Below are 57,168 nucleotides of genomic sequence, written 5' to 3'. Positions count from 1 at the left end.
CCGATCCCGGCCGGACCCCCCACGGCGCGGACTTCCATCCCCTGCGCACCTACGCCGACACCAAGCTCTGCAACGTGGCCGTGCTGCCGCTGTTCGCCGAACGCTGGCGGGCGCGCGGCGGGACGATCGACGCCGTCCACCCCGGGGTGATCAACACCGGGCTGGGCGCGCGGAGCGGGCCGGTCGGGCTGCTGCTCAAAGCGGCCAAGCGGTTCTGGAAGACTCCCGACCAGGGCGCGGCCCCGGTGGTCGCGCTGACCGAAGGGTCGACCACCGGCCGCTACTTCAACGAGTTCGAGGAGATCCCGATGCACGTCGACCGGGAGCTGGGCCTGCGGTTGTGGGAGCAGGCGGAGAAGCTGTCGGGAATCGCGTGAGGCAGGCCCGCAGCGAGGCCACGATCCGCAGGCTGCTCGACACGGCCCTGGAGGCGTTCACCGCCGGCGACTTCACCCTGCGCGCGGTGACCTCGCGCAGCGGCGTCAGCATGGGCAGCCTCTACCACCACTTCGGCAGCTTCGACGGGCTGGCCGCCGCCCTCTACTCCGAGTGCATGGACGACCTGCTGACCGGCCTCATCGAGGCGGTCGAGCGGGCCGACAGCACCGAGGAGGGGGTGCGCGCGATCGTGCGCGCCTATCTCGCGTTCGCCCGCGACGAGACCGCGCGGGCCCGGTTCATCCACGCCGCGCCGCTCATCGAGCCGCACGCCGCCGCCGTCGCGGCCCGCAAGGCGCCCCTGATGGACCGCCTGACGGCCTGGTTCGCGCCGCGCGTCACCGCTGGGGAGATCGCCGACCTGCCTCCGGCGCTGATCGAGATGCTGCTCATCGGGCCCCTCGCCGAGACCACGCGCCGGGTGCTGGCGGGCGCGCCGGGGCTCGATCTGGACGCCGCCGCCGACGCGCTGCCCGGCCCGATCTGGCGTTCCCTGCGCGCCCATTGACGGGATCTGTGACGCGGGTTACGTTCGCCGTAATTAAAAGGAAAGCTTCCTATTAGTTGGACGGGAACCTCCTGTTCCCGGCGCGTCCCGCCGCATCCCCTTCCCCCCGGACGTGGAGTAGCTCGATGAGAAGAGTCCTGACCCTCTTACTGGCGATCGGTGCGCTGATCCTGCCCCTGATGTTCGCGCAGTCCGCGGCGTACGGCGCGGTGACCGTGCCCCTGCGGGCCAACGCCAACGGACCGGCCCTGACCGACGGCGGCGGCAACGCCTGGCTCGCCGACAAGGCCTACTCCAGCGGCACCTGGGGCTACGAGACGTCCTACGGCGCCGGCTCCACGGGCAGCGCGATCGGCGGCACCACCGACGACGCGCTCTACCAGAACTACCAGCTGTTCAGCGGCTGGGGCGGCTACAAGTTCGACGTCGCCAACGGCACCTACCAGGTCACCGTGAAGATGGTCGAGGACTGGGCGAACGCCGCCGGGCAGCGGAAGTTCGACATCCGGATCGAGAACACCGTGGTCCAGTCGGCCTTCGACGTGTTCGCCTCCTGCGGCGCGCTCACCGCCTGCGACCGCACCTACACCGCGACCGTCTCCGACGGTCAGCTCAACGTGCAGTTCAACATGAACGGCGGCGCCAACTACGCCATCGTGGCGGCCGTCCAGGTCACCGGCGGCACCGGCGGCGGCGACACCACCGCACCCTCGACGCCCGGCAACCTCCAGGTCACCGGCGTGACCAGCAGCAGCGTCTCGCTGAGCTGGAACGCCTCGACCGACAACGTCGGGGTCACCGGCTACCTCGTCTACCGGGGCGGCACCCTGGTCACCACCGTGACCGGCACGACCTTCACCGACACCGGCCGCGCGGCGAGCACCGCGTACACCTACCAGGTGCGCGCCCGCGACGCCGCAGGCAACCAGTCGGGCCTGTCGAACAGCGTCACCGGCACGACCAGCGGCACGGGCGGCCCCGACACCACCGCGCCGTCGACGCCGGGGGGCCTCACCGTGACCGGGGTGACCAGCAACAGCGTCTCGCTGTCGTGGAACGCATCGACCGACAACGTCGGCGTGACCGGCTACCTGGTCTACCGGGGCGGCACGCTCGTCACCACCGTGACCGGCACCTCCTACACCGACACCGGCCGCGCGGCGAACACCGCGTACACCTACCAGGTCCGCGCCCGCGACGCCGCCAACAACCAGTCGGGCCTGTCCACCAGCGTCACCGGCACCACCTCCCAGACCGGGACCGGCGGGAACAAGAAGCTGCTCGGCTACTTCGTCCAGTGGGGCGTCTACCAGCGGGCCTACCACGTGAAGAACATCGTCACGAGCGGCTCGGCGGCGAAGCTGACCCACATCAACTACGCCTTCGGCAACGTCCAGAACGGGCAGTGCACCATCGGCGACAGCTACGCCGACTACGAGAAGGCCTACACCGCCGCCGAGAGCGTCGACGGCGTGGCCGACACCTGGGACCAGCCGCTGCGCGGCAGCTTCAACCAGCTCCGCAAGCTCAAGCAGCAGTACCCGCACATCAAGGTCCTGTTCTCCTTCGGCGGCTGGACCTGGTCGGGCGGCTTCGGCCAGGCGGCCCAGAACCCGACCGCCTTCGCCAACTCCTGCTACAACCTCGTCGAGGACCCGCGCTGGGCCGACGTGTTCGACGGCATCGACATCGACTGGGAGTACCCGAACGCCTGCGGCCTGAGCTGCGACACCTCCGGCTTCGCGTCCTTCAAGAACCTGATGCAGGCGCTGCGCAACCGCTTCGGCCAGAACTACCTGGTCACCGCGGCCATCACCGCCGACGGCACCACCGGCGGCAAGATCGACGCGGCCGACTACGGCGGCGCCGCGCAGTACCTCGACTGGTACAACGTCATGACCTACGACTACTTCGGCGCCTTCGCGGCGCAGGGCCCGACCGCCCCGCACTCGCCGCTGCACAGCTACACCGGGATCCCGACGGCCGGCTTCTACAGCGACAACGCGATCCAGAAGCTCAAGTCCAAGGGCGTGCCGGCGTCCAAACTGCTGCTCGGCATCGGCTTCTACGGCCGCGGCTGGACCGGCGTCACCCAGGCCACCCCGGGCGGCACCGCGACCGGGGCCGCGCCCGGCACCTACGAGGCCGGCAACGAGGACTACAAGGTCCTGAAGAACACCTGCCCGGCCACCGGCACCATCGCGGGGACCGCCTACGCCAAGTGCGGAAACAACTGGTGGAGTTACGACACCCCGTCCACGATCACCGGAAAGATGACCTATTCGAAGGACCAGAGCCTCGGCGGTTCCTTCTTCTGGGAGCTCAGCGGTGACACGAGCAACGGCGAACTCATCACGGCCATGAAAAACGGTCTCGCCTAATCGGTGATGAGGGAACCCCGGGCGTTTTGCCCGGGGTTTTCTTTTTTGATCTTTTGGTTGAAATATCTACTACGATCATCAGCTTCGGGACCCCCGGACTCACTGGAGGAGAACCAATGCGCGCGGTGGTCGTCAGGACATACGGGGGCCCGGAGGCCCTGGAAACGGTGGAGGCGCCGGCCCCCGAGCCGGGGCCGGGCCAGGTCCGCATCAGGGTCGAGGCGGCGGGGGTCAACCCCGTCGACCTGTTCATCCGCGGCGGCGGCCTGCTCATGCACGGCGCCCCGGCCCGGGAGCAGACCGGCATGGGCTGCGACGTCGCCGGCGTCGTGGAGGCCCTCGGCCCGGACGTCACCGGGGTCGAGATCGGCGACCGCGTCCTGGCCGCCTCCACCTGGGGCGGCTTCAACCGCGACTTCGGCCCGTACGCCGACCAGGCGGTCATCGCCGTCGACGAACTCGCCCCCGCGCCCGCCGACTGGCCCGCCGAGCAGGCCGCCGGCCTCCCCCTGCCGGGCCTGACGGCGTGGCAGTGCCTCGACCTCCTCGGCCTGCCCGAAGGGTCGACCCTGCTGGTCACCGGCGCCGCCGGCAGCGTGGGCGGCATGCTGGTGCAGCTCGCCGCCCAGCGCGGCCTCACGGTCGTCGCGCTGGCGCGCGCCACCGACGAGGACGACCTGCGGGCGCTCGGCGCGCAGTACGTCGTCGACGACGTCGCGAAGGTCCGCGAGCTGCTGCCCGAGGGCGTGGACGCGGCCGTCGACCCGGCCAAGCTGGTGCAGCCCGCCCACGACGCCGTGCGCGACGGCGGGCAGTTCATCGCCGTGGTCGTCGACGGCGGACCGGAAGAGGGCCGGGGCATCACGTCGCAGGTCATGTGGGCCCACTCGGCCCGCGACCAGCTCGACGCGCTCGTGGAGCTGGTGAGCGCGGGCAAGGTCAGGGTCCGGGTGGCCGCGACCTATCCGCTGACCGAGGCCGCCGCCGCGCACACGCGGATGGCCGAGGGCGGACTGCGGGGACGGCTCGTTCTCCTGCCGTAATCCTGACAATCTGGAATGCTGCCGGTCATATGCGCTTACGAGTCACGCCTTTCGGCGAACCGTTGACCGGCCATTCCGCCCCCGTCGCCGGGGTGGCCCTCCATCCCGGCGACGAACTGATCGCCACCTCCGACGACACGGGCCTCATCCGCTACTCCACGGGCGTGGAGATGAGCGGGTCTCCGTACACGATGACCCTGGCCTTCCACCCCGACGGCCACCTGCTCGCCTCCGGGGGCGAAGACGGCGTCGTCCGCCTGTGGGACCTCTCCGGGGTGCCGGCCGGAGAGCTGAAGGGCCACGAGGACGTCGTGACCGCCGTCGGCTTCCACCCCGACGGCCACCTGCTGGCCAGCGCGGGCTGGGACCACTCGGTCCGCCTGTGGGACCCGGTGACCCGGATGCCGGTCGGCGACCCGCTGACCGGCCACACCGGCCGGGTCGTCGAGCTGGCCTTCCACCCCGCCGGGCACCTGCTGGCCACCGCCGCCAAGGACGGCACGGTCCGCCTGTGGGACGCCGGCACCGGCCAGCCGATCGGCGACCCGCTGCCGGGCGAGGGCGTCGCCTTCCTCGCCGGACGGCTGGTGATCGTCGGCCCCGACCGCCTCGCCCGCGCCGACGACGAGGTCATCACCCCCGAGCCGGTGTCCGGGCTGACCGCCCGCGGCGACGTGCTGGCCGCCGTGAACTGGGACGACTCCATCTCCCTGTACGACCTGGGCGCCACCCCCCTCGCCCGGGTGACCGGCCATTCGGGGGCGGTCCAGGCGCTGGCCCTCGGCCGGTCGCTCCTGGTCAGCGTCGACGACCGGGGCGAGGTCCGGCGGTGGCGCGTCGACGGGCTGCCGGACCAGCCGTCCGACACGGAGCCCTTCGACCAGGTCGCCCGGCTGCGCCGCTCGCTGGTGACCCTCCAGCACACCCACGCGGTGGCCCGGCGGGTCCGCGACGACCTGCACCGCCGCCTCGAAGAGCGCGACGACCTCGTCCGCCGGCTCACCGCCCGCGTCGACGAGCTCGAGACCCGGATGACCTCGGCGGTGGTCGCCCGCCGGTTGACCGGCCACGACGCGCCCGTCCACGGAGTGGCCTTCCACCCGCGCGGCCATCTGCTGGCCACCGCCGACCGGGCGGTCCGGCTGTGGGACCCGGTGACCCGCGACCAGATCGGCGACCCGCTGCCGGGCGGCCCGGTGGTGGCCTTCCACCCGGGCGGCCACCTGCTGGCGGCCGCCTGCGCCGACCACACCGTCCGGCTCTGGGACCCCGACACGCGGCGCTCCTTCGGCGATCCTCTGGCCGGGCACACCGGCCCGGTGACCTCCGTCGCCTTCCACCCGTCGGGCGACGTCATCGCCACCGCGAGCGCCGACGGCACCGTCCGGACGTGGGACACCGTCATGGGCCGCCAGCTCAGTGAGCAGCCGGGGACCCGCGTGGTCTTCGCCGGCGACGACCTCGTGGTCGGGGCCACGGCCGCGTGCGGCCACCTCGTGGCGACCGCCCTGCCGGGGGGCGCGGTCCGGCTGGAGAACCGGCGGACCGGCGCGGCGCGTGAGCTGACCGGCCACACCTCCGACGTGCGGGCCGTCGCCTTCGACGCCACGGGCGACCTGCTGGCGACCGGGGGCGGTGACCGTACCGTCAAGATCTGGGACACCGCGAGCGGCGCGGAACTGAGCCTCTTCACCGGCCACACCTCCGCCGTGAACGGCGCCGCCTTCCACCCCGACGGCCATCTGCTGGCCACCACCTCGGACGACTGCACCACCCGGCTGTGGCCGACCAGGCTCGGCGGGCACGCCGGTCCGGCAGAATGGGCCGGAGCCTAGGGAGAAGGAAGATCGTGATCCAGTCGATCAACCAGCGGATCGCCGAGGAACTCGGCGTACGTGAGCGGCAGGTCGCCGCGGCCGTCGATCTGCTCGACGGCGGCGCGACGGTGCCGTTCATCGCCCGCTACCGCAAGGAAGCGACCGAAATGCTCGACGACGCGCAGCTGCGCGCGCTGGAGGAGCGGCTGCGCTACCTGCGGGAGATGGAGGAGCGCCGCGCCGCGATCCTGGAGTCGATCCGGTCGCAGGGCAAGCTCGACGACGCGCTCGAGGCGCAGATCATGGCGGCCGACTCGAAGGCCCGGCTGGAGGACATCTACCTCCCCTACAAGCCGAAGCGCCGCACCAAGGCCCAGATCGCCCGCGAGGCCGGCCTCGAACCGCTGGCCGACAAGCTGCTCGCCGACCCCGGCCTCGACCCGGCGGCCACGGCGGCCGGCTTCGTCGGCGAGAACGTCGCCGACGCCGCGGCGGCCCTCGAGGGCGCCCGCGCGATCCTGATCGAGCGCTTCGGTGAGGACGCCGACCTGATCGGCACCCTCCGCGAGTCGATGTGGAGCCGGGGCCGCCTGATCGCGGCCGTCCGCGAGGGGAAGGAGGAGGCCGGGGCCAAGTTCTCCGACTACTTCGACTTCGCCGAGCCCTTCGCCAAGCTGCCCTCGCACCGCATCCTGGCGATGTTCCGGGGTGAGAAGGAGGAGGTGCTCTCCCTCACGCTGGAGCCCGAGGAGCCCCGGGAGGGCCCGTCGACGTTCGAGGTGCGCATCGCGACCCGGTTCGGGATCTCCGACCAGGGGCGTCCGGGCGACAAGTGGCTCTCCGACACCGTGCGGTGGGCCTGGCGCACCCGCATCCTCGTCCACCTGGGCATCGACCTGCGGATGCGGCTGTGGCAGGCGGCCGAAGACGAGGCCGTGCGGGTGTTCGCGGCCAACCTGCGCGACCTGCTGCTGGCCGCCCCGGCGGGCACGCGGGCGACGATGGGCCTCGACCCCGGTCTGCGCACGGGCGTGAAGGTGGCCGTCGTCGACGCGACCGGCAAGGTCGTCGACACCGCCACGATCTACCCCCACGAGCCCAAGCGGCAGTGGGACCAATCGCTCGCGGTGCTCGGGGCGCTCTGCCAGAAGCACGGGGTCGAGCTGATCGCGATCGGCAACGGCACCGCCTCGCGTGAGACCGACAAGCTCGCCGGTGAACTGGTCGCGCTGATGCCCGGCGTGACGAAGATCATGGTCTCCGAGGCGGGGGCGTCGGTCTACTCGGCGTCGGCGTTCGCCTCGCAGGAGCTCCCGGGCCTCGACGTGTCGCTGCGCGGCGCGGTCTCGATCGCGCGCCGCCTGCAAGACCCGCTGGCCGAGCTGGTCAAGATCGACCCCAAGTCGATCGGCGTCGGGCAGTACCAGCACGACCTGGCCGAGCAGAAGCTCTCGCGGTCGCTCGACGCGGTGGTCGAAGACTGCGTGAACGCCGTCGGCGTCGACGTCAACACCGCCTCGGCCCCGCTGCTGACGCGCGTGTCGGGCATCGGCTCGACGCTGGCCGACAACATCGTGCAGCACCGCGACGCCAACGGCCCGTTCCGGTCGCGGTCGGCGCTCAAGCAGGTGCCGCGCCTGGGCCCGAAGGCGTTCGAGCAGTGCGCGGGCTTCCTGCGCATCCCCGGCGGCGACGACCCGCTCGACGCCTCCAGCGTCCACCCCGAGTCCTATCCGGTGGTCCGCAAGATCCTCACGGCGACCGGCGGCGACCTGCGGACCCTGATCGGCAACACCGCCGCGCTGCGGGCGCTGAAGCCCGCCGACTTCGTCGACGGCGCCTTCGGCCTGCCGACGGTGACCGACATCCTCGGTGAGCTGGAGAAGCCCGGCCGCGACCCGCGCCCGGCGTTCAAGACGGCCGCTTTCAGGGAGGGCGTCGAGAAGATCTCCGACCTGCAGAAGGGCATGATCCTCGAAGGCGTGGTCACCAACGTGGCGGCGTTCGGGGCCTTCGTCGACGTCGGCGTCCACCAAGACGGGCTGGTCCACGTGTCGGCCATGTCGAACACCTTCGTGAAAGACCCGCGCGACGTCGTCAAGCCCGGCGACATCGTGAAGGTGAAGGTCCTGGAGGTCGACATCCCCCGCAAGCGGATCTCCCTGACGCTCCGCCTGCAGGACGAACCGGCCCGCCAGCAGGCCCCGCGCCAGGACCGCGGCGACCGGCAGCCCCGCCAGGACCGACAGGACCGCCAGCCGCGCCAGCCCCGCCAGCAGGACCGCCGCCAGTCGTCCCCGCCCCCGAGCGGGGCGATGGCCGAGGCGCTGCGGCGCGCGGGCCTGACCGACGACGGCCGCAAGAAGCGCTGACCCTTCGCCGGAGGGCCGGTCATGACGACATGGCCGGCCCTCACCCCGAGGTCAGCCAGGCCCGCGCCTGCCGGAAGTGGGCGTCGCGGATCCCCCTGCTGGAGCCGATGTGGACGAGCCGGAACCTGCCGACGTTCGGGTGGGCCTCCAGCCAGAGCCGGTCGGCCCGGCCGAGGTCGTCGTCGAACCAGACGAAGGGGCGGCGGTCGACGTACTCGGCGACGGCCGGGACCTTCCAGCAGCAGCCGGGGCCCTCGGCGCCCCGGCCCTTGTCGACCTCGATGACCGGCAGTTCGGGCAGCCCGAGGATCGGGCCGACGCTCGCGTTGGCGTCGTGCTGCCAGGTGGTCGCCCACACCAGATCGGCGCCGGTCGCGTCGGCGAGCGCCAGCAGCAGCGGGCCGTGGGCCGGGTTCAGCCACAGCAGGTAGGGCTGCCCGGCGGCCGTGCACGTGTGCGGCCCCCACTCCGGGCCCGGCCGCCGGAGCGGGTTCAGCACCCCGTCGACGTCGAGGAGGATGAGGGGCCGGTCGGTCGTCAGGCGGCGCGCTCCGACGTGGTGATCTCGGCCAGGACGTCGAGGGAGATGCCGAGCGCGGCGGCCAGTGCGGCGATGGTGAAGAACGCCGGGGTCGGGACCCGGCCGGTCTCGATCTTGCGGAGGGTCTCGGGGCTGATGCCGGCGGTGGCGGCGACCTCGGTCATGCTGCGGTCGCCGCGGGCCTGACGGAGCAGGGCGCCGAGGCGGTTGCCGCGTTCGTGGTCGAGTTCGGTGAGCGGTGGTCGGACCATGCACGCGATCATAGCAACACGTGATAACAATACCGGTATAAGTATTGGATCCACGGGAGCAGACCATGGTTGAGATCAAGACCCCCGCCGAACTGGACGCCATGCGCGAGGCCGGCCGGGTGGTGGGCAGGGCGCTGCAGGCCGTACGTGAGGCGATCAGACCCGGCGTGCGGCTCGTCGAGCTCGACGAGATCGCCGCCACCGTCATCCGGGAGAGCGGCGCCAAGCCCGCCTTCCTGCACTACCAGCCCGGCTTCGCGCCGACCCCCTTCCCCGCCGTCATCTGCGCCTCGGTCAACGACGTGATCGTGCACGGCATCCCCGACGACTACCGCGTGCGCCAGGGCGACGTGGTCAGCATCGACTGCGGCGCCTACCTGAACGGCTGGGCGGGCGACTCGGCGTTCACCGTGATCGTCGGCCCCGGCGACCCGGCGGACCAGCGGCTCGTCGCCACCGCCGAGAAGGCCCTGGAGGCGGCCATCGCCGCCGCCGTCCCCGGGAACCGGCTGGGCGACATCGGCGCGGCGATCAGCGCCGTCGGACGGGCCGCCGGATACGGCATCCCGCGCGACTTCGGCGGCCACGGCATCGGCCGGCACATGCACGAGGACCCGCACGTCGCCAACGAGGGTCGGCCCGGCCGGGGGCTGGTGCTGAAGGCCGGCATGACCCTCGCGCTCGAACCGATGTTCATGGCCGGGGGCAAGGACCGCTACCGCACCGCGCGCGACGGCTGGGCCCTGCACACCGTCGACGGCAGCCGGGCCGTGCACGTCGAGCACTCCGTCGCGATCACCGACGACGGCCCCCGGGTGCTGACCCTTCCCTAGACCCGTCCGTTCCGGCCACCGCTCCGAATGAGATGTCATGGAGAGCATGCCGTACACGACGATCCATCCCGCCCGGGGCGCGACCCGGCTCGTCACGCTGGTGCTGCACGGCGGCCGGGAGGTCGGGCCGGGCCCCACGAGCGCGTGGCAGCCCGCCGTCCTGCGGATGGTGCCGTTCGCCTGGGCGATCCGGAACGCCGGGGCACGGCGCGGAGTCGCGGTCTGGCGGGTGCGTTACCGGGTCCGCGGCTGGAACGGCCCGGCCGCCTCACCCGTCGCCGACGTCGAACGGATCCTGGAGCGGGTGCGGCTCGCGCACGGGATCGACGTCCCGGTCGTCATGGTCGGCCACTCGATGGGCGGACGGACGGCGCTGCGCGCCGCCGGGCACCCGAACGTGAAGGGCGTCGCGGCGCTGGCGCCCTGGCTGCCCAAGGGCGAGCCGGTGGAGCAGCTGAGAGATCGGCGGCTGCTGCTGGCCCACGGCACCGACGACCGCATGACCTCTCCCAGGGCCACTCACTACTACGCCGACCGGGCCCGGGAGGTGACGAGAGACGTCCGGGTGGTCGACGTGCCCGGGGAGAACCACGGGATGCTGCGCAACCCCGGCTACTGGCACGACCTCTCGTCGGACTTCGTCCTCTCCTTCCTGCCCGGTCGGTGATCGGGCCGCAGGAAGGCGCTCACGACGAGCCCGTAGGCGAGAACGGCCAGCCCCCAGTACGCGCCGTCGGGGCGGGTGCCGAGGTAGTGGTCCGGCCGGCTGCCCGCCGTCTCGTCGACGGGCAGACCGATCACGGAGATGGTGGACGGCAGCGAGTCCACGAGCTCCACGAGATGGAAGAACCCCAGCAGCCCGCAGACGACCCCGACCACGATGCCCGGGATCCGCGACGTCGCCAGCAGGGCCACCGCCACCAGCAGCGGCATGACGCCGATCACGAAGACGTCCACCGGATAGAGCAGTCCGCGGTGGCCGGCGCCCGGGAAGGCGGTGCCGGCCATGCCGACGGGCATCGGCGGAACGGACCCGACTCCCTCGCTGTGGGCCAGCACCCCGATCGGCACGACGGCGGCGACCAGCGCCACCAGGGACCACGGGCGAAGGATTCGGGTCAGCACGCGGGGAATCGTAGCGGTGACAGTTCACCGTCGAAGGCGGCGGGAGTGTCACCTTGCGGGAGCCGGGCTCAGTTCAGTGCGTTGAACGCGGCGACCAGGGTCGGCAGGATCGCCGCCGCCAGCCCGGCCGCCACCAGGTTGAAGCGGGCGCCGACGTTGAGCGTGGCCAGGACGAACAGGACGAACGCGATCAGGTAGCAAATCAGCTCGAACAAGGCCATGTCGGGCACCTCCGAATAGAGACCACGTGCGGGTCGGTCAGGAACTTCCGCACTGCCCCCACATCGGCGGGTTGATCACTCTGCGGCGATCTTTCTTGGCGGCCTCGTCAGGCCGTGGCCCGCCCCATCGTGATCGTCTGCAGCGCCTCGACGAGGTCCTGGGCGGAGGGCGCGCTGTCCGGGTCGACCAGCCACTGGGTCGCCAGCCCGCCGAGCAGCGCCTGGTAGAAGGCCCCCACGGCCATCGCCTTCCGCTCGTCGACCTCAGGGTCGAGGTTCTCGAAGAGCGCCGCCAGCCCCAGCCGGGCCTGCCGGTTCGCGTTGGCGAAGGCCTCGCGCACCTCCGGCAGCCTGTCCATCTGCGCGATGAGCTCGAACTGGATGGCCCACAGGGGGCGGAGCCGGACGTACGACTCGATGATCTGCGTCCAGATCGCCTCGAAGCGCTGCAGCGGCGTCGTGCCGGGCGGCGCCTCGGTGGCCAGGGCCCGCTCGATCTCCTTGCCCCAGTCGTCCATCGCCTCGATGAGGGCCTCGTTGAGCAGCGCCTTCGTCGATCTGAAGTGGTAGCCGATGGCGGCGAGGCTGGTGCCGGCCGCCTCGGCGATGTTGCGGGAAGTGGTGCCCGCGTAGCCCTTCTCCATCAAGCACAGCTTCGCTCCGGCGAGCAGGTCTTCCCGATTTCCCATGCCCGGACCATAGCACAAACGTCTTGCACAATCGTTCTAGACAGGCGACTGAGACGTTTGTACAGTCGACGGCATGACGAACATCCTCATCTCCGGCGGCGGCGTCGCCGGGCCGGCGCTGGCCTTCTGGTTGCGCAGGCACGGGTTCAACCCGACCGTCGTGGAGCGCGCCCCCGCGTTACGGACCGGCGGCTACAAGATCGACGTCCGGGGGGCGGCGCTCGAGGTCGTCGACCGCATGGGGCTGCGCGAGGAGGTCGCGCGCAACGGCACCGACATGCGGATCGCGCGGTTCGTGGACGCGACCGGCAGGCAACTGGCCACCATGAGCGCGCAACTGTTCGGGGGCCGCGAAGGCGACGACGTCGAGATCATGCGCGGCGACCTGGCCCGGATCCTCCACGACGCCACCAAGGACGACGTCGAATACCTCTTCGACGACTCCGTCACCGCGCTGGAGGAGACCGCCGACGGCGTGCGGGTCACCTTCGAGAACGGCCCTCCGCGCACGTTCGACCTCGTGGTCGGCGCCGACGGCCTGCACTCCACCGTCCGGGCGCTCGCCTTCGGCGCGGAGTCGTCCTACGTCCACGACCTGGGGCACTACATCTCGATCTGCACCGTGCCGAACCACCTCGACCTCGACCGCACCGAGGTGATGCACCCCGCGCCGGGCCGCAGCGCGGGGATGTACGCCACCGCGCGCACCGCCGACGCCAAGGCGATGTTCCTCTTCGCCGCGCCCCCGCTCCCCTATGACCGCCGGGACCTCGCCGGGCAGCGCAGACTGCTCGCCGAGGTGTTCGCCGGCCAGGGCTGGGAGGTCCCCCGGCTCCTGGACGCCACGGCGGAGGCGCCCGACTTCTACTTCGACTCGATCAGCCAGGTGCACATGGACCGCTGGTCGTCCGGCCGGGTGGTCCTGGTCGGCGACGCCGCCTACGGCCCCTCCCCCGCCTCGGGCCAGGGCACCAGCCTGGCGCTGGTCGGCGCGTACGTCCTGGCGGGTTCGCTCGCCGCCTCGGGCGGAGACCACCGGGCCGCCTTCGCCGCCTACGAGGATGACCTGCGGCACTTCGTCCAGGAGAACCAGAAGCTCGCCGCCGCCAACCTCAAGGGGATGGTGCTGAAGTCGGCGGCGCAGATCAGGTTCCAGATGTTCCTGCTGCGCCTGATGCCCCACCTGCCGGGGCGGAACGGCATGATCAGGCGGGTCACCGAGCCGATCCGCAAGGCCGCGACCGCGATCACCCTGAAGGACTACGGCCGGGCGTCGAGCAGCGCCTCGTAGGCCTCGGGCGCGGTGGTCTCGCAGCCCAGGCGGTGACCGGTCAGCGCCCCGTGGTCGTCGCTCGACCCCGTCACGACCAGCCCGAGGTCTTTGGCCAGGCCGCGCAGCTCCTCGCGGGCCGTCGTGGTGTGGTCGCGGTGGTCGACCTCGATGCCGGTCAGCCCGGCCGCGGCCATGTCGGCGATCCACGCGTCGGGCACCACCCGGCCGCGCTTGGCCGACCTGGGGTGGGCCAGCACCGCCACGCCTCCGGCGGCGCGCGTCAGCTCGACGGCGCGGACCGGATCGAGGGCGTAACGGGCCACGTGAGCGCGCCCTCCCGACCCGATCCAGCGGTTGGAGAAGGCCTCTTCGATGTCGGCGACGGCGCCCACGGCGAGCATCGCCCGCGCCACGTGGGGACGGCCGATGACGCCGCCGCCCGCGATGCGCTCGACCATCTCCAGCGTGATCGGGACGCCGAGATCGATCAGCCGGGCCACCATCTCGGCGGCCCGGCCGTCTCTGGCCTCGCGGATCAGTGCGGTCTCCCGGGCCAGGCCCGGGTGGTCGGGGTCGAACAGGTAGGCGAGCATGTGGATGCTCATCCCGTCGCGGCGGCACGACAGCTCCATGCCGGGCACCAGGGTCAGGCCGTCGGGCAGGTTCGCCAGGGCCTCGGCGTGGCCGCCGACCCCGTCGTGGTCGGTGAGGGCCAGCACGTCGAGACCGGCCTCACGGGCGCGCCACACCACCTCTGCGGGGCGTTCGGTCCCGTCGGAGGCGGTGCTGTGGCTGTGGAGGTCGATCCGCACCCGATCAGGATTCCACGGGCTCCCGCTGCGCCGCCACGAAGGCGTCGATCACGTCTTCGGGCAGTTTCCCGCGCGCCGGGACCTCGATGCCCTGGGCCTTGGCCCAGTCGCGGACGTCGGTGTTGGTGAAGCCCTGGAGCTTGCTCGGCTCGGCCGGCTTGCGGCCCCGCCCCGCCTGCTTGACCTCGCGCCCCTTCTCGATCGCCAGCTCGATCAGGCCGACGGCCTCGGCGAGGCGTTCGTTGTTGGCCTCCGACAGGTCGATCGCGAACAGCTTGTCGAGCAGGCGGAACTCCCGCCGCGAGACGTCTTCCCCTTCGGACGCGTCGAGATCATCGATCAGGACGACCTTCTCGGCCACGTGGCTACTCCCCCGGTCTTCGATTACGGAAGCCGACAGCCTATTCGATCTGCTGCCACCACCCGTCCACAAGCGGAGGCTCGTCGACCGCGAACCGCTCGCCCGGCTTGGGCACGGCCAGGTGGACGCCCCGGCCCTTCGCCTCCCGCCACAACCGGTCGACCGGCTCGGCCCACGAGTGGAAGGCCAGCGTGAAGGTGCACCAGTGGACCGGCACCAGCAGCCCGGCGTTCAGGTCGAGGTGGGCCCGGACCGCCTCCTCGGGCGTCATGTGGATGTCGGGCCAGCTCGGGCTGTAGGCCCCGATCTGCACCAGCGCCACGTCGAACGGGCCGTGGCGGCGGCCGATCTCGGCGTACCCCTCGAAGTAGCCGGAGTCGCCGGTGTAGAAGACCTTGCGGCGTTCGCCGGCCACCACCCACGAGCCCCACAGGGTGGTGTTGCGGGTGAAGGAGCGGCCGGAGAAGTGGCGGGCCTCGGTGACCGTGAGGGTGAGGCCCCTGACGGTGACGCTCTCGTTCCAGTCGAGCTCGACGATCCGCGACTCGGGCACGCCCCACCGCTCCAGGTGGGCGCCGACGCCGAGGGGGACGACGAAGGGCGCGTCCTGGTAGCCGGTGAGGGCCTGGACGGTCCGCATGTCGAGGTGGTCGTAGTGGTCGTGGGAGATCACGATGGCGTCGAGCCGGGGCAGCATGTCGAGCGGCAGCGGCGGCTCGTGGTTGCGCCGGGGCCCGGCGAACGGCACCGGCGAGCATCGATCGCTCCACACGGGATCGAACAGGACCCGGCGGCCCTCGATCTCGGCCAGCACGGTCGCGTGGCCGTACCAGACGATGTCGAGGTCGCTGATCGGGTCGGACGCCGGCGTGAACACGGGGATGACGCCGCGCGGGCGGCGCTGCTCACGGCCGAACAGGAGGTCGCGGAGGATCTTGGCGGTCTCCTCGCGCGGGGTGACGACGGCGGGCGCCGAGTTGGCGAACGCGGTGCCGCGGAACTGCGGGGAACGGCGGACCCGATCGGCGCGCACGCCGGTGGGGGTCGCGCCCATCGCCTCGGGGACGTCGCGCAGCTTCCACGCGACTCCAGCGGCCAGTGCCCCCGCGACAAGCCATCCGGTTTTTCGCATACGTGGAATGGTGTCACAGCCCCTTGATCAGCTCCTCGGAGAGACGCCGTGTCGCGGCACGAGTGGCTACAGTGCCAAGAGATGAACCAGGAAAAATCCCGCCACATCATGTCGACCGCGCCCTACGCGTGCAGTTGCGGGGCCGACCTGCCCGACCAGGTGTCGGCCGAACTCCACGCCTCCGAGGCCAATCTCTGTACGGCCTGCTTCGGCACCCTCGAAGAGGAGCCCTACCCCGGCTGGCGGCGACGCTGCCTGTCCTGCGCCGGAACCGGCCGCCGGGGCCCGCAGCTCGTGTGGGAGCTGGCCCACGCCGAAGCCGAGACCGCCATCCCCGTCCGGGTGGTCCTGGCCCTGCTGCCGACCCGCCCGTTCCGCCTGTCCGAACTCGCCGACCTGGTGCGCGAACGCCTCAACCTGCCACCGGGCCGCTTGCCGGTCGGCCCGAGGGTGCGGGACATCCTGCTGCAGCTCCAGCAGGAGGGCGAGGTCGCCCTGATCTCCGCACCCGAACAGCTTGTGGACGATGCCGGAGCTGTCCTCTATGACAACCCATACTGGGTGAAGACCGCACGATAGGGTGCCTATCGTGCGTGATCATGGAGCTGACCCGCGCCCGTCGCGGGGCGCCGTCCGCGAGGTCCACCGGATCGACCGGGCGGCCCGCATGGAATACTCGCCCGACCTCGACGGCATGGCCGACCCGGGCGAGGTCGTCTGGACGTGGGTCCCCTATGAGGAGGACCCGTCCCGGGGCAAGGACCGCCCCCTTCTCGTCGTCGGCCGCCACGGGCGCCGGCTGCTCGGCATGATGCTCTCCAGCAGGGGCGACGACTCTCCCGACTGGCTGCCGCTGGGCGTGTGGGGCGGCGATCCGCGGCCGTCCTTTCTCCGCCTCGACCGCGTCTTCGAGATGGACGAGGACGACATCCGGCGCGAGGGGGCGGTGCTGGACCCGATGCGTTTCGCGCGGGTCGCGGCGGTGCTGAAGAAGACGTGGAGCTGGGCCGCCGACGGCTGACCCGCCCGCCCTGGGGCTGGGCCTTCTTTCCGCGCGACCGACAATCTTGGCCACAGCGGTGTAGGTTCAGGGTTCGATTCCCTGGCGCCCCACCACTCTGACCTGCGCATCCTCTCAGATCCAAGATCCCCCGATCATGGCCTGGGACACGGCTGGGTCATACCTGGGTCATCCACCCGCACCTCCCCCGCCGCACCTTCCGGGCAGCTCAGCGGGCCGCCGACATCACCAGACGCGCCGTCGCCCTGGCGGCCTCATGTTGCAGCTCCGGCAACACCGAGGTGTAGGTGTCGGCGGTCAGCACGATGCTGGCGTGCCCCACCTGGTCCTGGATCACCGGCAGATCCACGTGCGCGGCCAGCGCCATCGTCACGGCGCCGTGCCGCAGGTCATGCAGCCGCACCGGTGGCAGCCCGCTCTCTCGAACCAGCTTATGGAACCGGTAGGTCAGGTAGTCGGCGCCACCGGGCTGCCGTCCATCCGAGTGAAGACCTGCGCCCTCCCGTCCCAGAACCTTCCCTCCGTTCGCTGCTCGCGTTCGTGGCGGCGCAGTAGCCGGACCGTTTGCGGATCGAGCGCGACCGTGCGCCTGCTGGCCTGGCTCTTCGGCGGGAAGGACACGAGCCTTCCACCGACCTGCACCAGTTGCCGGACGACGGCGAGTTCGGCGGTCTCCAGGCTGAGATCGACCCAGCGCAGGCCGGCGAGTTCCCCCCGGCGAAGCCCACGCAGCGCCGCCAGCCACCACAGCGGGAACAAGGCGTCGCCGCGGACGCTGTCCAAGAAGTCCACCAGCCGGGGCACCGTCCAGACCGCCACGGTCGGCCTCTCACCGGTCGCCCTCCACACCGCCACCCGCCGATCGGTCCACACCTGCGCCCTCGGACGAGGCGCGGCAGGCAGCCGCAGCCCACGAGCTGGATTGGTGTCGATCAGTCCTTCCCGGACGGCCTCGTTCAGCGCCGCCCGCAGCGTGGCACGGATCCGCTCCAGCGACGCCGCCGCCAACGGTCTGCCATACCGGTTCCGGCGCCCGGCCAACGCCATGAACATCCGCCGCACATCGCGGAAGGACAGCTCCGCCAGCCTGATCCGCCCCAGCGCCGGGAGCAGGTGCAAACGGACATGATCCGCGTACCCCTGACGTGTCCTCGGCCGGATGCCCTGATCCGTAGCCAGCCAGTACCGGAGCCACTGCGCCACGGTGCATGCCGCCCCGATGTCCCCGCCGCATGCGCTCCCGCTGCCCGGACAGGCCCTGAACCTGCACGGCGAAGTACCACGAGCCATGCCCCTCCTCGGCCAGCCGGGGACACCCGCTCCGCCCGGTGCAACCGCACCGCTTGTAGATCACCGGATGACTCTCACCCATCGCCATCGCCTTCCTCCTCAAACGGAGAAACAGAAATCCGGCGATCGTGACGGCATCAATCACCCAAGCAACCTCGCGCAGGGAGTGATGGAGATGGCGTTCGTTCCACAGCAGACGGCGGTCGAGTAGTTCGCGGCGGTAGGACCGCACCCACCTTTCCATGATCGCGTTCATCCGCGGCATCCGGATACCAGTGAGCACAGTCTGGATGCCGGCCTCGGCGAGGATCTCGTCAATGAGCGCCGTTCAGCCATCCTGACTTCGCGGCGGCGAAGGCGGCCCCGACCGATGAGTTCATCTCCGGCCTGCCTGATATTGCTTTCGTCGCTGGGATTGGATGTGGTGGGCTGGTCAGTGGAGTCGCTGCCTAGGGCGTCACTGCGGTGGTAACCGATTGGTGGCGCGTGAGATGGCGGCTACCATCCGCTTCTTCTGCCCCTTGCGATGACGTTGAGCATGTGTGCGGCACCGCGGTTGCTAGCAACAGTGTTGCTAGCAACAGTGAGGTCGGCGCGCTCCGCGTGGCAGAGTCCACACTCCCTCGGCGATCGCCAGAAGCGCGCCGTCCTGCAGGCCCAGCCGGTAGTCGGCGAGGTGGACGTGGTGCTTGGCTGGGGCGTCACGGTTTCATCGCATCGAGACGGCCTCGACGAAGATCTCGCACACGGCCAGGGTCCGCGAAAAGCGGGCGTGGCCGCCGTCAGCCCGTAACAGGCCGACCGCCATTGACCACGAGGTGGTCTTCCCCGCACGGCCCTAAGAGATCCGGGTGGTGCAGAAAGCGTCAGATGGTCGACCGCAATCTTCGGACTGCACCGTTTACTGAGCGCGTCCAGCTCCAGCGCTGCGGTCATGACTACTCACCATGATCGGTGTCAGGCGCCTAACATTTCGAGATAAATCATGAATTCTGCCTCCGGGGCGACCGAGATGCGGTGAACTTTCGGTTAGCCCGCCTTTCCCTCATTCGAAGTGGAGTCTCCAATGGAGGTTTTCCTCCGGGCCGACGGCCGCAATACGGCGGATGCCCTTCGTGAACTATATTTAACGTTGCGTGTGGACTTCCGAGGCGATGTGCGAATTGTCGAATCGGACCCGAAACCGGGCGCGCTAGGCCCCGTGATCGACGGCCTCCACATGACGCTGGGCGCCGGGGGAGGGGCGGCCACCCTGGCCGGGGTGATCATCGCATGGCTCCGGACCCGGCGCGGGGAGGTGACCATCAGCGTCACCAGAAGCGACGCCGAGACCCGGATCGAGATGAGCGCCAAGGGCGTCCGAGACCTCGACCCGGCCGCGCTCCGAGAGCTGACTGCACGCGTGGCGGCGACGATCGAGCGAGGCGAGCCGGACGCGACGAATGCCATACCAGAGTCGGCCGCCCCTGCGATCGAGCGAGGCGAGACCGCCGGTGGCGCCTAACGAGCCCCGACTACTGCTGGCCGCACCCGGCGTGCGGGTGCTCGTCGTCGGTTCGGGCACGCACGCCGCCGGGTCGCGGATAGCCGACATCCCCGCGGTGCCGCGCACGGTCGCCGACCTGGGCCGCTGTCTCGTCGAGCGGGCCGGGCTCGATCCTGCCGGGCTTGAGGTGCTCGCAGACCCGGCCGACCCGCGCGTGTTCGGCGAGGTGCTCGTCCGGAACGCAGCGGCGGCCCGGGACGTGTTCGTCCTCTACTTCGTCGGGCACGGCCTCGTCGGCGCCGACCGGGAGCTCTACCTGGCCACGAACGCGACCCGTGACCTGACTGCCGGGATCGCCGCGCACCAGGCGCTGCCTTTCTCAGTCGTCAGGGAGGCGCTGGCGGAATGCCCGGCGCCGCTGCGCGTCGTGGTCCTCGACTGCTGCTCGTCCGGACGAGCAGGCGGTGGCTTGCCCGACGTCGTCGTCGAGACGGCCGACCAGGGCATGTTCCTGCTGGCGGCGGCCGACCGCGACCAGGCGGCCTGGGCACGAGAGGGCGATCCGTACACCACATTCACAGGCGCGCTCATCGAGGTCCTCACGACAGGCGACCCGGCCGCACCTCACGTTTTCACCCTGGACGACGTGTTCCGCTCGATGAGCGGGCGCCTCGCGACCGCCCCGCGCCGGCTGTCGACTGACTACGCCGACCGCCGCCCCTTCGCCCCGAACCCCGCCCGCCGTCGCAGCTTCTCGAGCGGGGCGTCCAGCCTTTCCCCCGACGCGGCGTCGGATCCCTCCCGATGTTGCAGCGAGCTTGCAGACGGGATGTTCAGCCCCTACCGGGGTTTGGCGCCGTTCGGCCCACGTGACGCCGACGTCTTCTTCGGCCGCGAGTCCCTCACCAACGACCTGCTCGACCGCGTGGCCGAGGCGCTGCCCGGAACCGAGCCTCTGATCGTCGTCGGCCCGTCGGGAGTGGGCAAGTCATCGCTCCTGCACGCCGGTCTCGTCCCGGCGCTGCGCCACCTGGCCGAGGTCGTCACGCTCTCCCCGGCCCGGGACCTCGATCTGTCTTCGGTACACCCATCCGAAGGCCGACCCGTCGTGGTCGTCGTCGACCAGTTCGAGCAGATCTTCGTGACCGACGTGGAAGCGCGACGCGCGGAGTTCATCTGCGACCTCGGCGCCCTCGCGGGGACACCCAACGTGGTCGTCGTGATCGGCGTGCGGGCCGACTTCTTCGGTCACTGCGCGGCCCACCCCGAGCTGGTCCCCGCGCTGCGGCGCCCGGTCGTGGTCAGCCCGATGACGGCCAACCAGCTCCGCGACGCCATCGAGAAACCCGCCCACCTGGCCGGACTCCACCTGCAGGAAGGCCTCGTCGACCTGCTACTCGAGGACTTCAGCACCGGCGTGGCCTTGCCCCTGCTCTCGCACGCCCTCCTGGCGACCTGGCAGGACCGGGAGAACGGCACCCTGACACTGACGGGCTACCGCGCGGCGGGCGGCGTCGCCCACGCGGTCGCCCAGACCGCCGACCGGACCCTGAACGACCTCGACCTCACCGACCGCACGATCGCCCGGCGCCTGCTCGTCCGGCTGGTCCGCCTCGGCGAGGGCGCCCCCGACACCCGCCGCCGCCTGCCACTCACCGCCCTTGACGATTCGACACGCGCCGTTCTCGACCGCTTCGTCGCCGCCCGCCTGGTGACCGCCGACCGGGACGGGGTGGAGATCGCTCACGAGATTCTGATCCGGTCGTGGCCGCAACTGCGCGACTGGTTGGACGCCGATCGCACCAGCCTCCTGGTCGAACAGCAGCTCACCGAGGCGGCCCGCCACTGGGACGCCGAGAACCGCGACCCGGGCGGCCTCTACCGGGGTGCCCGCCTGGCCCTGGCCCGGCAGACGGCGGGGGCGTCGGCGGCCCTGGACCCGCTGGCCCGCCTGTTCCTGGGCGCCAGCATCGACCACGACCTCGCCCAACAGCGCGCAACCATCCGAAGGTTGCGACGCCGCAACCTTCTCGCGGCCGTGCTCGGGGTGCTGCTGCTGACGACGGCCGCGGCCGGCGGCTTCGGGCTGGTCCAATTGCAAGCTGCCAACGACGCGGCGCTGACCGCCAGTGCGCGCAGCCTGCTCGGCGAGGCGCTGGCAGTGGGCGACAGAGACCGTGGCCTGGCGCTGCGTTTCACGGCCACGGCGCATGCCCTGCAGCCTTCGGACGAAGAGGCGCGGGCCGCTCTGATGAGAAACCTGCTCTACCTGCACGCCATGCCGATCACCACGGTCAAAGGCTTCAACCCGCACGGAGCGGTGGTAAGTGAGGATGGGTATCGCGCGTTGACGAATCAGGACGGCGAAGTGCTCGTCTGGGATCTCTCTGACTCCAGGAGGATCCGCTCTCACCGATTGTCCGCAGACCTGGGTGCCGGGTACGAACTCTCGCTCGACGCCACAGGGACACACGCACTGGGTGCACAGACCATTCCGGCCAGCAACTCCGATGGTGTTAACACCGCCCTGACGTACTGGGATCTGACCGACCTCACTCGGCCGCGTGCCTATCCACTCCAGGAATCGGCCGACTCCAGCGGGCAGTATCGAGCGAAGCTGAGCGGCGACGGTCGCAGCGCGCTGACTGGTAACTGGGCCGATCCGGGTCCCCTCACCTATTGGGATCTGAACGACCCTCAACACCCACGCGCCTATCCCCTGTCAGTCGAAACGGTGGCGAGCATCTCGCTGAGCGCGGATGGAAACCGGGCGCTGGTGGCAGGCCTGTCCACCGTCGCCCTCTGGGACATGACAGATCCGGCGCGTCCTCGTCGACATTCGCTGCTTCGGGAAGCCGGTTCGCGCCGCGTCTCCGCGATCGAGTTGAGCCCCGACGGCCAGCGGGCCGTGACGAGCCGGGAGATCACGCCGAAGGGAGCCAATGACCTAGTGGTCTGGGATCTCGCCGATCCGAGCCGCCCCCGAAAGCATCTACTGCAAATCAGCCGGGAAGCTGGAACGTTGGCGACAGACTTCAGCGCGAACGCCTCCTATCTTCTCGTAGCCGACAGCTACCGTCCTGGAGCTGGAAGCGGGACCATCCTGCTCTGGAACCTGCGGAATTTTGCCAAGCCGCGTCATCACCTCCTCCCGACGTCGATAGCCCCCGAGGAACATGCTTGGATCCAGCTGAACTCAGACGGCACGCTCGCCATGACTGCGAAATTCAAACACGATGGATCCACCGGTTCCTTGCACCTGTGGGATCTGACCAATCCTGAGGTTCCTCTGGGGGTTCCGCTCCCTGAGGGCGTGGACCCGTCACAAGTGAGCAGCCTAAGTGAAAACGGCAGACGTGTGCTCGTCGGCGGTTACGGCGACACAGCGAACATGTGGGAAATCGAGAAGCCCTCGGTCACCCCTATCCCGCTGCCCGTGCGGAAGAGCATGGGAACCGTCTTTGACGTTGAGATCAGTGCCGACGGTACGCGTGCCATCACCATAGGCAGGACTGTCGAGGAAAATGCCTTCCCGGACTACGCAGTCACCCTCTGGAATCTCGTCGGATCACGGCCTCGCCCACATGTCGTCATTCCCATGACTAAGGACACGAGCTTCCAAGTGGCACTGAGCGGTGATGGCACCGCCGCCCTCATCGAAAGTGCGGTGCCGCAGGGGGAGGAGTGTGGGTATCCCTGCCTAGACCAGCAGAAGATCGAGCTGATCCTCTGGGACCTGACCGATCCGGCTGTTCCGCGATCCCACCCCATCCTCTTGCCGCATCAAGGTGGCAGTGCCGAGAGATCGGCCAACAGGATCAGCGTTCGAGGTGATCGTGCCCTTGTGGCGGTGGGCGAACAGGCTATGGTGATCGACCTGACCGATCCGGTGAGTCCCCGGCTGTCACCGCTGCCGGGCAGCCATCCGCGGATACTGGAACTCAGCGAGGACGGGAGCCGCGCGGTGACCGGTGGGCGCAAGGGCGCCATGCTTTGGGTGCTCGAGGTTTCGGGACACCCTCGCGCACATCCGGTGGAGGCAGCCGAGCAGTTCCGGTTGAGTCCAGACGGCCGCCGTGCCTTCAGCTTCGCCCCCGCCAACGCGAAGTTCTGGGACCTGACCGATCCGGCCGCACCGACGTCGAGCTCATTGCGCACGACTCGGGGCGACGTCTGGGACGCGGTCCTCAACTCTGACGGCACCAAGCTGCTGACCAGCAGCAGGTCTCATCGCGTGGCACTCTGGGACATCTCCGATCCGACGACGCCACAAGCGCTTCCGCTGCCAGTGCCCGAAACCTGGGACTCGCCGTACGAAGTCTCCCTGGATTCAGCCGGGCTGCGCGCTCTGACCAGCGATTATTGGTCCCTCTTTACTGATGGTCCCCAGTATTCAGGATCGGTGACCTTATGGGATTTCACCGCGCTCTCGCGCCCCCTCGACAGCGCCTGCGCCATCACCGGTCACGGCCTGACAAAAGACGAATGGACTCGTTACCTCCCCGCCATCCCCCATCACGAAATCTGCCCACAGTAAAACCCTGAATTATCGCCCATTCACGCCGCAAATCTGTCCCTGCCGAAAATTCCATTCGTCCAGTTCAAGCGTGTACCGCTTCAAAATTCCTACACGCGACCTGATCTGGCGTTTCATAGGGTCAGTTACGCGGCTCGGTAGCTACCTCTGCGCAGGCGGGCGCGGCCAGCCCCTCCGGTTCACCGAGCAGAGCGCCTTGACCGCTCAGGTAATGCGCCAACCGCTGAGCTACGGGGGGACGCCCCCGGACCCCCGCTGTCAGGGGGCTGCGCCCCCTCACGCTCCCCCGGTCCGCTTCGTGGTCCCTGCGTCGCTCAAGGTCGCTTCGCTGCGCGAAGAGCTCTCCGTCCCTCGCACTCCTTCGACAGGCCTCGCTTCGCTCGGGCCTTTGGCTTCGCCTCAAGCCCGGCGCGTCACAGATCTCAACAGCCGCCCTGGTTGAGCCGATGGCTCAACCCGTCAGCCTCAGAGGGTCCGTCCCCGGAAAGGCGTCCATCATGGAGACCATGGGCAAGAAGAGACGTCCACGCCCGTCATTCACCCCAGGGTTTAAAGCCGAGATCGTCGAGCTGTGCCGCCGGGGTGAACGTTCGGTCGGGCAGGTGGCCAAGGACTTCGAGCTGACCGAAACCACGGTGGGGGCTGTTTGATAGTGATGCGGCCCGCGCTGGGACGCCTGCGGGGGGCTGACCAGCAAATTCCCCCTTCCACCTTGGCCAGAGTTTCCGCACGCCCTGGCGCGCCATGCCCGACCAGTCGGCCTAGTCAATTTGCCGCTCCTGCGAGTTACCGTCATGGCATGCCGAAGTCCAGAGGACGTAAGGGCAAGACCACACGCACTCCCAAACGCGCGGGCAATGCTGCATCCGGCGCGGGGGGCAGTCGATTTACTCCTGGACGGCTGCGGTCCGACGACGGTCAGCTCGGCCAGCTTCTGGTCGCCGATGGGATCCCGGCAGACACCCGGGTGGTGATGTTGCTGCCGATGCTGTGGCTGAGCAAAGCACACGGACATCGCGGAAACATCTGCCTTGATGCCTGCCTGACCCTCCGGCACGCCTACCGGCAGCTCGGCATCACGGCGGAACTACAGCCGGTGAAGCTGACGGTCACCGACGCCACCGGCCGGGTCACTGTCTACGGGGCAGCCCAGCCGCACTGGGAGAACGACAACTTCATCGGCCACGTGGTCCTTTACCTGCCAGGCGCGGGACGCCTCGTCGATGCCACCGTCGAACAGTATCCCCAGATCGCCAAGCTGCGGGTAGGGCCAGTCATTGGCCGGCTGGCGGCGGGCAGTCAGCCAATCGACCCGCAACAAGATCGACTGCCGGCGAGAGCACAGCTCGTGGTGCCGCGCGGGGATCTGCTGCTCACCTACACGGCGGTGGCCGACACCTACGTAGATGAGATCCGTAACGCGGATCGCATAGAGGACACCGAGCGAGCCCATTACGAGGCTGGGGTACGTTTTGCCTCTTGGGCGCTACTGGCTCTACGCGAACCCGGGGTCATCAACCGCGTCAAGCAAGCGCCGTTTCCCCGCCTGCAGGCATTGCTCGATCTCCTCGCGAACGCGCCGGAAATCATCGACGAGTCCATCGACGAATACCGCTTCGCACTGCCTAGCCCGGACGGAGCCCTGGTGGAGCGACGGCTGGATGAAATCACCTTGCCCGCAGGAATCTGACCCCACAAAGTGGAGCTACATGCCCGGCTGGAGCGCATCCGTCGAGATCCCGGTGCCTGGGCCACATCACCGCCACCCTCAACGTCACAACCGGCGACGTCTTTCAGCCACCACATGCTCAGGCAGGCCGTCGACGTACTTGGCCTCGACCGCATAATGTTCGGCGCCGACACGCCATTCGGCGGCGCCGACGACGCCCAGCAAACGCCAAAGGCAAGTCTGGACTTCCGGCTCGAAGATTAGCCCCAATGCCCCGGGCAGCTCGGGCACTTTGGCTTAGAATGGACCTCGGGAGTACGCGATTGGATTTTGGTAAAGCCGAACGGGGTAGCTGATGGTTGCTCGGTGGTTGCTCATTGGTACGCGATACGGAGCGCCACCGCGCATCATCAGGGCGCAATTCGACAATGGCAAATCCGGGCGGTCCAATAGAAATTGACATTCTGCGGCATTGGGCGACAGTAATGCCTCGAACTTTTAATCCGTAGGTTCAGGGTTCGAATCCCAGGCGCCCCACTCCCGTCACGGCTTGTGGTTGACGCCCTTCGGGCGGCTGTCACAAGCCGTTCCTCTTTCTACGGGGGACAACCCCCCGAACCCCCCGCTGTCAGGGGGCATTCGCCCCCTCACGCTCCCCCTGGCCGCTATTGCGGCCCGGCGTCGCTACGCTCCGGGTCGCTCTCGCTCCTGGCGAAGGGCTCCGCCCCTCGCACTCCCAGGCAAGGCCTCGCTTCGTTCGGATCGAACTCGCTTCGCTCGGAGGAACTGCGCACTTCGCCTTGGACGATGGCCTCACTGCATGTGTGGTGCGAAAACCCGGAGATGGCCTCTGACTTGTGATTATCTCCACTTCATCTATGCGGGCCCGCCGGTACTGGTTGATCAGGCCACCAAATACCGGCCGACGCTGCAGACGGACCTGATCGAGGTCAGTGGGTGTAGCCCGGTCATGTGGAGGTTCAGGTGGCCGACGGTCTCGTGAGCGATGGGACGCCGAGTCCCTTGCCACAGCCTCCGGTCCTGGCGATCTGGACGAGGTCGTCTCGCCTTCGAGGAACAGATGTGGGCACGGGCCGGCCGGTGGGCGAAGATCACGACGGTCGGTCTATAACGCCTCATGAGCCCGAACCCGCCGAACCCCTCGCCCTCTTCGACGCCGTCCAGCCATCCTGACTTCGCGGCGGCGAAGGCGGCCCTGGCCGATGAGTTCATCTCCGGCCTGCCTGATATCGCTTTCGTCGCTGGGGTTGGGTGAGGTGGGCTGGTCAGTGGAGTCGCTGCCCAGGGCGGCCACTGCGGTGGTAACCGATAGGTGGCGCGCGAGATGGCGGCTACCATCGTTCAGGACATGAGCGCAACAATCGTCGTGAAGGATCTCGCGGCCGGGCACGGGGAGCGGGTCCTGTTCTCGGGGCTCGACCTCGTGGTCGCCCCTGGCGACGTCATCGGGCTCGTCGGGGTCAACGGCGCGGGCAAGTCGACGCTGCTGCGCCTGCTCGCCGGCCTCGACGCGCCGGAGCAGGGCGGCATCAGCCTCACCCCGGCCACGGCGGTCGTCGGCCACCTGCCCCAGGAGCCGGAGCGCAGGCCAGGCGAGACCGTCCGCCTGTTCCTGGCTCGGCGTACCGGCGTCGCCCAGGCACAGCGCGACCTCGACGCCGCCACGCAGGCACTGGTGGAGGGTCTGCCGGGCGCCGAGGACGCCTACAGCACGGGCCTGGAACGCTGGCTCTCGCTGGGTGGCGCGGACCTCGACGAGCGCGCCGCCCAGGTGGCCGCCGACCTGGGCCTCACGATCGGCCTCGACCAGCCGATGACCTCGTTGTCCGGAGGCCAGGCGGCCCGTGCGGGGCTTGCCTCGTTGCTTCTGAGCCGCTATGACCTTTTCCTGCTCGACGAGCCGACCAACGACCTCGACCTCGACGGGCTCGACCGGCTGGAGAAGTTCGTGACCGGTCTGCGCCCGGGCACGGTCCTGGTCAGCCACGACCGCGAGTTCCTCGCCAGGACCGTCACCAGCGTGCTCGAGCTCGACCTGGCCCAACAGCAGGTTCGGCTGTACGGCGGCGGCTACCAGGCCTACCTGGCCGAGCGTGAGGTCGCGCGGACGCACGCCAGACAGCAATACGACCAGTACGCCGAGACCCGCGCCCAGCTTGAGCTCCGCGCCCGTACCCAGCGCGCGTGGATGGAAAAGGGCGTCAAGAACGCGCGCCGCAAGATGAGCGACAACGACAAGATCGGGCGGAACGTCCGGGGCGAGACGACCGAGAAGCAGGCCGCCAAGGCCCGGCAGACGGAAAGGCTGATCGAGCGACTCGAGGTGGCGGAGGAACCGCGCAAGGAGTGGGAGCTGCGGATGGAGATCGCCGCCGCGCCCCGCGCCGGAGCGGTCGTCGCCACCCTGCGCGGGGCGGTGGCCCGCCGCGGCTCCCTCAGACTCGGTCCTGTCGATCTGGAGATCGGCTGGGCCGAGCGGGTGGCCATCACCGGGGCCAACGGCACAGGTAAGTCCACGTTGCTGGCCGCGTTGCTCGGCCGGCTCCCGCTTGAGGAAGGGCAGTCCTCGCTCGGCCCCGGCGTGGTGGTCGGAGAGGTGGACCAGGCACGGGGACTCTTCCTGGGAGGCGAACCGTTGCTGGACGCCTTCGGGGCGCTGGTCTCGCCGATGCCGCCTGCCGAGGTGCGTACGCTGCTGGCCAAGTTCGGGTTGAAGGCCGCACACGTGATGCGCCCGGCCGCGACTCTGTCGCCTGGCGAGCGGACCCGGGCAGCTCTGGCGTTGCTGCAGGCCCGGGGCGTCAACCTGCTCGTGCTCGACGAGCCGACCAACCATCTCGACCTACCCGCGATCGAGCAGCTGGAGTCGGCGCTCGCGCACTATCCAGGCACGCTGCTGCTGGTCACGCACGATCGGCGCATGCTCGAGGCGGTGCAGGTGAGCCGTCGCCTGCGGGTCAGTGCAGGGCGGGTCACGGAGATCTGAGTACGACACTTTGCCTGCCAAAAATTCCATCCGTGCAGGTCAATCCGCATGTGAGTACTCGTGGCGGACTCCGCCGAGCCAGCCTCCCCGGCGGATAGTCAAACTCGCAATCCGCTCTTGATCGATGATCGGATCCGGATTGGGTTTCCCTGCTCAGTGGGCCGGTCACTTCTCCACGCCACCAATCGCCGCGCCCGATGCCGCTCCGCCTTCTCAGCAGGGCTTGGCGGCGTCCACGCCCTGGTCGGTGGCCGGGACGTCGGTGGAGGTCTTCACGCTCTGGGCGTCGATGATGCAGGCGGAGGGCTCGGCGTCGCGGCCTTCGGCGGTGCGGACCAGGCGGCGCAGCAGGCCGCCGAGCTGGGTGAAGACCTCATCGTCGCGCCACGCGGCGAGGACGGGTTCGAAGAGTTGCCATCGGGCATCGGACAGATCGCTGGGATACTTTCGGTTTTCGCCCATGCGCAGGACGTATCGTCGGTCAGTTCCCGCCGGTTGATCGTGGTGTGGTGCAGGCCGACCCCGACAGGTAGAGGCGCGCGTCGGCCACCTTCTTGCCCTTCGGGATCCGGAACCGGCGCGCGAAGATCGGCAGCGGCTGGTTCTCGGTGCGATCGGGGTAGTCCCACGGTCCATTTGGCCGGCGCCGACCAGGCCGACTCCTGCTCGGCGTCCAGACGTGGCAGGCGTGCGACCGAGCCTGCGAGGTCTCGGAGCACTGCCGGCTGAGGACGGGCTGCACGTCGTCCAGCCCGAGGGCACGCCAAAGCGCCATTCGGCGTCCAGTCATCACCGAAAGTCAGGTCGGGAGACGGTCGGCGGCTTCGTTCCAGGAGGCCGCGGAACCCCGTGGTTCGTAGTGGAGAAGTGGTTGCGTCGCCGAGACGAGAGATCGGAGGGAGGGCAGGCCGGGGATGAGACCGAGGGATCGGGCTTGGACGCCGATGTTTCCCAGCGCCGTCGCCTCGACCGGCCCGGCCACGACGGGGATGCCCGTGGCGTCGGCGGTGAGCTGGCAGAGGAGCGCGTTCTGGGCGCCGCCTCCGACGATGTGGACGACGTCGGCCCGTTGCCCGGACAGCGCGAGGGCCTGGCGGATCGCGGCGCGGTGGCCGAGGGCGAGGCTGTCCATCACACAGCGGACGACCTCCGCCCTGGTGCCGGGAACGGGCTGACCCGTCTCCGCGCAGCGCCGGGCGATGCGGGCGGGCATGTCACCGGGAGGCAGGAAGGCGGGGTCGTTGGGGTCGACGACGCTGCGCAGCGCGGGCAGGTCGGCGGCATGGCCGAGGAGCGCGCCGAGGTCGGCGGGTTCGGCCTTCCAGGCGCGCAGCGACTCCGACAGCAGCCACAGGCCCATGACGTTGCGCAGGTAACGGATGGTCCCGTCGACGCCGGTCTCGTTGGTGAAGTTCGCGGCGCGTCCGGCCTCGGTGAGGATCGGCGCGGTCGTCTCCACTCCGGCCAGAGACCAGGTGCCGCAGGAGATGTAGGCGAAGTCCGGGCCGGTGGCGGGTACCGCGGCGATGGCGGAGGCGGTGTCGTGGGAGGCCACCGCGGTGACGGGGGTGCCGCCGAAGGCCCCGGCATCGGGGAGGAGCCGTCCGGCGGGTGCGCCGGGTGCGCGCAGTCCGGGGAAGATCCCGGCCGGCAGCGACAACGCCTCGATCAGTTCATCCGACCAGGTGCCGCGGCCGGCGTCGTACAGGCCCGTGGTCGAGGCGTTCGTCTGTTCTGCGCCGCGCTGTCCGGTCAGCCAGAAGGAGATCAGGTCGGGGATGAGCAGGAGGGTGGCGGCCTGGGCCAGGAACGGCTCGGCGGCCAGTTGGTAGAGGGTGTTGAAGGGGAGGTGCTGCAGGCCGGTGACCTGGTAGAGACGCTGCGGGGAGACGCGGCGGTGAACCTGTTCGACGACGGCGGTCGTGCGTTCGTCACGGTAGTGGACCGGATTGCCGATCAGCCGGCCGTCGCGATCGAGCAGTCCGTAGTCGACGGCCCAGGAGTCGATGCCCAGCGAGTCCAGGCGGGGGGCGTCGACGCGCTGCAGTCCGTCGAGGACGTCGGCGTACAGGCCGAGGATGTCCCAGTGCAGGGTTCCGGCCAGCCGGACGGGTCGGTTCGGGAACCGGTGGATGCCGGTGATGTCCAGCCGGTCCGCACCGACGCGAGCGGTGAGGACGCGACCGCTGGAGGCGCCGAGGTCGATCGCGGCGATGGTGGCGCTCATCGCGCCGTCGACTCTCGGATGATCGGCTCCGGCTGGACGAGCAGCGACCCGGCGGGCCTGTTCAGCACGTCGGACACGGTCCCCGGTGAGACTCCGGCCCGGTGCGCGACCTCTTCGACGCCGACCGTCACGTCACGCGAACCGATTGCGGATCTTGGCACGGGTGACCTCACAAGGACGGAGCGGAGCGGCGATGCTCGCCCACTGTGGCCGCCCGATTGAAACGTGTCAATACCTCCGTGGCCGCGAAACCACGCCCTTGACGAGCCAGCGACATGCCATCTACGGTCCTCCAGACACAAAATGTTAAAACGTTTTCAATACGGCCGCGCTGAGAGGGCGTGAGGAACATGGGAACGCTGCTCGTCTTCTCCGCCCGAGCCGCACAACGAGCAGGTCGACTCGCCGTTCGCCAAGATCGGCAGCCTGGACGTCGCGAGGACTGGGACATCAAGGTCCACGACGAGAAGAGCGACGAGAATGGGCAGGGCGTCGACCTGCTGATCATCAGCCCGTTCAAGCCGACCGCGCTGGGCCCGATCATCGCCAAGGCCAGGGCCGGGAACGTCCCGGTGATCGTGAACGACATCGACGGTGGCGGCAAGCTGGCCGCCGAGTTCATGGACAAGCAGATCCAGGCCAACGGCGGCGACAGCAAGAACGTCGCCTCCATCACCTGCGAGCCGTCCGCGACCTACGCCGCCCGCCGCAACGCCGGCTTCAAGGAGGAGATCGAAGCGCGCGGCTACAAGGTCGTCGCGGAGTTCTCCGGCAACTCCAAGGCCGAAGAGGGCTACAAGGTCATGAAGGACACCGGTGTGTTCTCCTGCAACGACCCGATGGGCGTGGCCGCCGCCAACACCGTCAAGGACGCCGGCAAGAGGCAGCCGATCCAGTTCTCCGACGCGGCCGAGCGTGAGGTCTTCAACCCCGTCACCCCCGTGGACAAGACCAACGTCGACTCCATCGGCTGACGGACGAACGCGCGCTTCTGGAATGCGGGGATTTTGACAGCATGACCGACTTGCCCGCCGGGCTCGACGACCTGGCCATCGAGACGCCCTCGTGGGCGTACGCGAACTCCGGAACCCGGTTCAAGGTGTTCGCCCAGAAGGGGGTGCCACGCGACCCCTTCGAGAAGATCGCCGACGCCGCCCAGGTGCACGCCTTCACCGGCGCGGCCCCGACGGTGGCCCTGCACATCCCGTGGGACAAGGTCTCCGACTACTCCCTCCTCGCCGCCTACGCGGTCGATCGGGGAGTACGGCTCGGCGCGATCAACGCCAACGTCTTCCAGGACGACGACTACCTGCTGGGCTCGGTCACCCATCCCGACCCGCGCATCCGCCGCAAGGCCACCGACCACCTGCTCGAGTGCGTCGACATCATGGACGCCACCGGTTCGCGCGACCTGAAGCTGTGGTTCTCCGACGGCATCAACTACCCCGGCCAGGACGACATCCGGACCCGCCAGGACCGTCTCGGCGACGCCCTCACCGAGGTGTACGCCCGGCTGGGTGACGATCAGCGGATCCTGCTGGAGTACAAGCTGTTCGAACCCGCCTTTTACGTGACCGACGTACCGGACTGGGGCACCTCCCTGCTGCACTGCCTCGCCCTGGGCCCCAAGGCGACCGTCTGCGTCGACACCGGTCACCACGCGCCCGGCACGAACATCGAGTTCATCGTGGCCTCGCTGCTGCGCGCGGGCCGGCTGGGCGCCTTCGACTTCAACTCCCGCTTCTACGCCGACGACGACCTCATGGTCGGGGCGGCCGACCCGTTCCAGCTCTTCCGCATCATGTACGAGGTCGTGCGGGGCGGCGGCCTCGATCCGTCCGCCGGCGTGGCCTTCATGCTCGATCAGTGCCACAACGTCGAGCCGAAGATCCAGGGCCAGATCCGCTCGGTCATGAACGTCCAGGAAGCCACCGCCAAGGCACTGCTCGTGGACGCCGCGGCGCTGCGGGCCGCGCAGGACGGCGGTGACGTGCTGGCCGCGAACGCGGTGCTGATGGACGCGTACGACACCGACGTCCGGCCGCTGCTCGCCACCTGGCGAGAGCAGCGCGGCCTGGACGCCGACCCGATCGCCGCGTACAAGGCATCGGGCTACTTCGACGAGATCGTCGCCGGGCGTGTCGGCGGCACCCAGGCCGGTTGGGGAGCCTGAACCACCATGAGCGTTGTAGACGACCTGCTGAACCGCTGCCACGAGCTGGGCGCGGACCCCCGCAACACCAACTACGCCGGCGGCAACGCCTCCGCCAAGGGCAGCCAGATCGACCCGGTCACCGGCGAGCCCGTCGACCTGATGTGGGTGAAGGGCTCCGGCGGCGACCTCGGCACCCTCACGGCGGCCGGCCTGGCAGTGCTCCGGCTCGACCGCCTGCGCGCGTTGACCGGTGTCTACCCGGGGCCCGAGCGCGAGGACGAGATGGTCGGGGCCCTCGACTTCTGCACGCACGGCAAGGGGGGCGCGGCGCCGTCCATCGACACCGCGATGCACGGCCTGGTCGACGCCGCCCACGTCGACCATCTCCACCCCGACAGCGGCATCGCGATCGCGACCGCCGCCGACGGCGAGGAGCTGACCCGGGTGATCTTCGGGGACCGGGTCGCGTGGGTGCCGTGGCGGCGTCCCGGTTTCCAGCTCGGTATGGACATCGCGGCGATCAAGGCGGCGAACCCGCACGCGATCGGCGTGATCCTGGGCGGCCACGGCATCACCGCCTGGGGCGACACCTCGGCGGAGTGCCGAGAGAACTCACTGGAGATCATCCGCCTGGCCGAGACCCATCTCGCGAGCCACGGCAGGCCCGAGCCCTTCGGCCCCGTCGTCCCCGGCTGCGAACCTCTCTCCCCCGAGCAGCGGCACGCCCGCGCGTCCGCACTGTTCCCGCTGCTCCGCGGCCTGGCCTCGACCGACCGGCCCCAGGTCGGCCACTACACCGACAGCGACGTCGTCCTCGACTTCGTCTCCCGCGCCGAGCATCCCCGTCTGGCCGCGCTGGGCACCTCGTGCCCCGACCACTTCCTGCGGACCAAGGTCTCCCCGCTCGTCCTGGACCTGCCCGCCGGCGCTCCCCTGGACGCCGTCGCCGACCGTCTCCGGGAACTGCACGCCCACTACCGCGCCGACTACGCCGCCTATTACGACCGCAACGCCGTCGAGGGCTCCCCCGCGATGCGCGGCGCGGACCCGGCGATCGTGCTGGTGCCGGGCGTCGGCATGTTCTCCTTCGGCGCCGACAAGCAGACCGCGCGGGTGGCCGGCGAGTTCTACGTCAACGCGATCAACGTCATGCGCGGCGCCGAATCGGTGTCGGCCTACGCGCCGATCAGCGAGGCGGAGAAGTTCCGCATCGAATACTGGTCGCTGGAGGAGGCCAAGCTGCGGCGCAGGCCCAAGCCCAGGCCGCTGGCGGCCCGGATCGCCTTCGTGACCGGCGGCGGCTCGGGCATCGGCGCGGCCACCGCCCGCCGCCTGGCCGCCGAGGGCGCCTGCGTCGTCGTCGCCGACCGCGACCCGGACGCGGCCCGGAAGGTCGCCGCCGAACTCGGCTCCTCCGACGTCGCCGTCGCCGTGACGGCCGACGTGACCAGCGAGGACGATATCCGCGCGGGCCTGGCCGCAGCCGTCCTGGCCTTCGGCGGCGTCGACCTGATCGTCAACAACGCGGGGCTGTCCCTGTCCAAGCCGCTGCTGGAGACGACCGTCGCCGACTGGGACCTGCAGCACGACGTCATGGCGCGCGGCTCGTTCCTGGTCTCCCGCGAGGCGGCCCGCATCATGATCGGCCAGGGCATGGGCGGCGACATCGTCTACATCTCGTCCAAGAACGCGGTCTTCGCCGGGCCGAGCAACATCGCCTACAGCGCCGCCAAGGCCGACCAGGCCCACCAGGTCCGGCTGCTGGCCGCCGAACTCGGCGGCCACGGCATCCGCGTCAACGGGATCAACCCCGACGGCGTCGTGCGCGGCTCGGGCATCTTCGCCGGCGGATGGGGGGCCAACCGGGCCGCCGTGTACGGCGTGGAGGAGGAGAAGCTCGGCGAGTTCTACGCCCAGCGCACCCTGCTGAAGCGCGAGGTGCTCCCCGAGCACGTCGCCGGCGCCGTGTTCGCGCTGACCGGCGGCGATCTCTCCCACACCACCGGCCTGCACATCCCGGTCGACGCGGGGGTCGCGGCGGCCTTCCTCCGATGACTCAGGGGGTCAGGAGCACCTTGATGGCAGCCCTCGGCCGCCTCGTCGAGGGGCACGTGCCCGCCGGCGCCGGTCGATCGGATGGCCTGCATCCTCGACTCCTGGATGCCGACCGCCTCGATCGCCGGGCGCCGGCCCTACCGGCTACTCGTATGGTCTGGAGCGCCTGCGCGGCGCCGTCTCCCCCGGGGCCGACGACGATCTGATCGCCACGGCCGCGGCCAGGGGCCGCTCCTCCGGCTCCGGTGGTTCCGGTGGCGGCGGCGTCGATCTGCGGTGGCGGCCGACGGTGAAGGCGAGCTTGCGTACGTGGAAGCCGCCGAAGATGAGGCTCACCCCCACCGCCACGACGAGCACCCCCGTCGCCATCGCCGCGACCGGGTCGAGCGCGTCCGCCTGGCTCGTGGTCGAGCTGACCGCGTCGGGCCGTAACGCCAGCGTCACGTCGGCCGGTTCGACGGTCAGGTCGGGTTTGACCATCCGGGGGATGCCGTAGCCGACGACCTTGCTCTCGTCACGCACCTTCCGCTTCAGCCAGACCTTGTCGACGTTCGCCTCGATGGTGTGGATCTTGCCGCCGTCGACCCTCTCGACGATGCCGACGTGGTCGATGCCCTTGATGTCGTCGCCACCCGCCCAGTCGAAGAAGACCAGGGCCCCCGGCTCGGGTTCGTCCGTCCACGCCTGGCGCTGTTCGAACCAGCGCGCGTGTGAGGGCGTCCAGGCGAAGGCGCCGACGTAGTCGGTGACTCCGGCCTTGTCCGCGGCCCAGGCGATGAACATGTCACACCACGCGGCGTTGCGGTACTGCGGATCCTTGACGGTCTGGGCGTACCACGCGCCGTATTTGGTGTGCTGTCCGGGCTTCTCCCGGTATCCGAGCTCTCGGGTGACGACGGCTAAAAGGTCGTTGGTGATCGTCTCTGGGGAACGTTCCACCCGCACTGTCCTCCATGCCTCCCGATACCTGGACTGTAATTCGGAAATCGGAAGTACGCCCCCGATTCACCAGAAAGGGCGAGCAATACCCCCCAACCGTAACTGTGCGGATGATCTCCTCCCGTATGATCACGTTCAGTTCTTTTTGGGAGGGTCGTGAACCACCGTGTCCTGTTCGCGGCGGCCGGGATCGCCGTACTGGGCGCGGTGACCTGGGGGTTCGCGCTGCCGTCCGAGGAGGTCCCGGAGCCGGTGGCCCAGGTCGGGACCGTGCCACCGCCGGCCTCCCCCCGGGCGACGCTCCCCTACATCCCGCCGCCCGCCCCGACACCGCCGCCGCCGAGCACGCCGAAGAAGATCAAGGTGCCGGAGAAGGGCTCGGGCGGGTACCGCGTCGCCGCCGGCGGGGCCGAGCCCCGCACGGGCAAGGCGCCGGTGATCAAATACATGGTCGAGGTCGAGAAGGGGCTCCCCTTCGACGTGGACGAGTTCGCGACGGCCGTCCACGAGATCCTGAACGACCCCCGCGGCTGGGGGCGGTTCGAGCGGGTCTCCAAGGGTTCGGTGCGGCTCCGGGTCACCCTGGCCACGCCCGCGACGACCAACCGGGAGTGCCTCCCGCTGCGCACCTTCGGCCAGCTCTCCTGCTGGAACGGCCGCCGGGCGGTCATCAACGCGCGCCGCTGGGCCTACGGCGCCGACACGTACAAGGACCTGGACCTCTACCGCAAGTACGTCATCAGCCACGAGGTCGGCCACGGCCTCGGGCACGGCCACCGCGACTGCCCGGCCCGGGGGCGCGCGGCCCCGGTGATGGTCCAGCAGACGATCTCCCTGCGCGGCTGCAAGCCCAACCCCTGGCCGAACCCCGGCCGGGAACCGTGAAGCTTTCGTGCGCGACCTCGCATGTTGACCGCGACGGTTGACGCACCGTTCGCGCGCCCCTGACACTGAGGCCCCCCGCGGGCCGATCAAGAACGCTCCCGGCGGTCTGCGCCAACAGACGAGCGGGAGGATCTGGGATGAAGCGTGTCCGGTTACTGATGGTGACGGTGCTCGCCGTCGCCCTGCTGGGGGTCACCCCCGCCCTCGGCCAGGGCAGGCCCGGCTGGGTGCACACCTGGACGTCGATGCCGCAGCTCACCGAGCCGCACAACCTGCCCCCGGCGCCGTTCACCCAGGAGAACCTGGTCATGGACGACACCACCCTGCGGCAGACGGTCCGGGTCACGACCGGCGGGCGGCAGCTGCGCCTGCGCTTCTCCAACGCGTTCGGCGGGGTCGCGCTGCCCATCACGAAGGCCGCCGTCGCGCTTCCGGCGGACGGCCGCCCGGGCGTGGCGGCCATCAAACCGGGGTCGTCGCGGCCGGTCACCTTCCAGGGGCGGACGTCGGTCAGTGTGCCGGTCGGCGCGCAGGCGATCTCCGACCCGCTGACCTTCCCGGTCGCCCCCAGAACCAACATCACGGTCACCCTGTACCTGGCCGAGGGCCAGGCCTCGAACCTGGTGACCTCCCACCCCGGCTCCCGTACCACCTCGCACCTGCTCGCCGGCGACCACGTCGCCGACACCGACCTGCCCGGGGCCACGCCGACCGACCACTGGTACTTCCTCAGCGGCGTCGAGACCGTCTCGGACGACGACGCCCTCGTCGTCGTCGGCGACTCGCTGACCGACGGGCGCGGCTCGACGACCAACGGCAACGACCGCTGGCCCGACGTGCTGTCCGACCGGCTGCGCGGCACTGCCGTGCTGAACCAGGCGGCGGGCGGCAACCGGGTGCTCAACGACGGCCTCGGCCCGAACCTGCTGGCCCGCCTCGACCGCGACGTGCTGGCCACCAGCGGCGTGGCGTGGCTGCTGGTCTTCGAGGGCGTGAACGACATCGGCACCGCCGAGGCGACCGAGGCGGCCCAGAACCAGGTCGCCGCCGACCTCATCGCCGCCTACGAGCAGATCGCCGTCCGAGCCCAGGCCCAGGACATCCGCGTGTACGGCGCCACGATCACCCCGTTCGGCGGCAACACCGGCTACGACGACCCGGCAGGCCTGCGCGAGGCCACCCGGCAGAAGGTCAACCACTGGATCCGCACGAGCGGCGTCTTCGACACCGTCCTCGACTTCGACCGGGTCACCCGCGACCCGGCCGACCCGCGCCGGATGCTGCCCGCCTACGACACGGGCGACCACCTGCACTTCAACCCGGCGGGCTACCGCGCCATCGCCGACTCGGTCCCGGCCCGGCTGTTCCGTTAGGCCGACTCGCGGACGACCAGTTCCGGCTCGAAGATGACCGACTTCGGCCGCCGCGACGGGTCTTCGATCTGGGCCAGCAGGAGGCGCGACATCTCCGCCGACATGTCCTCGACCGGGTGCCTTATGGTCGTCAGCGGCGGGCGGCAGGCCAGCGCGGCCGTGCTGTCGTCGAAGCCGACGACCCTGAGGTCGCGCGGGATGCGCAGGCCCCGGGCGGCGGCGACCTCCAGGGCGCCCTGGGCCATCAGGTCGTTGGCGACGAACAGGCCGTCGATCTGCGGATGGTCGGCCAGCAGCCGGGTCATGGCCGCCTCGCCGCTCTCCTTGGTGAAGTTGCCGGCCACGCTCGGCACGTAGGCGTGGCCGTGGCGGGCCATCGCCTCCCGGAAGCCCGACAGGCGTTCCATCGAGGCGAGGACGTCGAGCGGGCCGGAGATGGTGGCGACCCGTTCGCAGCCGCGCGCGACCAGGTGGTCGGCGGCCATGCGCGCGCCGGCTCCGTGGGCGAGGTCGACGTACGAGATCGGAATGGGCTGGTCGGGGCGGGCGAACAGGACGACGGGGGTGCCCGACTCGGCCAGCATCGCGGGGAGGGGGTCGTCGGCGTGGGTGGTGACCAGGATCGCGCCGTCGACGTGGCCCTGCCGGACGTAGTCGACGACCTGGGCCCGCGCGTCGGCGGCCTCGGCCAGCATCAGCACGAGGTGGACGCCGAGCGGGCGCAGGTGGCCGCTGATGCCCTCGACGACGCGGCCGAAGAAGGGGTCGGTGAAGACGCGGGCGAAGAACTGGCCTGCCCCGGAGACGATCAGGGCGATCGAGCCGGTCTTGCCGGTGACCAGCTGGCGGGCGGCCCGATTGGGGACGTACCCGACCTCGGCGATGGCCCGGCGGACCACCTCCTGGATCGACGGGTCGACGTTGCGGATGCCGTTGATCACGCGGGATACCGTCGCGCGGGAGACCCCGGCGGCCCGTGCCACGTCTTCCAGCGTGGGCGAAGCCACCCGATCTTCCCTCATATCCGCCACTTTAGCGGAGAGCGCTCTCCATCAGAGGGGTAAGAGGCGGACGGCGTCCAAGGCGAGGGTGAGGTCGACGATGTCGCGCGGGCGCGACAGGGAACGGCCGGTGAGCTGCTCGATGCGGCGGATCCGGTTGATGATCGTGTTGCGGTGGCAGTAGAGGCGTCCGGCCGCGCGGGCGGCCGAGCCTTCGCACAGCAGCCAGGTCTCCAGCGTCGTCAGCAGCACGTCGCGGTCGGGGCCCTCCAGCGCCAGCAGCGGCCCCAGCACTCCCCCGACCAGGTGGCCCGACAGCTCGGGCTGGCAGATGACCAGCACGGTGGCGAGCCGCTGGTCGAGGCGGGCGATCTCGGGGCCAGCGTCGGCGCAGGTGCGCATCGCGAGTTCGGCCAGGCGGTGGGCGTCGCCGAGGTCGACCAGGCTCTCCACCACCGGGCTCACCCCGGCCACGCCGCTGACCACCAGGCGCAGCCCCTCGGTCAGGTCGTCGAGCGAGGCGTCGCCCAGGGCGACCACGCCGACCTCGTGGCCGGTCCGCATCCGCCACATGAAGCGCATCTGGCCGATCTTCTCGGGCAGCCGCATCCCCTCGTGGTCGTGGCGGATCGGGAAGCGCACGGTCACGACCGCGAAGCGGGCCCGTTCGGGCAGGTCGAGCGCGGCCGAGGCGCCGCGCACCACGCCGGCGTCGGCGGTGCCGTCGAGGAGGGCGTCGAGCAACGCGTTCACGCGTTCGTGGTTGCGGCCGAGCAGCTCCTGCTCCCTTCTCCGGTAGGTGTTGCCGGCGACCAGCGCCTGCCGGTCGATGGCGTGCCAGACGTGGGTGGCCACCCTGACCAGCACGCCGATGCGGCCGGGCTGCTCGCGCTCGACGTAGTCGACGATGGCCGACCACATCACCTGGGCGGCCAGCCGGTACATGCGCATCAGGGAGTCGACCGGCAGGCCCTGCTCGGCCCGGCGGCGGGCCATCGACTCGGTGAACGGCAGGTCGCGGCGCTCGTGCCGGTCCTGGAGGATCGTGGTGATGCCGATCCGCAGGCCCTCGCGGGTGCTCTGCCAGTGGTCGTCGGCGGGCACGAACGTGCAGTAGGCCTCGTCGCCGCCGCGGACCCGCGTCACCAGTTCGTCGGTCAGCTCGGGCAGCCGGGCCAGGAGGGCCCCGGCCGCGCCGCGCAGCAGCTCACGGACCTCCGCGTCATGGTTGGACTGCGTCAGGGAGCGCATCTCCCCAACCTGCCACCCGGCCCGTTCCGGAACAAGGTTCGGTTTCGTTTCGTGACACGCCGTTGTGCGGTTGCACAACCGGGTCCCGTCATGAGTGGGCAGGGGTCGCGACTTCACCGCACGCTCTGGACGGCCGTGCGAGCGCGGGGTTTGGTGTGCAGCACCAATGCTCTTGGAGGAATCACGTCATGGCCGATCTCGCTGTCAGCGATCTGGTGGTGGGCTACGGGCCGGTTCGGGCGCTGCGCGGGGTGTCCATGCGGGTGCCGTCCGGGTCGATCGTCGCCGTGCTCGGCGCGAACGGCGCGGGCAAGTCGACCCTGCTCCGGGCGATCTCCGGGACGCTCCGCTTCCACCGCGGCAGCTGCCAGGGCGCCGTGACCCTGGGCGACCAGCGGCTGACCGGGCTCGACGCCGCCTCAGTGGTGGGCCGCGGGGTCGTGCAGGTGCCCGAGGGACGCCGGGTGTTCGCCCGGATGACGGTGGATGAGAACCTGCGGGCGGGCGGCCTGGGACGGTCGCGCCGCGCGTACGCCAAGGCGCACGAGCAGGTGGTCGACCTCTTCCCCGTGCTGAAGGAACGGGCACGTCAACGGGCCGGGCTGCTGTCGGGCGGCGAGCAGCAGATGCTCGCGATCGGGCGGGCGCTGATGGCCGGGCCGACGACGCTGCTGCTCGACGAACCGACCCTGGGGCTGGCCCCCCTGATGGCGGCCCGCATCACCGAGACGATCAAGGAGATCAACAGTTTGGGCACCTCGGTCCTGCTCGTGGAGCAGAACGTGGCGATGGCCCTGTCGCTGGCGTCGCACGCCTACGTCCTGGAGGTCGGCGAGGTCGCCCTGGAGGGCACCGCCGCCGAACTGCGGGCCAGCGACGAGGTGCGCCGCCGCTACCTCGGCGTCGCCGACGCCGTGGAGGGCACGCTCGAGACACGCACCCTGTCGAGGTGGTCGTAGCATGACTACGGCATACCAACCGGACGGTATGGAACCGCTCGAAGTCCGCGACGTGACCGTGCGGTTCGCCGGCCTCACCGCCCTCGACGCGGTGAGCTTCACCGTGGCCCCGGGGACCGTGCACGCCGTCATCGGGCCCAACGGAGCCGGCAAGTCGACGTGCTTCAACGTGCTGTCGGGGGTCTACAAGGCGACCTCGGGGTCGGTCAGGTTCGGCGACGCCGAGCTCACCGCGCTCAGGCCGCACCGGATCGCGGCGCTGGGCGTGGCCCGCACGTTCCAGAACATCGCGCTGTCGCCCCGGCTGCCCGTCCACGACAACCTGCTGCTGGGCCGTCATCGGCTGACGTCGTCGGGGTTCGTCTCGGCCGGGCTGCGGCTGCCGCACGCCCGGCGGGAACAGCGAAGGCACGTCGCACGCGTCGAGGAGATCGCCGAGTTCGTCGGGCTGACCGGCAAGCTCGCGTTCCCGGTGGGGCTGCTGCCCTACGGCGTACAGAAGCGGGTGGAGCTGGCCCGCGCCCTGTGCATGGAACCCCGGCTGCTGCTGCTGGACGAGCCGGTGGCCGGGATGAACAGCGGCGAACGCCAGGAGATGGCCGAGCTCATCCTCTCGGTGCGCGACAGCCTCGGCATCTCGATCGTGCTGGTCGAGCACGACATGGGCATGGTCATGCGGCTGGCCGACCGGGTGACCGTCCTGGACTTCGGCCGACGCATCGCCGACGGAACCCCTGCCGAGGTGCAGGCCGACCCCGCGGTCATCGGCGCCTACCTCGGGACGGAGGGCACGTGACCACGTTCGTGGAGCTGCTCGTCAACGGGATCTCCATCGGAGCCGTGTACGCGCTGATCGCGCTCGGCTTCGTCATCATCTTCAAGGCCACCGAGGTGGTGAACTTCGCGCACGCCTCGCTGCTGCTGGCGGGCGGCTACCTGGTGGCGCGGCTGTGGCCCCTGGTGGGCTTCTGGGCGGCGCTGCTGATCGGCGTCGCGGCGGCGGCGCTGGTCGCCGCGGCCATCGAGTTCCTGGTGATCCGCCGGGCGAACGTGGCCTCGCACAGCGTGCTCGCGATCGTCACGATCGGCGTCGACATCGTGATCACGACCGAGCTGACCCGGCAGATCGGCACCGACGTGCTGGCCATGGGCGACCCGTGGGGCAGCCAGGTGGTCCAGTTCGGCGGGGTGACACTGGCCGAGACCCGGATCGTGGCGCTCGTGACGGCGGCGGCGCTGATCACCGCGTTCCTGCTGGCGTTCAAGTACACCGGCTGGGGCGTCGCGATGCGCGCCGCCGCCGAGGACGCCGAGACCGCCGCCCTGATGGGGGTGCGGCTCGGCCGGGTGTCGATGAGCGCCTGGGCGGTGGCGGGCGGCCTGGCCGCCGTGGCCGCGCTGTTCCTGTGCGTCTTCCCCACCCCCGGGCTCGACCGCAGCACCTCGCTGGTGGCGCTGAAAGCGTTCCCGGCCGCGATACTCGGCGGGCTCGACTCGACCACGGGGGCGCTGGTCGGCGGCCTGATCATCGGCGTGACCGAGTCGATGATGAGCGGCTACCAGAACGACATGGCCTTCCTCGGCCGCGGCATCGGCGACGTGGCGCCGTTCCTGGTGATGCTCGTCATCCTGCTCATCCGGCCCGCCGGGCTGTTCGGGACGAAGGAGCTGGCCCGTGTATAGGTATCTCGCCTGGACCGGCGTCGCGGCGGTGCTGTGCCTGGTGCCGTTCTACCTCGACGGGTTCTGGCTGCAGACCGGGCTGTTCGCGATGTCGGCGGCCATCGGCGCGATCGGCATCAACCTGCTCACCGGAGCGACCGGCCAGCTCTCGATGGGCCACGCGTTCTTCCTCGCGGTGGGGGCCTACTCGTACGTGTTCTTCTCCGCCGAGCCGACCGCCCGGCTGAGCGGGCTGGGCCTGCCGACCGGGGTCGCGGCCGTGCTGGCGGTCGTCGTCGCGGGCGTGGCGGGCGGGCTGTTCAGCCCCATCGCGGGGCGGCTGAAAGGTGCCTACCTGGGCATCGCCACGTTCGCGCTGATCTTCGGGGGCCAGCACGTCCTGTTCAACGCCGAGCACCTGACCGGCGGCTTCAACGGCCGGGCGGTGCCGGAGCTCAACCTGTTCGGGTTCTCCTTCGGCGACACCCCGGAGCTCATCGTCCTGCAGGTGCCGTTCGGGACCCTGGAACGCCTGTGGTTCCTCGGGCTCGTCCTGGTGGCGCTGTCGATGGTCTTCGCCCAGGGCGTCCTGAAGGGCCGGCCCGGCCGGGCCATGAACACCATCCGCGACCACGAGATCGCGGCCGGCGTGATGGGGGTGCCGGTCGCGCGCTACCGGGCCGGGGTCTTCGTGCTCTCCAGCATGTACGGCGGCCTCGCCGGCGTCCTGCTGGCGCTGGTCTTCCAGCGGACGGTGCCCGAGTACTTCGGCGTGCTGCTGTCCCTCGACTACCTGGCCATGATCGTCATCGGTGGCCTGGGCTCGGTCGGCGGCGCGGTCGTCGGCGCGCTGTTCGTCTCCCTGCTGCCGCAACTGCTCACGAAGTACAGCGACTCGATCCCGCTGGTGGCCGCTCCGGGGACGCCGGGGGGCGTCTCCCCTGCCGAGGCCGCCCGCATCCTCTACGGCGCGGCCGTCGTGACGGTCGTGCTCTTCCTGCCGGGCGGCCTCCTCGGGCTGATCAAGAAGATCCGCCTGAGACCGCCGCGCCTGCGGCTGCCCCTCTCCCCACCCTCCCCCTCACCAGAAACCAGGAGTCCGCATGTCCCCTGACAGGAAGGTCGCGATCGTCATCGCGGCCCTGGCGCTCGCCGTGTCGGCCTGCGCCAGCGACAAGGCCACCGGCGGGGCGGCCCCGGCCACCGCGACGGGCGGCGACGGCGTGAAGACCGGACCGGGTGTGACCGAGACGACGATCACCCTGAGCCTGCTGACCGACCTGACCGGGCCGTACGCCTCGCTCGGCAAGAGCGTCACGCAGGCCCAGCAGATGTACTTCGAGCAGCTCAACGCCGCCGGGGGCGTCTGCGGGCGGACCATCGAGACGGTGGTGCGCGACCACGGCTACGACGTCCAGAAGGCGATGGCGGCCTACGCGGAGGTCGCGCCGCGCACCGCCGCGATCCCGCAGTTCATCGGGTCGCCGATGGTGACGGCGCTGAAGGAGAAGATCACCGCCGACAAGATCCTCACGCTCCCGAACGCCTGGGCGACCAGCCTGCTCGGCAGCGACGCGATCCAGGTCACCGGCACGACCTACGACGTCGACATGATCAACGCCGTCGACTTCCTGACGAAGGAGAAGGGCATCAAGTCCGGCGACAAGATCGGGCACCTGTACTTCGAGGGCGACTACGGCGAGAGCGCCCTCAACGGCTCGAAGTTCGCCTCCGAGAAGGTCGGCCTCGAACTGGTCGAGCAGAAGATCAAGGCCACCGACCAGGACATGACGGCGCAGGCGACCGCCTTCAAGAAGGCCGGCGTGAACGCGATCCTGGTCTCGGTCGGCCCCCGCCAGGCCGCCTCGCTGGTCGGCGTGGCGCTCGCCTCCGGCCTCGACGTGCCCTTCGTCGGCAGCAACTCGGCCTACAGCCCGCTGCTCCTGGACACCCCCGCCGCGCCCGCGCTGCTCAAGGACTACTACGTGGCCACGGCCGGCGCGCCGATCTCCGCGCCGCTGCCGGTCTACCAGAAGCTCATCACCGACTACGAGGCGAAGTTCCCCGGTGAGCCCCTCGACAGCGGCGTGGCCTCCGGCTACACGCAGGCCGTCATCATCGGCGACGCCCTGAAGGCCGCCTGCGCGGCCAAGGACCTGAGCCGCGAGGGCATCATCAAGGCCCACCGGGCGCAGAACGCCTGGGAGGGCGGCTTCGGCGGCACGCCGATGGACTTCTCCGTGTACGACAAGCCGGCGTCGCTGTCGACGTACATCGTGAAGCCCGACAAGGCCGCGATCGGCGGATCGGTGATCTTCAAGGAGCACGCGATCTCCGACCTGGCCAAGGAGTACCAGGTCCCGCCGCCCGCGTAGGTCAGCCACCCTCCTCGGCCACGAGGTCGCGGACCAGCGGCGGGAGGGGCTCCCCGGTGATCTCCCGCCACCGGTCGCCGATCTCGCCCGGCCCGGCCGGGGCGACGCAGCGCACGAGCCAGTCGAGCGCGGCCTCCGCGTCGCCCCGGGCCACGGCGACCCTGACCAGCTGGCGGCAGGTGGCCCTCGTCATCCGCCGGTCGCCGAGACGCCCGTTGGCGTCCAGCGACCGGCGGAACCAGCGGTCGGCCTCGTCGAGCCGCCCGCGTTCGAAGGCCACCCGGCCGAGCCCGTGGCGGCTGCCGGCCGTCACCGGCCGGTAGTCGATCTCCTCGCCGGTGGCCAGGGAGGTGCGGTACCACTCCTCGGCCTCGTCCCAGTCCTCCCGCTCCTCCGCCACCCGGCCGAGCTGGTGCTGCACCGCTGCCAGCTGCGCGCCGGCGGGCCGCTGCGGGAGCGCGGCGAGCAGGTCGCGGTAGGCGCCGCCCGCCTCGGCCAGGCGGCCGGTGGCGAGGTGGCGCTCGGCGTCACCGGCCACTAGAGAGAACCACAGCTCCCCGGCCGGGCCGTCGAGGGCCGGGGCGATGCCGCCGGCGAACTCCAGGGCGCGGCGGCCCCGGGCGGTCCACTCCCGCCCCTCCTCGTCGAGGTCGTCGGACCAGCGCGCGGTGAGCACGGCCGCGATCCGCTGCGCGGTCCGCCACTGGCGGGCGTCGAGGGCCGAGCCGAACACTCCGGCCAGGCTGTCGTACTGGACCCGAAGCACGCGGTCGGCCAGTTCGGCGTCGCCCTCGCCGAGCTGCCGGTGCAGCCGTTCGGCGAACTCGGCCGTGGCCTCCAGGAGGGCGAACCGGGTGGTGGCGTACTCCTGGTCAAACGTGCGCTGGCCGGCGGCCCGCCACTCTTCGATCAGGTGGGGGCGCAGGGCGGGGTGGATGGCGTACATGCCGAGGGCCATGGCCATCGCCGGGCCGGTGCCCAGGCCGTGGGCGGTCTCGGTGCTGACGCGCACCCGGGTGAGCAGCCCGGTCGCGACGGCGCGGTCGAGCTCCGCGCGCCAGGCCGCCGGGCCGAGGCCGCGGAAGGATTCGGGGGCCGACCAGAACCGCGACAGCACGGCGAGGACGTCGGTGATCACCACCCCGGGGAACAGGGCCGCGGCGCCCAGCCGCCGCCGCTCGTCGGCCGACAGGTAGGTGAGGGCGTGGTGGACGCCAGCGCCGAGCAGGTCGCGGCCGAGCCCCCGGTGGCGGAGGGCGTCGAGCAGTTCCTCGGGCTCGGTGTCGGCCAGCCGGGGCAGCGTCAGCCGCATGGCGAGGGGGTGCCCGGCCAGGGCCGCCATCAGGTCGGAGAAGAGCCACCGCTGGCGGCGCGGCGGCGCGCCGGGCACCGACGCGAGCAGCCGGTCGGCGTGGCCGACGGCGTCCTCGGCGTTCAGCCCGGCCACCTCGATCCGGGGCAGGTCGCCGAGCCGGGTCTCGGGCGTGCGGCTGGTGATCAGCACCGCGCCGCGCGCCGATCCGGCGACGTCGGCCACGAGGTCGCGCAGGGCGGCGGGGCCGTCGTCGTCGAGGGTGTCGAGCCCGTCGAGGATCAGCAGCAGCCGCCGTTCGCCGAGCAGCCGCCGCACCAGGTCGCGCCGCCGGTCGCGGTCGGCGCGGGCGAACTCGGCGCCCAGGTGGGGCAGGCCGAGGGCGGCGACGACCCCGTCGGGGCCGGAGGCGGTGTGCCGGACCACGCCGCCGGGGTCGGCCCCGCCGGTGCGGGCCCACCAGCGGCCGAACGCCTCGGCCAGGTCGGTCTTCCCGATCCCGGGCGGCCCGTGCAGGAGCGCGGCCCGCCGGTGGTGGAGGTGCTCCTCCAGGTCGTGGAAGAGGTCGTCGCGGCCGACGAACGTCTCCCTCGCCGTGGCGGGGTCGCCCTTGGGGTCGAGCAGCTCGGGGAAGCGCGCGTCGCGGCGGAGGTGGTGGACGGGGACCAGCCAGTCGTCCAGCCGCAGCGGCCCCCGCAGGCTCGGGCGGTCGGGCCGTTCGGCCAGGCGTTCGCGGCCGGCCGTGACGGCGGCGGTGACGGTGTCGCCGGCGATCAGGCGGCCGTACAGGCAGGCCAGGAAGTCGGCGGCGGCGGCCGCGTCGAGCCGGTAGGGCAGCGCCACCACCGACCCGGCGGTCTCGGCCAGCGCGGCCGCGGTCTCGGGCGGGCAGGCGTTGGCGACCACCAGCGGCACGTCGCCGGCCCTGAGCGCCTCGGCGACCTCGCCGGCCGGTCCCGGCAGGCCGCCGCCGTCGAAGTGGACAACGTGGAAGCCGGCCACGACCTCGCGGAGCCGGGCCACGGTGGGCGGGCGCAGCACGACGAGGTCGACGTCGCCGCCGAGCCGGTCCAGCAGCGGGCGGGCGACGATGGGGTGATCTCCCCGGGACAGCACCGAGAGCACCCGCAGCCGTTCGCCGGGCACCGGCAGAGGCTCGCCGGGGTCGGTTCCGGGCGTGGCGCGGACCACCGCGACCTGGTCGAGGGCCAGGTACCGGCCGCGCTCGGGGTCGCGCAGCAGCTCCCACGGCACGTCGTCGTCGCGCCCCCGGACGACCAGCTCGACCGGGCCCTCTGCGGCCCGCGCCGCCTCGTAGGCCGCCCGCCGGTCGTCGGTCGTGAAGACCGCCGCGAACAGGGCCTCGCCCCATTCGGCGAGCCCGGCGGCGGCCTCGGCTCCCCGGGCGGCGCCGACGCCGTAGGGGACGCGCCGGTAGTCCTCCAGGTACCACTGGAGGTCGGGCGGGCCGGGCGGGCAGGCGAAAGCGGCGGGTTCCCCCGCGGAAAGAGTCGTCCGCCCGTCGTCGACGTCGAGCAGCAACCGGTCAACCACCACGTCTCCCCGAATCTCCGAAACGTGGCTCAGTTCGCGAACTTCCGGGCCGTGTCGCGGGCCCACGTCGCGGCCTCGCCGGCCTCGGCGGGGGTGACGACCGATCCCGTCATCCGGCTCAGGCGCTCCACCTGGTCGGCGTAGCGCAGGTATTCGGCGGCGGCGTGCTCGCGGCAGGGCAGGCAGGTGACGCTCTCGGGGCGGACCGACGTCTGCGCGTAGGGCGCCCGGATCCCGCAGCCCGTCGTCACGACCGTCGGCTCGTCGGGCACCAGGCCGGTCGACGACACGAGCAGGTTGCGGTAGGCCGCGCCCGCCTCCAGGGTCTTGCGGTCAACGTGAATGTGAGACATCGCAAAACCGATTAAACCGCTTCCCACCCCGAGTCGCCGAACCGGAACACCCGCAGGTCCTCCACCGGATAGGGGTCGCCGGGGCCGGTCGAGACGGTGATGCCGGGCAGCAGGGTGCCGAGCTCGACGTCCCGCAGGTCGCGGGCGGCCGCCATCAGGCCCTCCCGCGAGGGGCACTCCATCCGTTCCAGGGCCGCCGCGAAGGCCGCGGCCGACGTCCAGCCGAACATCACCTGCGAGCTGAGCGGGTCGGCGTCGGGGACGTGCCGCCGGACGGCGGAGACGACCGTCCGCACCGCCGGGTCGGTCTCCCACGTGGCCGGGTCCTTGTAGAAGTTGGTCGTCAGCACGCCCCGCAGCGCCGAGGGCCCGAGGGCGGCGATCAGGGAGGGGGTGTTGGCGACGCCGTTGAGCAGGTGGAGCGGGTTCCACTCCGTCATCGCGGCGTCGGCGGCCAGGGCCTGGGCGGCGAACTTGGGCGTGCCGACGTTGAGGAAGACCCCCGCCCCCGACTCGGCCAGGCTCGCCATCTGGGCCTGGACGTCGGCGTCCATCACCTCGTAACCGCGCCGGGCCACCACCCGGACGTCCGTCCCGGCGACGGCGTCCTCGAAGGCGGTCAGGAGTTCGTGGCCGAAGTCGTCGTTCTGGTAGAGGACGGCCACCGTCGCGTGCGGGCGGGTCTGGAGCAGGTGGCGGGCGTAGACGCGGGCCTCGGCGGCGTAGGTGGGCTGGAAGCCGATCGTCCACGGATAGGCGGCCTCGCCCCATTCGGAGGCCCCGGAGGCGACGAAGAGCTGCGGCACGCCGCGCTGGTTGGCGTAGGCGCGCACGGCGGCCGTCGACGGGGTACCGAGCGTCTGGAACAGCGCGAAGACCCGGTCGGAGTCGACCAGCCGCCGGGCCTCCTCGACGGCGCGGGCGGGCTGGTAGCCGTCGTCGCGGACGAGGAACTCGACCTGGCGCCCGGCCACGCCGCCGCGCGCGTTCGCCCAGGCGAAGTAGGCCGAGACCCCCTGCGCGACCGCCGCGTAGGCCGAGGCGGGGCCCGACAGCGGATAGACGCCGCCCACCAGCACCTTCTCCGGGGTGATCCCGTCGGCGCGCTGCCCGGCGCACTCGGCCGGGCTGCTCAGCACCACCTCCGCCGAAATCAGCCGGCAGGCCGACACCAGTGACAGCGCCACCGACAGCGCCACGAGCGCGAGTCTTCTCACGACCGGTCCCTCCGGATGAACGCGGGTGCGCGCCGGACCAGCCCGGTCACCCCGTTGGGCGCGACCGCCAGCACGAGGATGAGCGCCAGGCCGGAGACCAGCCCCGGCGCGGGGAGGAAGGTCACCACGACCGCCCCGATCACCGCGCCCGACACGGTCCCGAGGCCGCCGATGACGATCCCGGCCAGCAGAGTGATCGACAGCGTGACGGTGAACGACTCGGGCGCCACGAACCCGGTCGTCCAGGTGAACAGGCAGCCCGCCACGCCCGCGTACATGGCCGACCAGGCGAAGGCGTGCGCCCTGATCGCCGCGGGCCGCATGCCGAGGAGCTCGGCCGCGCCAGCGTCGGCGCGCAGGGCCACCAGCGCCCGTCCCCGGTTCGACCGGACCACCGCCCGCATCAGCGTGAAGGCGGCCGCCGCGACGGCGAGCACGAGCAGGTAGACCCACTGGTCGTCGTCGAGGCCGGTGAAGAAGGGCGCGTCCGGGGTGCGCACCGGCAGCCCCATCGCGCCGCCGGGGGCCAGCCGCCTGATCAGCGGCGGTACGGCCACCGCCACCGCGAACGTCACGACCGCCAGGTAGACCCCGCTCAACCGGACCGCCGGCCGTCCGAAGGCGTGCCCGAGCCCGTAGGCGACCAGCCCGGCCGCCGGCAGCGTCAGCGGGTAGGGCGCCCCGGCGGAGAGCAGGATCGCGGCGGTGTAGGCGCCGATGCCGAAGAACGCGCCGTGGCCCAGCGAGATCTGCCCGCCGTGCCCGGCCACCAGGTCGAGCCCCAGCAGCGCCACGACGTACACCAGCACCAGCGTCACCTGGTGCAGCGGATAGGGTGGCACCAGGAACGGCACCGAGACGGCCCCGGCGACGGCCGTGCCGAGCGTCGCCCGGGGGTAGGGCCAGGTCGGCCGGCGGTCGCCCGCGTACTGCCCGACGGCCGGGCGGCGGTGCCCGGTGCCCGTGCCGGGACCCGTACCCGTGTTCAGGCCCGTGTTCAGCCCCGCGCTCATGCCCGCACCCCCGCGAGCCCGCCGAGCCGGACGGCCGGCAGCGCCAGCAGGACCGCGAGCGGCACCAGCACGCGCAGGTCGGCCCACAGGTAGGTGCCGGCCAGCGTCTCGGCCACCCCGATCAGCAGCCCGCCCGCGACGGCCGCGACGGGGTTGGCGAACCCGCCCACCGCGGCGGCGGCCAGGGCCGCGACGAGGGCGCCGCCCATCATCCCGGGCTCCAGGAACACCACCGGCGCGACCAGCACGCCCGACACCGCCCCCGCGACGGCGGCCAGGCCCCAGCCGAGGGCGTGCACGCGGCCCACGCGGATCCCCGACAGCCGGGCCGCCCGGGGATCGGCGGCGACGGCGCGCAGCGTCAGCCCGGCGCCGCTGTGCCGGATCACCAGGTAGAGCAGCGCCAGCACGACCGCCACCACGCCCAGCGGGCCGGCGACGCCGAGCGGCCCGCCGGGGAAGGGGTTGGGGAAGGTGCGCAGCGCCGAGGTCCAGATCTGCGCGGCCAGGGCGTGGACGAGGACGTACAGGCCGATCGTCATGATCAGCGCCGCGTCGCCGTCCCGCCGCATGACGAGCCGCTGCGCCAGCGCGCCCGCCGCGAACGCGACGACCATGGTGAGCGGCAGCGCCGCCCAATAGGACAGCCCGGCGTCGACGAGCTGCCACGCGACGTACGCCGACACCATCGCGAGCTCGCCCTGGGCGAAGTTGACCACGCCGGTGAACCGGTGGACGAGCACCAGCGCCAGGGCGAGCGCGGCGTAGACCGCGCCGGTCCCCAGCCCGTGGAAGACCTGCCCGATCATGCGGCCAGCCGCCCGCCGTCGAGGGTGTGCACGCGGTCGGCGACCAGGGCGGCGGCCCGCGCGTTCTGCTCGGCGACCACGACCGTGGCGCCCTCCCGGCCCGCGATGACCCCGAGGGTCTGGAACAGCCGGTCGGTCAGCCCGGGAGACAGCCCCCGCGACGGCTCGTCGAGCAGCAGCACCCGGGGCCGTCCCATCAGCGCCCGGCCGATCGCGAGCATCCCCTGCTCGCCGCCGCTGAGGGTCCCGGCGGGCTGCCGCAGGTGGGCCTGGAGCACCGGGAAGTAGGTGAACACGCGCGCGAGGTCGTCGTCGATCCCCCGGCGCGGCCAGGCCCGCGCGAACGCCCCGACCCGCAGGTTCTCCTCCACGGTCAGCGGCCCGAACACCCCGCGTTCCTCCGTCACGTGCCCGAGCCCCCGCCGCGCGATCTCCTCCGGCGCGAGCCCGAGCACCGGCGCCCCGCCGACCCTGACGACGCCGCGGGCCGCCACCAGCCCCGACAGCGCCCGCAGCAGCGTCGTCTTCCCGGCCCCGTTGGGCCCGAGCACGACGACGACCTCCCGCTCCCCCGCCACCAGGTCGACCCCGTGCAGCACCCGCACGGCCCCGTATCCGGCGCGCAGCCCGCCGACCTCCAGGCCGCTCATCGCGCCCCCAGGCAGGCCGCGATCACGGCCGGGTCCCGGCGCACCACGTACGTCGGCCCGTCGGCGATCTTGTGGCCGAGGTCGAGGCAGACGATGCGCTCGCACAGGCCCAGCACGAACTCCATGTGGTGCTCGACCACCACGACCGTCATCCCCGTCGCCCGGTGCAGCTCCCCGATCAGGCCCGCCAGGGCCATGGCCTCCTCCGGGCCGAGCCCGCCGGCCGGTTCGTCGAGCAGCAGCAGCCGGGGCTCGGCGGCGACCGCGCGGGCGATCTCCACCCGTTTCAGTACCCCGTAGGGCAGCCCGTCGGCCGGATGGTCGCCGAGACCGAGCAGGCCGAACAGGTCGAGCACCCGGTCGGCGTGCGCGCGCAGCCGGCGTTCCCCGTCGCGGGCGAAGGCGGCCCGCCAGAAGCCGGCGGCCCCGAACCGGTGCGCCCCCGTCATGACGTTCTCCCGGACCGACAGCCCGGGGAACACGGTCGGGTGCTGGAAGGTCCGCGCGATGCCGCAGCCGGCCACGAGGTGGGGCGGCTGGGCCAGCACGTCCTGGCCGTCGAAGCGGACGACGCCGTCGTCCGGGACGCGGCGGCGGGTCACGCAGTCGAAGAGGGTGCTCTTCCCGGCGCCGTTGGGGCCGATCAGGCCCACCACCTCTCCCGGGCCGGCCAGCAGGCCGACGGCGTCGAGTGCGGTGACGCCGCCGAAGCGCACGGTCAGCCGGCCGATTTCCAACATGGGCACCATCGCCTTGTCTCCGCCTCGTCGCGTGCCGACGGAACGGTGCATGAGTCTTGGCAGCGGTGACCGGGTCGCGCATCGGTGAAATCACCAGTCTTGCCCTGCGCGCCGCAGGTGACGAAAGGTGTCGCGACTTTTCCGGCATATCCCTCTTTCAGCGATGACATGCGGCCGTAACACTGAGGAGATGCCGGCAGCCCATCACGTCACACCCGCCCCCTTGAGGGGCCGTGAGGCCGAACTCGCCGCGTTGCGGCGCGTGCCGGCCGGCGCGCGGGCCGGGTCGGGCGGCGCCCTCCTTCTCGTCGGCGCGGCGGGAACGGGCAAGTCGGCACTGCTCGACCTCTCCGCCGCCGAGGCGGGCGACCTGCTGGTGCTCCGCGCGCGGGGGGTGGCGTGCGAACGCGACCTGCCCTACGCAGGGCTGCACGGCCTGCTGCGCCCGCTGCGCGACCGGCTGGCGGCGCTGCCGAAGGCGCAGGGCGAGGCGCTGGCCGAGGCCCTCGACCTGGGGACGCCGTCGGGCCGCCTGGTCGTCCCGGCCGCCGTGCTCACGCTGCTGTCGCTGGTGGCGGCCGACCGTCCGGTGGTCGCGGTCGTGGACGACCTGCACCACTTCGACGCGCCCAGCCGCGAGGCCCTGCTGTTCACCGCCCGGCGCCTGGCCGGTGAACCCGTGGCCCTGGTCGCGGCCGCCCGCACCGACGTGTGGGCGGGGGCGGTGCCGGTCCGGCAGCTCGACTGCCTGGACGAACGGGCCGCCAGGGAGCTGACCGACGACCTGGTGCCCGGCGGGCTGCCCGACGACCTGCGGGCCGCGCTCGACCAGATCGCCCGGGGCAACCCGCTCGCGATCACCGAACTCGCCGCCGCCCTCACGCCCGAGCAGCTCGCCGGGACGGCCGCCCCGCCGGCGACCCTGCCGCGCGAGGGGCGGTTGTGGCGGGCGTACACCGACCAGATCGAGGACCTGCCCGGCCCGACGCGGGACCTGCTGCTCTTCCTGGCCGCCGATCCGCGCCTCGACACGGCCACGCTGGTGCGGGCGTTCGACGGCGACCCGTTCACCGCGCTGGAGGCGGCCGAGCGGGCCGGGATCGTGGAGGTCGCCGGCGACCGGTTCCGGTTCCGCGACCCGGCGGCCGGGCCGGTGGTCTACCACAGCGCGTCGCTGCTGGCCCGGCGCGGCGCCCACCGATCGCTCGCCGGAGCGCTGGCCCACCACCGGCTCCGGCGAGCCTGGCACCGGGCCGCCGCCCTCGACGGGCCGCCCGAGGAACTGGCCGACGAACTGGAGGCCGCCGCCACCGCGACCGGGTCGCCCTGCCCCTTCCCGGAGCTGTCGCTGGCCTACGAGCGGGCCGCCGAGCTGAGCACCCGCGGCGACACCCGGGCGACCCGGCTGGCCGCCGCCGCCCAGTACGCCCGCCTCGAAGGCCGCCCCCACCGCGCGCACGCCCTGCTCGACCGGCTGCGCAGCGGCGCCGTCTCGGCCGAGCTCCGGCAGCAGGCCGAGAGCATCCGCGCCCGCCTGGAGTTACGCGGCGGCGAGACCAGCTTCGCCCGCGACGAACTCCTCGCGGTCGCCTCCTCCCTGCTTGATCGCGACCGCACGATGGCGGTCCGGGCGCTGGTGCGCGCCGCCGAGGCCAGCTATCTGGCCGGGGACCACCAGCGGTTCGTCGTCATCGCCCGCGACGCCCTGACCCTGCGGCGCGACGACGACCCGCCCGCGATCCGGCTCATGTTCGAGTACCTGACCGGCATGGCCGCCTCGTTCCGTGGCCGCCACGGGGAGGCGGCCGGCCCGCTGCGCCGGGTCGTCGAGCTCGCGCCCCACGTGCACAGCCCGTCGGTGCTCGTCTGGGCGGCCGTGTCGAGCCTGATGCTGGGCGACGACGCGCAGGCCTTCCGGCTGTCCACCCGCGCCGTCGAGACGGCCCGCGCGCTGGGCGCGGTGGCGACCGTGCCGCAGGTGCTGGAGTTCGCGATCAACAGCGAGTTCTGGCTCGGCCGGTTCGCCTCGGCCGCCGCCAACGCCGCGGAGGGCCTGCGGCTGGCGCAGGAGACCGGTCAGCGCGGCAGCGCCGGGCAGCACCTCGGCTGGCTGTCGATGATGGCCGCGGTCCAGGGCGACGAGGAGACCGTGCAGACCCGGGCCCGCGCCGCGATCGAACTGGCCGGCGCGCACGGCGTGAGCATCGCCGGGGCCCTGGGCAACTGGGCGCTGGCCCAGATCGACCTGGCCTCGGGCCGCCCGGCGGCCACCGTGCAGCGGCTGCGGCCGACCGCGCGGGCCGACGTGCGCAACACCCATCTGGTCGTCCAGGTCACCGCGACCCCGCACTTCGTCGAGGCCGCCGCGCGGACCGGCGAGCGCGACCAGGCCGCCCGCGCCCTGCGCGTCTTCGAACGCTGGGCCGACAGCACGGGCAGCCCCGACCGGCGGGCCCTCGCCGTGCGCTGCCGCGCCCTGCTCGCCCCGCCGGGCGAGGCCGACGACCTCTTCCGCGCCGCGCTCGATCTGCATCATCAGGGCTTCTCCGAGTTCGAGACGGCCAGAACCGAGTTGCTGTACGGCTCCGCCCTGCGCCGCGACCGCCGTCCGGGCGCGGCGCGGGAACACCTGTACAGCGCGCTCGACACCTTCGAGCGCTACGGGGCCCGGCTGTGGATCGACCAGGCCAGGAGCGAACTGCGCGCGGCGGGCGAGTCGGTGCCGACGGCCCGGCCGAAGGCGGCCGAGGAGCTGACCGCCCAGCAGTTCCAGATCGCCCGCATGGTCGCCGACGGCGCGACGAACAGAGAGGTCGCCGCGCAGCTCTACCTGAGCCCCCGGACGGTCGAGCACCACCTGCGCAACATCTTCGCCAAGCTCGACATCAGGTCACGGGTCGATCTGGTGCGGCTGCTCACCTGAACGGCCCGCGCGCGGCGACCAAGACGGAGCGGGTGGGGGGCTCCTCCTTCGCACGCGGGCCGTCCGCTCAGGCGCCCGGGTCGAGCACCGCGGCGTCGAAGAGGCCGCCGTAGTGGTGGTCGCGGGCGAGGTGAAGGAAGCCGTCGGCGTCGAGCCGGCCGCGCTCTCCCGTGCGCAGCACCCCGCGCAGGTCGTCGCCCCTGGCCAGGTCGCGCGCCGACCGGGCCGGGCCCATGCCGACGGTGTCGCCCTCGTAGACGACCTCGCCGCGCGCGATCGACAGCCGCCCGCCGGGCAGGGCGGGGCCCACCGAGCCGGGGCGGGCCTGGCCGGGCGGGGTGGCGGCTACTCCGTACAGGAGAGAGGCGAAACCCTCCGGCGGGGCGCCGCCGACCATGGTGAGGGTGCGCAGGGAGCGGTGCCGGACGGGCGCCCAGCCGAGCCGGTGCAGCAGCGCGAACACGCGCGGGGAGGCGGCGAACGACCCGCACGCCCACCGTTCGGCGGCGGCCCAGAACTCCGCGCCCGCGACCGAGCCCTCGGCGGCGACGACGGCCGCCCCGGCGGCGAGGTGGGCGTTGAGGAGCGCGAGCCCGGCGCCGGTGAAGAGGGGCGGGCTGGTCAGCGTGGCCTCACCCGACCGGATGCGCAGCGCCCGCGCCACCGCCTCCCCCTCGGCCTGTACGGCCCGGCGGGACAGCCGCATCCCGCCGGGCCCGTCGAGGAGCACCACCGCCAGGTCCGGGTGGACCGGGGCGCCGGGGTCCGTGCGCACCCATGCCCGCCCGTCGGCGCGGTATCCGGGCGGCGGTGCCCCCGGCGCCCCGAGCAGGGCGGCCGGCGCGAACCGGGTCACGAGGTCGCCCGCGCGGGAGCGGACGAGCCGGGGATCGAGCGGCGCGACCGGA

The 57,168-nt window shown here is 71.4% G+C and carries 52 protein-coding genes and 1 pseudogene (1 of these 53 only partly in view); 27 read left to right on the top strand and 26 right to left on the bottom strand.

Annotation, left to right across the window (positions count from 1 at the left end; all coding sequences use genetic code 11):
* From FDA94_RS29535 to FDA94_RS29510, 6 genes are all read left to right on the top strand, one after another.
* Positions 1–377, top strand: partial view of an SDR family NAD(P)-dependent oxidoreductase gene (locus FDA94_RS29535; RefSeq protein ID WP_137250341.1) — the end only. Its footprint begins 400 nt before the window's first position; the window shows 377 of its 777 coding nt (coding positions 401–777); the start codon falls outside the window, past its left edge; it ends in the stop codon at positions 375–377.
* A complete protein-coding gene (locus FDA94_RS29530) occupies positions 374–946 on the top strand; it encodes a TetR/AcrR family transcriptional regulator (RefSeq protein WP_137250340.1) in 573 nt (190 codons plus the stop codon). Before FDA94_RS29535 ends, FDA94_RS29530 begins: the two co-directional genes overlap by 4 nt.
* A gap of 125 nt (positions 947–1,071) precedes the next feature.
* Positions 1,072–3,327: a glycosyl hydrolase family 18 protein gene (locus FDA94_RS29525; RefSeq protein ID WP_137250339.1), complete on the top strand. Its 2,256-nt coding sequence runs from the start codon at positions 1,072–1,074 to the stop codon at positions 3,325–3,327.
* A 116-nt stretch (positions 3,328–3,443) separates the two neighbouring features.
* Positions 3,444–4,370 carry an NADP-dependent oxidoreductase gene (locus FDA94_RS29520; RefSeq protein ID WP_137250338.1) on the top strand — a complete coding sequence of 309 codons (927 nt, stop codon included), beginning with the start codon at positions 3,444–3,446 and terminating at the stop codon, positions 4,368–4,370.
* A 62-nt stretch (positions 4,371–4,432) separates the two neighbouring features.
* On the top strand, positions 4,433–6,205 hold the full coding sequence (locus FDA94_RS29515) for a WD40 domain-containing protein (RefSeq protein WP_170991184.1): 1,773 nt from the start codon (positions 4,433–4,435) through the stop codon (positions 6,203–6,205).
* Complete coding sequence (locus FDA94_RS29510) at positions 6,190–8,559, top strand: Tex family protein (protein ID WP_137250336.1); 2,370 nt, start codon at positions 6,190–6,192, stop codon at positions 8,557–8,559. The genes FDA94_RS29515 and FDA94_RS29510 overlap by 16 nt, the downstream gene beginning before the upstream one ends.
* Positions 8,560–8,599: 40 nt before the next feature.
* On the opposite strand, the gene FDA94_RS29505 is transcribed toward FDA94_RS29510, so the two are convergent.
* Both FDA94_RS29505 and FDA94_RS29500 read right to left on the bottom strand, forming a co-directional pair.
* A complete protein-coding gene (locus tag FDA94_RS29505) occupies positions 8,600–9,079 on the bottom strand; it encodes an HAD domain-containing protein (RefSeq protein ID WP_281286650.1) in 480 nt (159 codons plus the stop codon).
* A gap of 17 nt (positions 9,080–9,096) precedes the next feature.
* Complete coding sequence (locus FDA94_RS29500) at positions 9,097–9,351, bottom strand: helix-turn-helix domain-containing protein (RefSeq protein ID WP_170991183.1); 255 nt, start codon at positions 9,349–9,351, stop codon at positions 9,097–9,099.
* 65 nt (positions 9,352–9,416) lie between these two features.
* Between FDA94_RS29500 and map the strand changes: the two genes are divergently transcribed.
* The gene (gene map / locus FDA94_RS29495; RefSeq protein ID WP_137250334.1) at positions 9,417–10,184 is read left to right on the top strand and encodes a type I methionyl aminopeptidase; all 768 of its coding nucleotides are present in this window, start codon (positions 9,417–9,419) and stop codon (positions 10,182–10,184) included.
* 37 nt (positions 10,185–10,221) lie between these two features.
* Positions 10,222–10,851, top strand: a complete 630-nt coding sequence (locus tag FDA94_RS29490; protein WP_246060216.1) for an alpha/beta hydrolase — start codon at positions 10,222–10,224, stop codon at positions 10,849–10,851.
* On the opposite strand, the gene FDA94_RS29485 is transcribed toward FDA94_RS29490, so the two are convergent.
* From FDA94_RS29485 to FDA94_RS29480, 3 genes are all read right to left on the bottom strand, one after another.
* Entirely contained in the window at positions 10,797–11,309 is a 513-nt protein-coding gene (locus FDA94_RS29485; RefSeq protein ID WP_137250333.1) for a hypothetical protein, read from the bottom strand. The two genes, FDA94_RS29490 and FDA94_RS29485, sit on opposite strands and share 55 nt — an antisense overlap.
* A gap of 68 nt (positions 11,310–11,377) precedes the next feature.
* Positions 11,378–11,530, bottom strand: coding sequence for a hypothetical protein (locus tag FDA94_RS39520; protein WP_170991182.1), 153 nt, complete (start codon positions 11,528–11,530; stop codon positions 11,378–11,380).
* Between the two features lie 107 nt (positions 11,531–11,637).
* On the bottom strand, positions 11,638–12,219 hold the full coding sequence (locus FDA94_RS29480) for a TetR/AcrR family transcriptional regulator (RefSeq protein ID WP_137250332.1): 582 nt from the start codon (positions 12,217–12,219) through the stop codon (positions 11,638–11,640).
* A 73-nt stretch (positions 12,220–12,292) separates the two neighbouring features.
* Here FDA94_RS29480 and FDA94_RS29475 point away from each other — a divergent pair, with 73 nt between their 5' ends.
* Positions 12,293–13,510, top strand: a complete 1,218-nt coding sequence (locus FDA94_RS29475) for an FAD-dependent monooxygenase (protein ID WP_137250331.1) — start codon at positions 12,293–12,295, stop codon at positions 13,508–13,510.
* On the opposite strand, the gene FDA94_RS29470 is transcribed toward FDA94_RS29475, so the two are convergent.
* Genes FDA94_RS29470 through FDA94_RS29460 form a run of 3 tightly spaced genes read right to left on the bottom strand, consistent with a single transcriptional unit; the run spans position 13,480 to position 15,797 of the window.
* Positions 13,480–14,304, bottom strand: a complete 825-nt coding sequence (locus tag FDA94_RS29470) for a PHP domain-containing protein (RefSeq protein WP_137250330.1) — start codon at positions 14,302–14,304, stop codon at positions 13,480–13,482. The two genes, FDA94_RS29475 and FDA94_RS29470, sit on opposite strands and share 31 nt — an antisense overlap.
* 4 nt (positions 14,305–14,308) lie before the next feature.
* The gene (locus FDA94_RS29465) at positions 14,309–14,665 is read right to left on the bottom strand and encodes an Lsr2 dimerization domain-containing protein (protein ID WP_137250329.1); all 357 of its coding nucleotides are present in this window, start codon (positions 14,663–14,665) and stop codon (positions 14,309–14,311) included.
* A gap of 40 nt (positions 14,666–14,705) precedes the next feature.
* On the bottom strand, positions 14,706–15,797 hold the full coding sequence (locus FDA94_RS29460) for an MBL fold metallo-hydrolase (protein ID WP_137250328.1): 1,092 nt from the start codon (positions 15,795–15,797) through the stop codon (positions 14,706–14,708).
* An 81-nt stretch (positions 15,798–15,878) separates the two neighbouring features.
* On the opposite strand from FDA94_RS29460, the gene FDA94_RS29455 reads away from it, so the two are divergent.
* Both FDA94_RS29455 and FDA94_RS29450 read left to right on the top strand, forming a co-directional pair.
* Positions 15,879–16,376 carry a hypothetical protein gene (locus tag FDA94_RS29455; protein WP_137250327.1) on the top strand — a complete coding sequence of 166 codons (498 nt, stop codon included), beginning with the start codon at positions 15,879–15,881 and terminating at the stop codon, positions 16,374–16,376.
* A gap of 10 nt (positions 16,377–16,386) precedes the next feature.
* Entirely contained in the window at positions 16,387–16,818 is a 432-nt protein-coding gene (locus tag FDA94_RS29450) for a type II toxin-antitoxin system PemK/MazF family toxin (protein ID WP_137250326.1), read from the top strand.
* Positions 16,819–17,026: 208 nt separating this feature from the next.
* Here the strand turns inward: FDA94_RS29450 and FDA94_RS39515 are convergent, their stop codons facing one another.
* Positions 17,027–17,221: a tyrosine-type recombinase/integrase gene (locus tag FDA94_RS39515; RefSeq protein ID WP_170991181.1), complete on the bottom strand. Its 195-nt coding sequence runs from the start codon at positions 17,219–17,221 to the stop codon at positions 17,027–17,029.
* 44 nt (positions 17,222–17,265) lie between these two features.
* The gene (locus tag FDA94_RS29440) at positions 17,266–17,937 is read right to left on the bottom strand and encodes a tyrosine-type recombinase/integrase (protein ID WP_484083254.1); all 672 of its coding nucleotides are present in this window, start codon (positions 17,935–17,937) and stop codon (positions 17,266–17,268) included.
* Between the two features lie 1,237 nt (positions 17,938–19,174).
* On the opposite strand from FDA94_RS29440, the gene FDA94_RS29435 reads away from it, so the two are divergent.
* From FDA94_RS29435 to FDA94_RS29420, 4 genes are all read left to right on the top strand, one after another.
* Positions 19,175–19,612: an effector-associated constant component EACC1 gene (locus tag FDA94_RS29435; protein ID WP_137250323.1), complete on the top strand. Its 438-nt coding sequence runs from the start codon at positions 19,175–19,177 to the stop codon at positions 19,610–19,612.
* Positions 19,613–19,643: 31 nt separating this feature from the next.
* Positions 19,644–24,131 (top strand): caspase, EACC1-associated type, encoded by a 4,488-nt coding sequence (locus tag FDA94_RS29430; protein WP_170991179.1) that lies wholly within the window; start codon positions 19,644–19,646, stop codon positions 24,129–24,131.
* 506 nt (positions 24,132–24,637) lie between these two features.
* On the top strand, positions 24,638–24,781 hold the full coding sequence (locus FDA94_RS29425; protein WP_212735562.1) for a transposase: 144 nt from the start codon (positions 24,638–24,640) through the stop codon (positions 24,779–24,781).
* 149 nt (positions 24,782–24,930) lie between these two features.
* A complete protein-coding gene (locus FDA94_RS29420) occupies positions 24,931–25,821 on the top strand; it encodes a hypothetical protein (protein ID WP_137250320.1) in 891 nt (296 codons plus the stop codon).
* A gap of 84 nt (positions 25,822–25,905) precedes the next feature.
* Here the strand turns inward: FDA94_RS29420 and FDA94_RS29415 are convergent, their stop codons facing one another.
* Positions 25,906–26,091, bottom strand: coding sequence for a hypothetical protein (locus tag FDA94_RS29415; protein WP_137250319.1), 186 nt, complete (start codon positions 26,089–26,091; stop codon positions 25,906–25,908).
* 1,078 nt (positions 26,092–27,169) lie between these two features.
* Here FDA94_RS29415 and FDA94_RS29405 point away from each other — a divergent pair.
* The gene (locus FDA94_RS29405; RefSeq protein WP_137250318.1) at positions 27,170–28,807 is read left to right on the top strand and encodes an ABC-F family ATP-binding cassette domain-containing protein; all 1,638 of its coding nucleotides are present in this window, start codon (positions 27,170–27,172) and stop codon (positions 28,805–28,807) included.
* Positions 28,808–29,029: 222 nt separating this feature from the next.
* On the opposite strand, the pseudogene FDA94_RS29400 reads toward FDA94_RS29405, so the two are convergent.
* The 4 genes and pseudogenes from FDA94_RS29400 to FDA94_RS40710 form a co-directional block, all read right to left on the bottom strand.
* Positions 29,030–29,269 (bottom strand): annotated as a pseudogene (locus FDA94_RS29400) (hypothetical protein); the annotation flags it as partial.
* Between the two features lie 19 nt (positions 29,270–29,288).
* Positions 29,289–29,582 carry a hypothetical protein gene (locus FDA94_RS29395; RefSeq protein WP_137250317.1) on the bottom strand — a complete coding sequence of 98 codons (294 nt, stop codon included), beginning with the start codon at positions 29,580–29,582 and terminating at the stop codon, positions 29,289–29,291.
* A gap of 24 nt (positions 29,583–29,606) precedes the next feature.
* Complete coding sequence (locus FDA94_RS29390) at positions 29,607–31,034, bottom strand: rhamnulokinase (RefSeq protein ID WP_137250316.1); 1,428 nt, start codon at positions 31,032–31,034, stop codon at positions 29,607–29,609.
* Entirely contained in the window at positions 31,031–31,195 is a 165-nt protein-coding gene (locus tag FDA94_RS40710) for a LacI family DNA-binding transcriptional regulator (RefSeq protein WP_246060215.1), read from the bottom strand. The genes FDA94_RS29390 and FDA94_RS40710 overlap by 4 nt, the downstream gene beginning before the upstream one ends.
* Positions 31,196–31,384: 189 nt before the next feature.
* On the opposite strand from FDA94_RS40710, the gene FDA94_RS29380 reads away from it, so the two are divergent.
* From FDA94_RS29380 to FDA94_RS29370, 3 genes are read left to right on the top strand one after another with little or no spacing between them, the layout of a single operon-like run.
* Positions 31,385–32,008 carry a substrate-binding domain-containing protein gene (locus tag FDA94_RS29380; RefSeq protein ID WP_170991177.1) on the top strand — a complete coding sequence of 208 codons (624 nt, stop codon included), beginning with the start codon at positions 31,385–31,387 and terminating at the stop codon, positions 32,006–32,008.
* Positions 32,009–32,049: 41 nt separating this feature from the next.
* Positions 32,050–33,207, top strand: a complete 1,158-nt coding sequence (rhaI, locus tag FDA94_RS29375; RefSeq protein ID WP_137250314.1) for an L-rhamnose isomerase — start codon at positions 32,050–32,052, stop codon at positions 33,205–33,207.
* A gap of 6 nt (positions 33,208–33,213) precedes the next feature.
* Positions 33,214–35,244 (top strand): bifunctional aldolase/short-chain dehydrogenase, encoded by a 2,031-nt coding sequence (locus FDA94_RS29370; protein ID WP_137250313.1) that lies wholly within the window; start codon positions 33,214–33,216, stop codon positions 35,242–35,244.
* A 144-nt stretch (positions 35,245–35,388) separates the two neighbouring features.
* Here FDA94_RS29370 and FDA94_RS40080 read toward each other — a convergent pair whose 3' ends face one another.
* Complete coding sequence (locus FDA94_RS40080) at positions 35,389–36,183, bottom strand: CHAP domain-containing protein (RefSeq protein WP_246060214.1); 795 nt, start codon at positions 36,181–36,183, stop codon at positions 35,389–35,391.
* Positions 36,184–36,339: 156 nt separating this feature from the next.
* Here FDA94_RS40080 and FDA94_RS29360 point away from each other — a divergent pair, with 156 nt between their 5' ends.
* Both FDA94_RS29360 and FDA94_RS29355 read left to right on the top strand, forming a co-directional pair.
* The gene (locus tag FDA94_RS29360; protein WP_246060213.1) at positions 36,340–37,068 is read left to right on the top strand and encodes a DUF3152 domain-containing protein; all 729 of its coding nucleotides are present in this window, start codon (positions 36,340–36,342) and stop codon (positions 37,066–37,068) included.
* A 137-nt stretch (positions 37,069–37,205) separates the two neighbouring features.
* Positions 37,206–38,441: an SGNH/GDSL hydrolase family protein gene (locus FDA94_RS29355; protein ID WP_246060212.1), complete on the top strand. Its 1,236-nt coding sequence runs from the start codon at positions 37,206–37,208 to the stop codon at positions 38,439–38,441.
* Here the strand turns inward: FDA94_RS29355 and FDA94_RS29350 are convergent.
* A complete protein-coding gene (locus FDA94_RS29350) occupies positions 38,438–39,463 on the bottom strand; it encodes a LacI family DNA-binding transcriptional regulator (RefSeq protein WP_137250312.1) in 1,026 nt (341 codons plus the stop codon). The genes FDA94_RS29355 and FDA94_RS29350 overlap by 4 nt on opposite strands.
* 30 nt (positions 39,464–39,493) lie before the next feature.
* The gene (locus FDA94_RS29345) at positions 39,494–40,693 is read right to left on the bottom strand and encodes an RsbRD N-terminal domain-containing protein (RefSeq protein ID WP_137250311.1); all 1,200 of its coding nucleotides are present in this window, start codon (positions 40,691–40,693) and stop codon (positions 39,494–39,496) included.
* A 188-nt stretch (positions 40,694–40,881) separates the two neighbouring features.
* On the opposite strand from FDA94_RS29345, the gene FDA94_RS29340 reads away from it, so the two are divergent.
* The 5 genes from FDA94_RS29340 to FDA94_RS29320 are packed head-to-tail and all read left to right on the top strand — an operon-like array spanning position 40,882 to position 45,689.
* Positions 40,882–41,652 carry an ABC transporter ATP-binding protein gene (locus FDA94_RS29340; RefSeq protein ID WP_137250310.1) on the top strand — a complete coding sequence of 257 codons (771 nt, stop codon included), beginning with the start codon at positions 40,882–40,884 and terminating at the stop codon, positions 41,650–41,652.
* 28 nt (positions 41,653–41,680) lie between these two features.
* Entirely contained in the window at positions 41,681–42,448 is a 768-nt protein-coding gene (locus FDA94_RS29335) for an ABC transporter ATP-binding protein (protein ID WP_137250309.1), read from the top strand.
* Positions 42,445–43,335, top strand: a complete 891-nt coding sequence (locus FDA94_RS29330) for a branched-chain amino acid ABC transporter permease (RefSeq protein ID WP_137250308.1) — start codon at positions 42,445–42,447, stop codon at positions 43,333–43,335. Before FDA94_RS29335 ends, FDA94_RS29330 begins: the two co-directional genes overlap by 4 nt.
* Entirely contained in the window at positions 43,328–44,428 is a 1,101-nt protein-coding gene (locus FDA94_RS29325; RefSeq protein WP_212735560.1) for a branched-chain amino acid ABC transporter permease, read from the top strand. The genes FDA94_RS29330 and FDA94_RS29325 overlap by 8 nt, the downstream gene beginning before the upstream one ends.
* Positions 44,418–45,689 (top strand): ABC transporter substrate-binding protein, encoded by a 1,272-nt coding sequence (locus FDA94_RS29320; RefSeq protein WP_137250307.1) that lies wholly within the window; start codon positions 44,418–44,420, stop codon positions 45,687–45,689. The genes FDA94_RS29325 and FDA94_RS29320 overlap by 11 nt, the downstream gene beginning before the upstream one ends.
* A gap of 1 nt (position 45,690) precedes the next feature.
* Here FDA94_RS29320 and FDA94_RS29315 read toward each other — a convergent pair whose 3' ends face one another.
* From FDA94_RS29315 to FDA94_RS29285, 7 genes are read right to left on the bottom strand one after another with little or no spacing between them, the layout of a single operon-like run.
* Positions 45,691–48,555, bottom strand: coding sequence for a tetratricopeptide repeat protein (locus FDA94_RS29315; RefSeq protein ID WP_137250306.1), 2,865 nt, complete (start codon positions 48,553–48,555; stop codon positions 45,691–45,693).
* A 29-nt stretch (positions 48,556–48,584) separates the two neighbouring features.
* A complete protein-coding gene (locus FDA94_RS29310) occupies positions 48,585–48,908 on the bottom strand; it encodes a hypothetical protein (RefSeq protein WP_137250305.1) in 324 nt (107 codons plus the stop codon).
* An 11-nt stretch (positions 48,909–48,919) separates the two neighbouring features.
* The gene (locus FDA94_RS29305) at positions 48,920–50,125 is read right to left on the bottom strand and encodes an ABC transporter substrate-binding protein (RefSeq protein ID WP_137250304.1); all 1,206 of its coding nucleotides are present in this window, start codon (positions 50,123–50,125) and stop codon (positions 48,920–48,922) included.
* Complete coding sequence (locus FDA94_RS29300) at positions 50,122–51,138, bottom strand: branched-chain amino acid ABC transporter permease (RefSeq protein ID WP_137250303.1); 1,017 nt, start codon at positions 51,136–51,138, stop codon at positions 50,122–50,124. The genes FDA94_RS29305 and FDA94_RS29300 overlap by 4 nt, the downstream gene beginning before the upstream one ends.
* Positions 51,135–51,947: a branched-chain amino acid ABC transporter permease gene (locus FDA94_RS29295; protein WP_137250302.1), complete on the bottom strand. Its 813-nt coding sequence runs from the start codon at positions 51,945–51,947 to the stop codon at positions 51,135–51,137. The genes FDA94_RS29300 and FDA94_RS29295 overlap by 4 nt, the downstream gene beginning before the upstream one ends.
* Positions 51,944–52,597: an ABC transporter ATP-binding protein gene (locus tag FDA94_RS29290; protein ID WP_137250301.1), complete on the bottom strand. Its 654-nt coding sequence runs from the start codon at positions 52,595–52,597 to the stop codon at positions 51,944–51,946. The genes FDA94_RS29295 and FDA94_RS29290 overlap by 4 nt, the downstream gene beginning before the upstream one ends.
* Complete coding sequence (locus FDA94_RS29285) at positions 52,594–53,337, bottom strand: ABC transporter ATP-binding protein (RefSeq protein WP_170991176.1); 744 nt, start codon at positions 53,335–53,337, stop codon at positions 52,594–52,596. The genes FDA94_RS29290 and FDA94_RS29285 overlap by 4 nt, the downstream gene beginning before the upstream one ends.
* Positions 53,338–53,560: 223 nt before the next feature.
* Between FDA94_RS29285 and FDA94_RS29280 the strand changes: the two genes are divergently transcribed.
* Positions 53,561–56,260, top strand: coding sequence for an AAA family ATPase (locus FDA94_RS29280; RefSeq protein WP_246060211.1), 2,700 nt, complete (start codon positions 53,561–53,563; stop codon positions 56,258–56,260).
* A gap of 67 nt (positions 56,261–56,327) precedes the next feature.
* Here the strand turns inward: FDA94_RS29280 and FDA94_RS29275 are convergent.
* Positions 56,328–57,168, bottom strand: an 841-nt coding sequence (locus FDA94_RS29275; RefSeq protein ID WP_484083253.1) for an acyl-CoA synthetase family protein, incomplete at its 5' end; no start/stop codon positions are given.

Origin of the sequence: Herbidospora galbida (assembly GCF_005233835.1) — a bacterium.
GTDB lineage: Bacteria > Actinomycetota > Actinomycetes > Streptosporangiales > Streptosporangiaceae > Herbidospora > Herbidospora galbida.
This window is presented reverse-complemented; position numbering and strand designations above follow the sequence as displayed.

Bases quoted from the DNA above. Each gene is read 5' to 3' on its own strand.
- FDA94_RS29525 (WP_137250339.1), top strand. From the start codon at position 1,072: ATGAGAAGAGTCCTGACCCTCTTACTGGCGATCGGTGCGCTGATCCTG.
- FDA94_RS29520 (WP_137250338.1), top strand. From the start codon at position 3,444: ATGCGCGCGGTGGTCGTCAGGACATACGGGGGCCCGGAGGCCCTGGAA.
- FDA94_RS29510 (WP_137250336.1), top strand. From the start codon at position 6,190: ATGGGCCGGAGCCTAGGGAGAAGGAAGATCGTGATCCAGTCGATCAAC.
- FDA94_RS29500 (WP_170991183.1), bottom strand. From the start codon at position 9,351: ATGGTCCGACCACCGCTCACCGAACTCGACCACGAACGCGGCAACCGC.
- map (WP_137250334.1), top strand. From the start codon at position 9,417: ATGGTTGAGATCAAGACCCCCGCCGAACTGGACGCCATGCGCGAGGCC.
- FDA94_RS29490 (WP_246060216.1), top strand. From the start codon at position 10,222: ATGGAGAGCATGCCGTACACGACGATCCATCCCGCCCGGGGCGCGACC.
- FDA94_RS39520 (WP_170991182.1), bottom strand. From the start codon at position 11,530: ATGGCCTTGTTCGAGCTGATTTGCTACCTGATCGCGTTCGTCCTGTTC.
- FDA94_RS29480 (WP_137250332.1), bottom strand. From the start codon at position 12,219: ATGGGAAATCGGGAAGACCTGCTCGCCGGAGCGAAGCTGTGCTTGATG.
- FDA94_RS29475 (WP_137250331.1), top strand. From the start codon at position 12,293: ATGACGAACATCCTCATCTCCGGCGGCGGCGTCGCCGGGCCGGCGCTG.
- FDA94_RS29460 (WP_137250328.1), bottom strand. From the start codon at position 15,797: ATGCGAAAAACCGGATGGCTTGTCGCGGGGGCACTGGCCGCTGGAGTC.
- FDA94_RS29455 (WP_137250327.1), top strand. From the start codon at position 15,879: ATGAACCAGGAAAAATCCCGCCACATCATGTCGACCGCGCCCTACGCG.
- FDA94_RS29435 (WP_137250323.1), top strand. From the start codon at position 19,175: ATGGAGGTTTTCCTCCGGGCCGACGGCCGCAATACGGCGGATGCCCTT.
- FDA94_RS29425 (WP_212735562.1), top strand. From the start codon at position 24,638: ATGGGCAAGAAGAGACGTCCACGCCCGTCATTCACCCCAGGGTTTAAA.
- FDA94_RS29420 (WP_137250320.1), top strand. From the start codon at position 24,931: ATGCCGAAGTCCAGAGGACGTAAGGGCAAGACCACACGCACTCCCAAA.
- FDA94_RS29405 (WP_137250318.1), top strand. From the start codon at position 27,170: ATGAGCGCAACAATCGTCGTGAAGGATCTCGCGGCCGGGCACGGGGAG.
- FDA94_RS29395 (WP_137250317.1), bottom strand. From the start codon at position 29,582: ATGGCGCTTTGGCGTGCCCTCGGGCTGGACGACGTGCAGCCCGTCCTC.
- FDA94_RS29390 (WP_137250316.1), bottom strand. From the start codon at position 31,034: ATGAGCGCCACCATCGCCGCGATCGACCTCGGCGCCTCCAGCGGTCGC.
- FDA94_RS29380 (WP_170991177.1), top strand. From the start codon at position 31,385: ATGGGAACGCTGCTCGTCTTCTCCGCCCGAGCCGCACAACGAGCAGGT.
- rhaI (WP_137250314.1), top strand. From the start codon at position 32,050: ATGACCGACTTGCCCGCCGGGCTCGACGACCTGGCCATCGAGACGCCC.
- FDA94_RS29370 (WP_137250313.1), top strand. From the start codon at position 33,214: ATGAGCGTTGTAGACGACCTGCTGAACCGCTGCCACGAGCTGGGCGCG.
- FDA94_RS29355 (WP_246060212.1), top strand. From the start codon at position 37,206: ATGAAGCGTGTCCGGTTACTGATGGTGACGGTGCTCGCCGTCGCCCTG.
- FDA94_RS29350 (WP_137250312.1), bottom strand. From the start codon at position 39,463: ATGAGGGAAGATCGGGTGGCTTCGCCCACGCTGGAAGACGTGGCACGG.
- FDA94_RS29345 (WP_137250311.1), bottom strand. From the start codon at position 40,693: ATGCGCTCCCTGACGCAGTCCAACCATGACGCGGAGGTCCGTGAGCTG.
- FDA94_RS29340 (WP_137250310.1), top strand. From the start codon at position 40,882: ATGGCCGATCTCGCTGTCAGCGATCTGGTGGTGGGCTACGGGCCGGTT.
- FDA94_RS29335 (WP_137250309.1), top strand. From the start codon at position 41,681: ATGGAACCGCTCGAAGTCCGCGACGTGACCGTGCGGTTCGCCGGCCTC.
- FDA94_RS29320 (WP_137250307.1), top strand. From the start codon at position 44,418: ATGTCCCCTGACAGGAAGGTCGCGATCGTCATCGCGGCCCTGGCGCTC.
- FDA94_RS29310 (WP_137250305.1), bottom strand. From the start codon at position 48,908: ATGTCTCACATTCACGTTGACCGCAAGACCCTGGAGGCGGGCGCGGCC.
- FDA94_RS29300 (WP_137250303.1), bottom strand. From the start codon at position 51,138: ATGAGCGCGGGGCTGAACACGGGCCTGAACACGGGTACGGGTCCCGGC.
- FDA94_RS29295 (WP_137250302.1), bottom strand. From the start codon at position 51,947: ATGATCGGGCAGGTCTTCCACGGGCTGGGGACCGGCGCGGTCTACGCC.
- FDA94_RS29290 (WP_137250301.1), bottom strand. From the start codon at position 52,597: ATGAGCGGCCTGGAGGTCGGCGGGCTGCGCGCCGGATACGGGGCCGTG.
- FDA94_RS29285 (WP_170991176.1), bottom strand. From the start codon at position 53,337: ATGTTGGAAATCGGCCGGCTGACCGTGCGCTTCGGCGGCGTCACCGCA.